This is a genomic window from Catellatospora sichuanensis, from assembly GCF_007483665.1.
GTDB classification, from domain to species: Bacteria; Actinomycetota; Actinomycetes; order Mycobacteriales; family Micromonosporaceae; genus Catellatospora; species Catellatospora sichuanensis.
On the sequence record NZ_ML660185.1, the window covers coordinates 1 to 57,671 of the forward strand.

Below are 57,671 nucleotides of genomic sequence, written 5' to 3' on the forward strand. Positions count from 1 at the left end.
TGCAGACCGCGCTGTCGACCCTGGCCAGCGGATACATCCAGGACTACTCGCTGTCGCTGACCGGCACCGCGATCGCCACCGTGCCGCTGCTGGTCGTGTTCGCCCTGCTCGGCAAGTACATCATCGGAGGAATCATGCAGGGAGCGGTGAAGTCGTGACCGCCGTAGCACCCGACCAGCGGCTGGACGAGCTGTCCGGGCTCAGGTTCCCCGCGGGCTTCCGCTGGGGCGCGGCCACCGCGTCCTACCAGATCGAGGGGGCCGCCACCGAGGACGGCCGTACCCCCTCGATCTGGGACACCTACGCCCGCACCCCGGGCCGGGTCTTCCACGGGCACTCCGGTGACGTCGCCTGCGACCACTACCACCGCTACCGCGACGATGTCGCGCTGATGAAGCAGCTGGGGCTGGGGACCTACCGGTTCTCGGTGGCCTGGCCGCGCATCAAGCCCGACGGCTCCGGCCCGGTCAACACGCGCGGCCTGGACTTCTACGACCGCCTCGTGGACGAGCTGCTCGACAAGGGCATCGACCCGATGGTGACGCTGTACCACTGGGACCTGCCGCAGGTGCTCGAGGACCGGGGCGGCTGGACCGACCGCGACACCGCGTACTACCTCGCCGACCTGGCCAGCGCGACGATCGGCCGGCTGGGGGACCGGGTGCGCACCTGGACCACGCTCAACGAGCCGTGGTGCTCGGCGTTCCTCGGCTACGGCAGCGGGGATCACGCCCCGGGCCGCCAGGACCCGGCGGCCGCGTTGTCGGCGGTGCACCACCTGCTGCTCGGGCATGGCCTGTCCGTGCAGGCGCTGCGGGCGGGCGGCGCCCGCGAGGTGTCGCTGACACTGAACCTGGCCTGCGTACGCCCGGTCGACCCGGACGACCTGCACGACCTCGCGGCGGTGCGGCACATCGACGGCCTGCACAACCGGATCTTCCTGGATCCGACCCTGCGCGGCGGCTACCCACAGGACATGCGGGCACTGTTCGCCCGGTTCGGGGTCGACCGGCAGATCATGGCCGGGGACGAGGACGTGATCGCGTCGCCGATCGACCTGCTCGGGGTGAACTTCTACCAGCCGTCTCGGGTGCGGGCGGGGGTCGGCGTCGACTGCGGGCCGGCCAACCCCGGCAGTGAGGGTTGTGAGTACGTGCAGCAGGATCTTCCGGTCACCGCGATGGGCTGGCCGGTGGACGCGTCCGCGCTCTACGAGCTGCTGATGCGGCTGGCCACGGACTATCCGGGCACCCCGCTGATGATCACCGAGAACGGCGCGGCGTACGACGACGTGCTCGACGGGGGCCGGGTGGCCGACCACGACCGCATCGCGTACCTCGACGGCCATCTGCGGGCCGTGCACGCCGCGCTGTCCGAGGGGGCGGACATGCGTGGATATCTTGCATGGTCGCTGTTGGACAATTACGAGTGGGCATACGGTTACGGCAAACGGTTCGGCATCGTTCATGTCGACTACGACACCCAGCGGCGCACTCCGAAGGACAGTGCCCGCTGGTTTGCCGGCGTCATCGGGCGCAACGGGCTCGGTTGATGTCGGTGGGGGCCGGGCGCGTCGCACGTGGAAAGGCGGCGCGCCCGGGTTACCCCACTCCGTGACTCACGCCGGGGAGCCGAGCGGGGCTCCTCGGCGTGTCACGTCTCCGGGCGATCGAGGCCGTGCCCGGTCGCCGGTTCGGCTGGTACGCCGGGCGGGGTCAGTGGCAGAAGATGGACGTCGGCCTATCTCATCGAAGATGATCTCGTTTTTTTCGCCGTGATAGGCCGACGTCGATCGAAAGCGCTGCGCGCCGGGCGACGGCGGGACCACAGCACGCCGGCCGCGATCACGGCTGCCGCCACCAGGCCGCCGATCAGCCAGCCGGGCGGCTCCGGGGCGGGCGGGAGCGCCGGGTCGGCGGCGGCCGGGGCGCAGGGGATCGTCTGGGGTACGCCGTCGGCGGCGACGTGCACGCGGGCGGTGCAGTAACCGACACCGGGCGCGGCGACGTCCACGGTGACCGTCCAGTCGCCCGCGGCGAGCGCGCCGGGCAGCGGCAGGGTCGCCGGGTCGTGGGGGAGTGGGCGCAGCGCGGTGACCGGCACGCTCGCGCCCGAGTCGCCGGTGGCCGACAGCATCGCCAGGCCGGGCTGGTCGACGCGGTGGCCGTCGTCCCAGGCCAGGGTGAGCCACACCGAGCCGCGGCCGTCGTGGTGCAGGGTCGGCAGCACGCCCCGGTGGGCGCGGGCCGGTGACGCCGGACCGAGTGCGAGCCCGGCCGCGGCCGCCGCCGCGATCACGTGCCGCCAGTTGACTTTCACGCGAATCCTCCCTGCTCAGGACGGCCGAGTGGTTAGGAAGGGCACCTTCCACGCCAATAGCGTTAAGAAGGTGCCCTTCCTTTGCTCAGCTGGTGACCTTGACTTCGAGCAGGCCTACGGAGCCTGCGCCGCTGTTGAGGACGACGCGCAGCCGGGTGGTGCTCACGGTGGTGAAGGTGACGCGGTTGTACTGGTTGGCCGCCACCGGGTAGCCGCTCGCGCCGGGCACGGCGACGTAGGCGGTGCCGTTCCAGTACTGCAGGCTCCACGAGGCGGGCAGGCGTACGCCGCCGTTGTCGTCGAAGAAGTACACGTCGGCGACCCGGACCGACTGCGCCGCCGACCAGGTCAGCTGCGCCCACTGCTGGCCGGTGTTGGGCCAGGTGCCCCAGCGGCGGTTGATCGTGTCGTTCGAGGACGGCGGGTCGATGCCGTCGTTGATCGCCAGCACGCTCTCCCACGCCGAGGTGTAGGAGGCGCTCGCCGTCGCCGAGAGGGCGAGGTTGCTCGTCGGCGGTGGCGGGTTGGTGGGGCCGCCCTTGATCAGGAACAGGTTGTCGGCGACGTTGTAGTAGGTCGCCAGGTAACTGCCCGCGGGCGGGTTGGTGTGGTAGTAGTCGTCGTGGTTGCAGTCCAGCCGCTGGTCCAGAGCCTGGCTGGGGCAGGAGTAGCGCAGCACGACGTTGGGGCCGTCCTTGTAGCACATGACGTCGTACTCGTCGACGCAGTGCGCGGCGCCGGAGGCGTTGGGGGCGTTGTTGTTCACCGCACCGAGCGTGTGCCCGAGCTCGTGCGCGGCGACCCCGGCGGTCCAGCAGCCGTTGTCGGCACGGGCGTACTCCGGCCCGGTGTTGGACCGGTTGGCGTCGCTCTTGCGGGTGTCCCCGGCGAAGCCGCCGATGCCGCAGTACACGTTCGCGTCGACGAACTGCAGGTACTTGCGGTCGGTGCGGGTGTAACCGGCTGCCTTGACCGCGTTGAGCAGCGGCGCCCAGTCGTTGGCGTTGAGTGCCGCGTCCGGGATCTGCACGTCGCGCACGACGGGGCGGCAGGCTCCGCCGACGGTCTCGGTGACGTAGCGGACGTGCCGCTCGCCGCCGGTGGCCTTGGCGCTCTCGTTGAAGATGACGTCGACCTGCTCGGCGAGCTGCCGGAACGTCTCCAGGTACTGGCTGTAGCGGCTGGTGCTGCCGCGTACGTACAGCACCTCGACGCGACGGCCGGAGGTGCCGTCGCCCTCGCACACCGGCAGCGCCAGGGGGGCCGCCGCGGTGGCGGCCCGCGCGGGCAGGGGGGCGACGGAGCGGGTGACCGACAGCCCGGCGGGGGCCGGGTCGGGGCCGTGCGTGCACATCGTCGAGCTGATGCCGACGACGCGGAACATGCCGGCGCACGCGCCGGTGCGCTCGGCGGACAGTCCGGAGTAGACCAGCCCGGTGGCGGCCTGGGCGGGCGGGGCGGCGCCGTCCTGGGCACCGGCCGGCACGGCCGAGGCGGGGGCGCCGGTGCTGAGGGCCAGCAGGGTCACCACGATGACCGGCCATCGGCGGCGGGGGAGGGAGAGGGGCATGTGCCGTCCTTTCGGCGAGCGCGCCGGGATACGCGCATCGGCGGGAAACGGGGAGCGGGCACGGTGAAACCGTCACCGTGCGTGTTGTACGCGGCAGGCGGTGAGCTGCCACCGAGTGATCGACCGAAGACGATCTAAAACGCTTTCGGTCCATTCAGGCAGAGGGCCAGATCGATGTCAATGGCATGCATACAGGCAAATTCTGCTATGCCGTATCACCTGCGCCCGCAACGCTTTCGGAATGTGCCGAAATCATTTCGAGTATGGTCGATGGCTTTCGACATCTCCTGTGCACACGGAGAGTGAGGTCAGTCTGTCGGCTCGCCGGTGAAGCGGCGGCCGCGCTCGCGCATCGCGTCCATCACCCGGTCCACGCCGGGGCTCGGCGGCGCGGGCGTGCGGCCGGACGTGCGCAGGCCGTCGAGGGTGTACGCGAGCTGCCGTCGCCACGCCGCCGGCGCGGCCTCGGCGGTGCGTTCGATCAGCCCGGCGTTCGCCATCAGGATCAGCACCACGTCCTCGTGCCGGAAGTCGTCCCGCAGCTCACCCGCCGCCTGCGCGCGCTCGATCAGCCGCTGCAGCCCGTGGTACGCCCGCTCGTGCAGCGCGTCGAGTCCCGGCACCCCGGACACCGCCGCGGTGAGCAGGTCGGACGTCGCCCGGCACCGCGACTGCACCCCGCACAGGTAGACCAGGTGGTCGTGGAAGCCGGTCCAGGCGTCCGGGTGTTCGCCCGCGCGCTCGGCGGCCGTGACGATCTCGGCGAGGGTGTCCGCGTACACCGCCGCGATCAGGTCGCGCCGGGCGGGGAAGTGCCGGTAGAGCGTGGCGTTGCCGAGTTCGGCGCGGCGGGCGATCTCGTCCAGCGGTGCGTCCAGGCCGCGCTCGCTGAAGACGGCCAGGGCCGCGTCGATCAGCCGGCGGCGGTTGCGCTCGGCGTCGGCGCGGAGGGCGGTGGGGGCCATGCCGTCCAGCATAGCCAAGTGGGGAGGCGTCCCCGGTTGTGCTACGGTCGCAAACCGGGGAGTGTTCCCCGTTTCTGAGGAGCTTTCGCGGCCGGGCACCCGTGCCCGGACCGCCGAGACGTGTGGGAGAAGCCATGTCGATAGTGATCAGTGGGGCCACCGGGCAGCTCGGCCGGCTTGTCGTCGCCGCGCTGCTGGACCGGGGTGTCGCCGCCGAGCAGGTGGTGGCCGGGGCCCGCGACGAGACCCGGCTCGCCGACCTCGCCGCCCGGGGCGTACGGGTGGTCCGGTTCGACTACGACGACCCGGCGAGCCTGTCGGCAGCCCTCGCCGAGGGGGACACGCTGCTGCTGGTCTCCGGTAGCGAGATCGGCCGCCGGGTCGCCCAGCACGAGTCCGTGATCGCCGCGGCACGGGCCGCCGGGGTGGCCCGCCTGGCCTACACCAGCGCGCTGGGCGCAGGCGAGACCGGGCTCGTGGTGGCGCCCGACCACGTCGCGACCGAGCAGGCGGTGCGCGCCGGCGGCATTCCGTTCACCGTGCTGCGCAACGGCTGGTACACCGAGAACTACGCGACCGCGCTGGTCCAGGCCCGCGCCACCGGCGTGGTGCTGTCCAGCGCCGGCGACGGCCGGGTCGCCAGCGCGGCCCGTGCCGACTACGCCGCCGCCATCGCCGCCGCGCTGACCGGTACGGGCCACGAGGACGCGGTCTACGAGCTGTCCGGCGATCACGCCTGGAACTTCGACGAGCTGGCCGACGCGTTCGCGACCGTACTGGGCCGCGACGTGGTCTACCGCCGCGTCTCGCCCGAGGAGCACCTGGGCCTGCTCACCGAAGCGGGCCTCGACGCGGGCACCGCGGGCTTCCTGGTCGCGCTGGACGGCAACATCCGCGACGGCGCGCTCGCGCTGACCACCGGCGACCTGTCCCGCCTGGCCGGCCGCCCGACCACGCCGCTCGTGGACGCCCTGCGCCCCCTGGCCTGACCGCCCGGCCCTCGCCTGACCCGCCCCGCGCCGCGGGATGCGAGCGCCTGTCCGGGGCGTTGTTCTCCGCGGAGGCGTCCGCATCGCGGGACGGCACTCAAGGTCATCGGACTTGCCTGGCAGGTGTGCGAAAGGCGGATCAAGATACGCCCAGGTGCCAGGCAAGTCCGATGATCGAGGTGCGGGTGGGCGCGTCGTCCCGGTCTGCGGGACGCGGCGGTGCCCGTGATCGCGGCGGCGGCGGGCGGACGGTAAACTTCGTGTTCAGGTCGAGAGGCGCTGCAACGGGCACAGCCCGCCACGCTCGGCTGGACACACCGTTGCAAGGGCGCCTCCGAGAGTTCTTTCGGAGGTGTTCGCGTTGAGCCGGTCTTCTTCCCTCGCCACCCGCGTGCAGGAGCTGCGTTCGCTGCTCGACCAGCGGATCGTGGTGCTCGACGGCGCGTGGGGCACCATGCTGCAGGACGCCCGCCTGAGCCCCGAGGACTATTACGGCGACCGCTTCGGCGACCACTCGCACGACGTCGCCGGCAACCCTGACCTGCTCAACCTGACCCGGCCCGACCTGGTGCTCGAAGTGCACCGCCGCTACCTGGCCGCGGGCGCGGACATCACCTCCACGAACACGTTCACCGCGACCGGCATCGCCCAGGCCGACTACGGCCTGGAGCCGTACGTGCGCGAGATGAACCTGCGCGGCGCGCAGCTGGCCCGGCAGGCCGCCGACGAGTTCGGCGGGCGTTTCGTCGCCGGCTCGGTCGGCCCGCTCAACGTGACCCTGTCGCTGTCCCCGCGCGTCGACGACCCGTCCTACCGGACCGTCTCCTACGACCGGGTCTTCGACTCGTACGCCGAGCAGATCGCGGCGCTCGCCGAAGGCGGCGTCGACATCCTGCTCGTCGAGACGATCTTCGACACCCTCAACGCCAAGGCCGCCATCGCCGCGGCCCGCGAGGTCGCGCCCGAGCTGCCGCTGTGGATCTCGGTGACCATCGTCGACCTTTCCGGCCGCACCCTGTCCGGGCAGACCGTCGAGGCATTCTGGCGCTCGATCGAGCGGGCGAACCCGCTGGTCGTCGGCGTCAACTGCTCGCTGGGCGCGACCGAGATGCGCCCGCACGTCGAGGAACTGTCCCGGCTCGCCGGGATCTACACCGCCAGCCACCCCAACGCCGGGCTGCCCAACGCGTTCGGCGGCTACGACCAGACGCCGGAGGAGACCGGCGCGCTGCTGGGCGAGTTCGCCACGTCGGGCCTTGTCAACATCGCGGGCGGCTGCTGCGGCACCACGCCCGAGCACATCGCGCAGGTCGCCGCGGCCGTGCGGGGGCTGCCGCCGCGCGAGGTGCCGCAGGTGCCGAAGGCGACCCGGTTCAGCGGCCTGGAGCCGTTCGCGATCGGCCCCGACACCGGCTTCGTCATGATCGGCGAGCGCACCAACGTGACCGGTTCGGCGAAGTTCCGCCGCCTCATCGAGGCCGACGACCACCAGGGCGCCGTCGCCGTGGCGCTGGACCAGGTGCGCGGCGGGGCCAACCTGCTCGACGTGAACATGGACGCCGACCTGCTCGACAGCGAGCTGGCGATGACCACGTTCCTCAACCTGATCGCGACCGAGCCCGAGGTGGCCCGCATCCCGATCATGGTGGACAGCTCCAAGTGGAGCGTGCTCGAAGCAGGCCTCAAGTGCGTGCAGGGCAAGGGCGTGGTCAACTCGATCAGCCTCAAGGAGGGCGAGGAGGTCTTCCTCGACCAGGCCCGGCGCATCCAGGGCTACGGCGCGGGCGTGGTGGTGATGGCCTTCGACGAGCAGGGCCAGGCCGACACCGTCGAGCGCAAGGTCGGCATCTGCGGCCGGGCGTACGACCTGCTCACCCAGCAGGCCGGGTTCGCCGCCGAGGACATCGTGTTCGACCCGAACGTGCTGGCCGTGGCCACCGGCATCGCCGAGCACAACGGCTACGCCAAGGCGTTCATCGACGCGCTGCCGCTGATCAAGGCGCGCTGCCCCGGGGCCCGCACCAGCGGGGGCATCTCCAACCTGTCGTTCTCCTTCCGCGGCAACGACGTGGTGCGCGAGGCGATGCACTCGGCGTTCCTGCTGCATGCCGTCCGCGCCGGGCTCGACATGGGCATCGTCAACGCCGGCCAGCTCGCCGTGTACGAGGACATCCCCACCGAGCTGCGCGACCTCGTCGAGGACGTGCTGTTCGACCGCCGTCCCGACGCCACCGACCGGCTCGTCGCGTACGCGGGCACGGTAAGCGGTGAGGGGACCAAGCGGGTCGCCGACCTGAGCTGGCGCGAGGCCCCCGTGGCGCAGCGGCTGTCGCACGCGCTGGTGCACGGCATCGTGGACTTCATCGAGGAGGACACCGAGGAGGCCCGGCAGCAGGCGGCCCGGCCGCTCGAAGTCATCGAGGGCCCGCTCATGGACGGCATGAAGGTCGTCGGCGACCTGTTCGGCGCGGGCAAGATGTTCCTGCCGCAGGTGGTCAAGAGCGCCCGGGTGATGAAGCGCGCGGTGGCCTACCTGGAGCCGTACATGGAGGCCGAGAAGGAGCAGGCCCGCCGCGAGGGCAGGGCCGCGACCACCCGCGGGCAGGGCAAGGTCGTGCTCGCCACGGTCAAGGGCGACGTGCACGACATCGGCAAGAACATCGTCGGGGTCGTGCTGGGCTGCAACAACTACGAGGTGATCGACCTCGGCGTGATGGTGCCCGCGGCGAAGATCCTGGACACCGCGCTCGCCGAGGGCGCCGACGTGATCGGCCTGTCCGGGCTTATCACCCCGTCGCTGGACGAGATGGTCTCGGTCGCGCAGGAGATGCAGCGCCGCGGCCTGAAGCTGCCGCTGCTGATCGGCGGGGCCACCACGTCGCGCCAGCACACGGCGGTGCGCATCGCTCCGGCGTACGAGTCGGCGACCGTGCACGTGCTCGACGCCTCCCGTGTCGTCGGCGTGGTGTCGCAGCTGCTCGACCCCGCGCGGGCCGAGGAGCTGGCCGAGAACAACCGCACCGAGCAGGCGCGGCTGCGTGACGAGCACGCCAACAAGACCCGCCAGCCGCTGCTGACCCTGGACCAGGCGCGGGCCAATGCCGAGCGGCCCGATTTCGCCGAGTTGCCCGTGCCCGCCTTCACCGGCCTGCGCGAGGTCACCCCGGACCTGGCCGAGCTGCGCAAGATGATCGACTGGCAGTTCCTGTTCCTGGCCTGGGAGCTCAAGGGCAAGTACCCGGCGATCCTGGAGCGGCCGCAGGCGCGGGAACTGTTCGACGACGCGAACGCCATGCTCGACCAGATCATCGCGGACGGTTCGCTGCGCGCCCAGGGGGTGTACGGCTTCTGGCCCGCGCACGCCGAAGGCGACGACATCGTCATCGAGGGCGAGGCCCGGATGCCGATGCTGCGCCAGCAGACGGTCAAGCCGGCCGGGCGGCCCAACCGCTGCCTGTCCGACTACCTGGCCCCGGCCGGGGATCACATCGGCGGGTTCGCGGTCGCCATCCACGGCGCGGACGAGCTGGCCGCGCGCTACGAGGCCGAGCACGACGACTACAAGGCGATCATGGTCAAGGCCCTCGCGGACCGGCTCGCCGAGGCGTTCGCCGAGCACGTGCACCTGCAGGCGCGGCGTGACTGGTTCGAGCCTGACGCCGACCCGGCAGTCGAGGACCTGCATGCCGAACGCTTCCGCGGGATCCGTCCCGCGTTCGGTTACCCGGCCACGCCCGACCACACCCTCAAGCAGGAGCTGTTCGACCTGCTCGGCGCGGAGAAGATCGGCATGGGCCTGACCGAGTCGTACGCGATGACCCCCGCCGCCGCCGTCAGCGGGCTGCTGCTGGCCCACCCGGACTCGCGTTACTTCACGGTCGGCCGCATCGGCCGCGACCAGCTCGAGGACTACGCCGTCCGCCGCGGCGCCGACCTCACCGACGTCGAACGCTGGCTCCGCCCCAACCTCGGCTGACCGGCGTCGCGGCCGCTTTCAAGATCGGTCGACTTGCCTGGCACCTGTGCGTATCGCGGCTCAAGATACGCACGAGTGCCGGGCAAGTCGGATGATCAAAGGCGTGGGGACTGCGCCGTGCCGGACCGCGCCGCGTTGGTGGCGGTAAGGACTCGCCACGCCACGAGCATAATCAGGTAAATATGTCGATCGCACCATCGGTTGTGCGGTCGACATTGCCGACTGTGCAGCCATTCTGATCCCGGATGGGCCACCGCCATACTCCTTACAGGAGCACCGACAGCCAACCGTGCCGGTCGGTGACACCACCGTAGGTGTCGTCGCCCGCACGCGAGCAATGACCGATCAGGACAGCCCGACAGCGGTGGGGGCGCGTCATGAAGGACAGGCGGCAGGCAGCGGGAATACGGGCGGCGCTGGTCGCCCTCCTCACGACGGCGGCGCTCGTGCTGGGCGGGTGCGGGGCGCCGGAGTTCGAGTACGTCAAGAACGCCGACGACGGCGTCTACTTCAAGGTCCCGAACGGCTGGCAGCGCATCGAGCATGAGGCGATGGACTGGATGCTGTCGGGGGAGGATCCCGAGTCGGTGGCCGCGGCCGCCCGGCGGGAGCGGATCTGGTCGGTCGGCTACGACGCGTCGATCGCCGCGCAGCCGCTGCACCTGTTCCTCGGCACCGGCGACGAGCCGTTCGTCTACGCGATGGTGCGCAGGCTGTCCGAGGGCGAGCTCAACGCGGTATCGCTGAACGGGGCCCGAGACCTGCTGCTGCCGGTCACCGACTCCGCCCGCGCGGAGAACGCCGAGAACTTGGTGTTCCAGGGCTTCGAGCTGGTCTCCGACGAGATCCTGCCGACCGAGGACGGGGTCCGCGGCGTGCGCTCGGTCTTCAACTACAGCCCCGGCGGCGGCTCACTGCAGACGTTCGACCAGACCGTCTACGTCGACGACGCCGGACGGCGGCTGTACCAGTTCATCCTGCGCTGCTCCGCCTCGTGCTACCGCGCGCGGGCGGCGGAACTCGACGTGGTCGTGCAGTCCTTCACGGTGAGGAGTGTGGCATGAGCGAGCCGGTGGAAGGGCTGCGGCCGCCGGGGGAGCCGGCGCGGGTGGAGGAGCGGACCAAGCGCAAGAAGCTGCCGTTCTGGGACCGGATCAAGTTCCTGTTCCTGTTCGCCATCGCCTGGCTGGTGCTGGTGTGGGCGGAGATGGCCGACTTCCCGGGCGGCATGCCGTTCGTGGAGGCGGCGCGCATCCACCTGGTCGAGTCGCGCTGGCTGCTGATCCTGGCCGGGCTGGAACTGCTGCGGCAGCTGCACTTCCTGGTCAGTGAGCACTGGGCCGGATACCACCGGTTCTGGAGTCACCGGGTGTTCGGCGGTTTCGAGCGCTTCTCCCGGCGGCGGCTGTCCGACTGGACCAGGTTCCGGCTGGCCCGGATCCTGAAGTGGGTGTTCTGGATCGTGGTGTTCGCCCTCGTGGCGGGCGCCGTGCTGGACACCTCGCCGGTGCTGGCGCTGTTCCAGGCTCCGGCGATCCTGTGGGCGCTCATGCCGTTCGTGCTGCAGATGGTGTTCCTGCTGTTCGTCGTCGTGATGCAGTTCGTGGCGATCTTCTGGTTCCTGTCGCGGGGCGGCGTCGAGGTGTACTACCCCGACGACATCAAGACCCGGTTCACCGACGTGTGGGGCCAGGACCACGTGCTGGCCCGGGTGCGGGAGAACATCGTCTTCCTGGAGCAGCCCGACGCGATCGAGGCCAAGGGCGGCTATGTGCCCTCCGGCCTGCTGCTGTGGGGCCCGCCGGGCACCGGCAAGACGCTGATGGCCGAGGCGGTGGCCGGGGAGACCGGCAAGCCGTACGTGTTCGTCGACCCCGGCGCGTTCACCAACATGTTCATGGGCGTCGGCATCCTCAAGGTGAAGTCGCTGTTCCGCAAGCTGCGCAAGCTGGCGCTGCGCTACGGCGGGGTGATCGTGTTCTTCGACGAGGCCGACTCGCTCGGCAGCCGCGGCCAGCTCGCCCAGGGCGGCCCCGGCTTCCCGCGCGGCATGACCCCGGTGTTGTCCACCGGGCCGGGCTGCCACGGCTTCGGCTACCTGTCGCCGGACACCCAGTGGCGGCTGGCCAGGCACACGGCGGCCGAGCACGCGAGCGAGGAGGCCCCCGCGCCGGTGCGGCGCAACCGGTTCGTGATGGGCGGGGGCATGAACAACGGCGGGGGTATGGGCACCCTGCAGGCCCTGCTCACCGAGCTGTCCGGGCTGAAGAAGCCGCGCGGTTTCGTCAACCGGTTCGTGCGCCGCGCGCTGGGCATGCGCCCCAAGCCGCCGCCGCGCTACCGGATCCTGGTGATGATGGCGACCAACCTGCCGGAGGCCCTCGACGAGGCGCTGCTGCGACCGGGGCGCATCGACCGCATCTACAAGGTCGGCTACCCGAGCAAGGCGGGCCGGGTCCGCACCTACGAGGGTTACCTGGGCAAGGTGCGCCACGAGCTGACTCCCGCCGAGATCGACAAGCTGGCGACGATCACGCCGTACGCCACCGGCGCGACCATCAAGGACCTGATCAACGAGGCGCTGATCACCGCGATCCGGGACGGCCGCGACGTCATCGCCTGGCGTGATGTGATGCGGGCCAAGCAGCTCAAGGAACTCGGGCCGCCCGAGGACGTCGAGTACATCGAGCGGGAGCGCCACGCCGTCGCGGTGCACGAGGCCTGCCACGCCGTCATCGCGTACCGCACCCGGCACCACATGGAGATCGACATCGCCACCATCGAGAAGGGCAGCGACTACCTCGGCATGGTGGCCAGCATCCCGCCGGAGGACCAGTTCACCCGGTGGCGCACCGAGTACGAGGCCGACATCTGCGTATCGCTGGCCTCGCTCGCGGGGGAGCGGATGTTCTTCGGCGGGGACAGCTCGTCCGGCGTCTCCGGGGACCTGGAGTCGGCCACCACGGTCGCGTCCTTCATGGAGGGCTTCTGGGGCATGGGCGGGACCGTGTCGTCGTACTCGACCGCCAAGCGCCTGGAGGTCGGCGCGCCCGGCGGCGGGCAGGGCGGCCGCCGCAAGAAGGGCCAGGACACCGAGGCCGAGGTACGTCACGCGCTGGCCGACCGGATCGAGGACATGCTCGGCGACCTGCTCGCCCGTACTGCGGAACTGCTCGCCCAGCACCGCCGCGACGTGCTGGCCCTGGCCCACGCGCTGGAGACGCACAAGACGCTGACCGGCGACGACGTGGTCGCGGTGCTCGAAGGCCGGTCGGGTCCGGTCGTCGACGGCACCCGCTACCGCTCCGAGGAGTTCCTCGCCGAACTGGACAGATACCACGAAGCCGCGGCCGCGGCCCACCTCGGCCACAGCCGCCTCAGTATGGCCCTGCCCGCCGCCCCGGTGCCCGCAGTGGCCGTGGCGACCGCGCCCGTCGCCTTGGCGGCCGCAGAGCCGCCGTCCCTCGACCTTCCCGACCAACCGCAGCCCTGAGCGCCCGACCAGCCACGCCCTCACAGCGATAGGAAGGGCACCTTCTACACGGACGTCCGTTAAGAAGGTGCCCTTCCTTGCTTTTCAGCCGAGGTGGGTGCGGAGGTGAGCGGCGGTCAGCGAGCGCTCGTCGGCCAGCAGGTCGTGCGGCGTCCCCGCGAAGACGACCCGGCCGCCGTCGTGGCCCGCGCCGGGGCCCATGTCGATGATCCAGTCGGCGCGGGAGATGACGTCGAGGTTGTGCTCGATGACGATCACCGTGCTGCCGCCGTCGACGAGCCGGTCCAGCAGGCCGATGAGGTTGTCGACGTCGTTCATGTGCAGGCCGGTGGTCGGCTCGTCGAGCACGTAGATGCGCGAGCTGTTGCCCAGTTCGGTGGCGAGTTTGAGGCGCTGGCGCTCGCCGCCGGACAGGGTGTCCAGCGACTGGCCCAGGGTCAGGTAGCCCAGACCGACGTCGACCAGCGCGGTCACCATCGGCTTGATCGCCTTCTCGGTGAAGAACGACGCCGCCTCGGTGATCTGCATACGCAGGATTTCGCTGATGTTCTGTCCGCGCAGCTTGTGTTCGAGGACCTCGGGCAGGAAGCGCCTGCCGTCGCAGGCCTCGCAGGTGCTCACGACCGGGTCCATGAAGGCCAGGTCGGTGTAGAGCAGCCCGATACCCTGGCACTGCGGGCAGGCGCCCTTCGAGTTCGCGCTGAACAGGGCCGCGTTGACCCCGTTGGCCTTGGCGAAAGCCTTGCGGATCGGATCGAGCACGCCGGTGTAGGTGGCCGGGGTGGAGCGTTTCGAGCCGCGGATCGGCCGCTGGTCGATGAAGATCGCGTCGGGGTGGTGGCGGGGCAGGCAGCCCTGGATGAGCGAGCTCTTGCCGGACCCGGCCACGCCGGTGACCACGGTCAGCACTCCCTGCGGGATGGACGCGGTGACGCCCTTGAGGTTGTGCAGCGCCGCGTCCTTGATGACCAGCTCGCCGGTGGCGGCACGCACCTTCGGCTTCAGCGCCTGGTGGCGGCTGAGATGCTCGCCGGTGAGCGTGCCGGAGGCGGCCAGCCCGGCCAGGTCGCCGGCGTACACGACCTGCCCGCCGTCGCGGCCGGCACGCGGGCCCATGTCGACCACGTGGTCGGCGATGGCGATGACCGACGGCCGGTGCTCCACCACGAGCACGGTGTTGCCCTTGTCGCGCAGGCGTACGAGCAGTTCGTTGAGGCGGTGCACGTCGTGCGGGTGCAGGCCGACGCTGGGCTCGTCGAAGACGTACGTCATGTCGGTGAGGCTGGAGCCGAGGTGCCGGACCATCTTCACCCGCTGGGACTCGCCGCCGGACAGGGTGGCGCTGGGCCGGTTGAGGCTGAGATAGCCCAGGCCGATGTGGGTGAGGTTGTCGAGCCGCGCGGCGAGCGAGTTCAGCATCGGGGCCAGGGTGGGCGCGTCGATCCCGCGGATGAACCCGGCCAGGTCGGCGACCTCCATCGCGGCGCAGTCGGCGATGTTGCGGCCGTCGATCCGGCAGGCCAGCGCGGCGGCGTTGAGCCGGGCGCCGCCGCACGTGGTGCAGGCCGAGCGGGTGGCGATCCGGTCGATCGCCGCGCGGATGTGCGCGGCGGTGGTCTCGGTCTGCTTGGTCAGGTAGAGCCGCTTGAACTTGGGCACCAGGCCTTCGTAGGTCGAGTTCATGCTGCCCGCGGGGGTGTTCAGCTTGACCTTCGCCTCAGGCAGGTACATGAGCTGGTGCCACTCGTCGGCGGTGTAGTCGCGCAGCTTCTTGTCGTTGTCGAAGAAGCCGGACTGGGTGATGATCGCCCAGAACCAGCTGTCCACGTTGAAGCCGGACAGCCGGATCGCGCCCTCGTTGAGCGACTTGTCGCGGTCGACGATCGCGTCCTCGTCGATGGCGGCGACGTCGCCGAGGCCCTCACAGTCCGGGCACATGCCGTTCGGGTCGTTGAACGACAGCACGCCCGGGTTGGCGACCGCGGGCGCGCCGAGCCGGGCGAAGATCAGCCGGAGCATGGAGTACGCGTCGGTGACCGTGCCGACCGTGGAGCGGGAGTTCCCGCCCAGGCGCTTCTGGTCGACGATGATCGCGGCGGACAGGTTCTCCAGCGAGTCGACGTCCGGCTGGCCGTAGCCGGGCAGCAGGGACTGCAGGAAGGCCGTGTACGTCTCGTTGATCAGGCGCTGCGACTCCGCGGCGATGGTGTCGAAGACGAGCGAGGACTTGCCCGAACCGGACACGCCCGTGAAGAGTGTGATCTTACGCTTCGGGATGTCGAGACTGATGTCCTTGAGGTTGTTCTCGCGGGCTCCGCGTACCTGGATGAAGCCATAGTCAGCAGTCGTCACGGGCAGACCTCCGGGGATCGGGTCGGTGGGGGCGGCTCGCCAGCGTAGCCTGTACCGTACGGTGTACGCCAACGGAAAAAACGAGGTGGAGTGTTCCCGTGAGTGCCAAGAGTGACCCAGGTCGCAGTCTCGCGCTGCTGTGGGGCTCGCACACCCGGCCCGGCCGGTCCGGCCTGACGGTCCGTGCGATCGTCGACGCGGCGATCGAGCTGGCGGACGCGGAGGGCCTGGACGCGGCCACCATGCGCCGGGTCGCCGACAAGATCGGCGTGGGCACCATGTCGCTCTACACCCACGTGCCCGGCAAGGCCGAACTCAACGACCTCATGGTCGACACCGCCCTCGGCGAGCTCTACACCGGCGTCGACGACCCGGCCGGCCACGGCGGCTGGCGCGAGGGCCTGCGCTACGTCGCCGAGCGCAACTGGGACGTCTGCCTGCGCCACCTCTGGCTGCTCGACGCCACCGGCGGCCGTCCCACGCTCGGCCCCAACGCCGTCCTCAAGTACGAGGCCGAGTTGCGGGTCCTCGACGGCATCGGCCTGACCGACCTGCAGATGGACTCGGTGCTGACCCTGGTGCTTACGCACGTCGAGGGCGTCGCCCGCAGCCACGCCGGGCTGGCCCGCGCGCAACGCGACTCCGGCCTGACCGAGCAGGATTGGTGGCGCGCCACCGCCCCCGTACTGGAGCGCGTCATGACCGGCCACGACTTCCCGGTCGCCGGTCGCGTCGGCGAAGCCTCCAGCCAGGTCTACCAGGCCTCCGCCGACCCCGCCCACGCCTTCGCCTTCGGCCTGGACGTCATCCTCGACGGCGTCCAGCGCCTGCTCGACTGAGCATCTGCTGTTACATCTTCGACCACGCGCCGCCTCGCGCGATCGCCACCGTCGAGGAACAGGAGGCCTACCGGGAGAAGTGCGACAGATACCGGAGTTCAGGGCTCGTGCTGCTGAACCCGGCGCACTGGCTCTGCCTCGGCTACCGGGTCGTGTACTACTGGGTGCACGACGTCCTGGTGTGGCGCCGGGCAGCCCGGGTGAAGCCGATCCCCTGGACCGGTGACGAGGACGGCACGGCGTGACGCCGTGCCGTCTTCACCGGCGGTCGCGGGCTCCGGCGACCGCGACCTGGCCGAGGCTGATGCCGCCGTCGTTGCAGGGGACCTGGCGGTGGGTGAGGACCCGGAACCCGGACAGGGTCAGCCCGTCCAGCGTGCGGCCCAGCAGCAGCGTGTTCTGGAAGACCCCACCGGACAGTGCGACAGTGTGCAGGCCGTGCCGCTCGCGTACCAGCAGGCAGGCGTTCACGATCAGGTCGGCGACGCCGGCGTGGAAACGGGCCGCGATCTGCGGCGTTCCCACCCCGGCCAGCCGGTCCGTCAGTACCGCGCGGACCAGGTCGGCGCCGCGCAGCGTCAGCACCGCATCCTCGACGATCTCCGCCGGGTATCCGGCGACTTCGCCCCGCTGCGCCACCTGCTCCAGCTCCACTGCGGCCTGGCCCTCGTAGGTGACCTCGTCGCGCAGGTCCAGCAGCGCCGCCACCGCGTCGAACAGCCGTCCCGCGCTGGAGGTCAGCGGCGCGTTCACGCCCGCCCGCACCGCGTCGCGCAGCGGCCGCCACGCGTGGGCGTGCCGCTGCGCGACCGCCACGCCGGGCAGCTCGCCGCCGAGCGCGTCCAGGTAGGACAGCGCCATCCGCCAGGGCTCGCGGACCGCCGCCGCGCCGCCGGGCATCGGCACCGTGGCCAGATGACCCGCCCGGGTGTACGCCGCCAGATCCGCCACCAGGATCTCGCCGCCCCACAGCGTGCCGTCGTCGCCGTAGCCCAGCCCGTCGAAGGCGACCCCGATCACCGCCTCCTGTTCGCCGTGCTCGGCCAGGCAGGACGCGATGTGGGCATGGTGGTGCTGCACGCCGACCGTCTCCACCCCGTCGCGCTCCTGCGCGTACGCCGTCGACGGGTAGTCCGGGTGCAGGTCGTGCGCGACCAGCTCGGGCGTGATGCCCAGCAGCCGTTCCAGGTGCCCGACGCCCTCGGTGTACGAGCGGAACGTCGCCGCGTTCGCGAGGTCGCCGACGTGGTGCGACAGCGTCGCGAACTCGCCCCGGGCCAGGCAGAACGTATTTTTCAGAGCGGCCCCGCAGCCCAGGGTGGGCCGGCGCAGCTTGACCGGCAGCCGCACCGGTCGCGGCACGTACCCGCGCGAGCGGCGCAGCAGCATCGGCGCCCCGCGCACCACCCGCGCCACCGAGTCGTCGGTGCGCAGGTGGATCGGCCGGTCGTGGGTCAGCGCGACGTCGGCGATGCCGGTCAGCCGGGCGAGTGCATCGTCGTCGCGGTAGGCGATCGGCTCGTCGGAGACGTTGCCGCTGGTCATCACGATCGGCCGGACGATCGTGCCGAGCAGCAGGTGGTGCAGCGGGGTGTAGGGCAGCATCACGCCCAGCTCGCGGCAGCCCGGCGCGACCGCCTCGGTGATCCGGTGCGCCGGGTGCCGGGTGCGGCGGGGGAGCAGCACGATCGGCCGTGCCGGGTGGCGCAGCAGCCGCGCCGCGGCGGGCTCCACCTCGGCGATGCCTGCCGCCTCGACGAGGTCGGCCACCATCAGCGCGAACGGCTTGTCCTCGCGGTGCTTGGCGGCCCGCAGCCGTGCGGCCGCCTCGGGGTGCGTCGCGTCGACGGCGAGGTGGTAGCCGCCGAGGCCCTTGATCGCGACGATCGCCCCGCCGCGCAGCAGCCGCGCCGTCGCGGCGACCGGGTCGGCGCCGGTGGTGAGCAGCGCACTGCCGTCCATGCTGAGCAGGCTCAGCCGCGGCCCGCAGGCCGGGCAGCACACCGGCTGGGCGTGGAAGCGGCGGTCGGCCGGGTCGCCGTACTCCTTGGCGCAGTCGTCGCACATGGTGAAGCCGGACATGGTCGTGTTCGGCCGGTCGTAGGGCACCTCGCGCACGATGGTGAACCGGGGGCCGCAGTGGGTGCAGTTCGTGAACGCGTACCCCTGTCGGCGCCCGCCCCCGCCGGTGGTCTCGTCCAGGCAGGCCTCGCAGGTCGCGGCGTCGGGGGTGACCTGCGCGGCAGGCGGGCCGGACGCGTCGCTGGGCACGATCGTGAAGCCGGGCGAGCCGGTCACCGGCAGCGGCGCGGCCGTCATCGAGTCGATCACCGCCAGTGGCGGGCGTTCCAGGTCCAGCGCGCACAGGAACGCGTCCAGCGCGGTTCGCGGACCCTCGGCCTCGATGAACACGCCCTCAGTGTCGTTGCCGACGTGTCCGCGCAGGTGCAGCCGCTGCGCGAGGGTGTAGACGAAGGGCCGGAACCCCACACCCTGGACGATCCCGGCGACCCGCACCGCCAGCCGCTCATGGGAGGCTTCGTCTGAAATCACCCCGTATGCCATGAGATGATTCTGCGGCCCCGCACCCGGAAAACCGGCGGACCCGCCCGGCCCCGATCGTTACAGTTCGCCGATGACCCCTCCGCTGCTCTTCCTGGACGTCGACGGACCGCTCAACCCGTACGCGGCGAAGCCCGAGCGGCGGCCCGAGGGCTACCTCACCTACCGCATGGCGCTCGCGTCCGAGTGGGGCTCCGACGTCTACGGCCGCCGCAAGCCGCTGCGGGTGTGGCTGCGCCCCGAGCACGGGTCGGAGCTTCTGGCGCTGCCGTACACCCTGGTCTGGGCGACCACCTGGACGGCCGAGGCGAACGAGTGGATCGCGCCGGTGCTCGGCCTGCCCGAACTGCCCGTGGTCGAGTGGCCGCAACCGCGCGAGGCGGGCCGCGGCGGCGTGCACTGGAAGACGCGACGCCTCGTCGAGTGGGCCGACGGGCGCGACTTCGCCTGGGTCGACGACGAGGTCAGCGACGCCGACGTCGCCTGGATCGGGGAGCACCACCCGGGGCGGGCGCTGGTGCACCGGGTGGACGCCCGCCACGGACTGCGCGACGGCGACTTCGCGGCTCTGACGGCCTGGGCGCAGCGCGCTCCCGCCGCTGTCGAGTAAGGAGGTGCACGCCACGGCGCCCGTGACGGGAAACCGCAGTAGTCGACCGGAATGCGAGAATGTGCCCATGTCTGCTCCGATCGTGGTGGCTGTCAGCCGGGACGACGAACACCGGTTCAGCAAGCTGAACACCGACGAGATCGAACTGATCGCGGGGCTCGGGGTGGCCGGGGACGCCCATGCGGGCGTGACCGTGCAGCACCTGTCCCGGGTCGCCGTCGACCCGACCCAGCCCAACCTGCGCCAGGTCCACCTGATCCACGCCGAGCTGCACGACGAGGTGCGCGAGCAGGGTTTCGAGGTCGCGCCGGGCCAGCTCGGCGAGAACATCACCACCCGCGGTCTGGACCTGCTCTCGCTGCCCCGGGGCACGGTGCTGCGCATCGGCCCGCTGGCCGCCGTCGAGGTGACGGGCCTGCGCAACCCCTGCGCGCAGATCGACGGGCTGCAGGGCGGGCTGCTCAAGCAGGTCGTCCACCGCGACGACGACGGCAACCTGATCCGCAAGGCCGGCATCATGAGCATCGTGCTGACCGGCGGCCCGGTGCGCCCCGGCGACACGGTCACGGTCGAGCTGCCCGCCGAACCGCACCTGCCGCTCGAACGCGTCTGACCACCGCCCGGCGGACCACGGCCAGGTTTCCCGCGACCGACGTGCCGGAGGCTCAGCCGAGGCGTTCGACGGTCACCGGGATCAGGCCGTGGGCGCGGGCCAGCTGCCGCAGATCACGCAGCAGCGCGGGCACCGCAGCGGCGGGGCCGTCGCGCAGGCAGGCGGTCAGGTCGACGGCCCAGCCCAGGCCCGGCCCGACCCGGCGCAGCTCCCAGCTCAGCTCGTGCCCGTCCACCTCGCGGTGCGCCCGCCCCACAAGGCGGCCCGACGGGTCTTCGGCCGGCTCGACCGGCTCCAGCCGCCACCACAGCCGCAGGCACTGCAGCCCGTGCCGATCCAGCTCGCCCGCGAACAGGATCCGGTAGACGTGCCGGTCCCGGAAGCCAGGCGGGGCCTGCGCCGGGCCGAGTCGCAGCAGCGGGGCGGAGGGCAATGGGAGGAAGTCGCCGAACCGCGCCCGCAGCCACGGCTCGTCCGGCAGCGCGTCACCGCCGAGCAGCCGCAACGCGGCCTGGGCGGCGTCGCCGTCGACGGCGCGCACCCGTGCGCGCACCAGCTCGTCGGCGCGCAGGTCGCGGCTGAGCGCGGGGGTGCAACGCCACGAGCGTTCGGTCGCCGTCCAGGTGACGTTGTCGATGCCGATCGCGGTGCCGTCGTCCCGCAGCACCATGTCCTCGACGACGACTGCCTCCGGGCGGGCGGAGTCGTCGGCGGCGAGCAGGTAGTAGTCCAGCTGCCTGGGGTGTGGGGACGGGAGGGGCATGTGCAGATGATGCACCCTGCCGGGCGGGTCTGCGCACCTTGACCCGCCGCGGGGCGGACCGCTCAGCCGTCCGTCGGGGCGATCCGCAGGCGGTCGCCGCGGATGACGGGCGTGATCTGTTCCGCCAGGGCCGTCATGGTTGTCAGTGCCGGGCGACGCGCTCCAGTCTCACCTCGGCCAGCGCGCGGGCGTCGTAGGTGTTCTCGCGGTTCTCGGCGAAGTCGGCCAGCCGGCTCAGCGCCTCCTTATTGCGGCCGTGCAGCACCAGGTCGTTGAGCTTGTTGCGGAACGCCAGCAGCGGGCCGCGGGCGAAGTCCTCGACGAGGGTCACCAGCGTCGACGTGGCGTCCAGCCGGACCAGGCGGAAGTCCACGACGGCCTCGCCGAGCGGCCACATGCGGGCCCGCATCACCAGCCGGTACGGTGCCTCGCACCGCACCACGTGGGTGACGTCGGCGGTCGACAGCGGCCACGGCCCGACCTTGTGGTGCAGCCGGCTGCCGAGGGCGGGCCAGGAGGAGTCGACATCCCTGATGTGCGCGGTGCCGACGACCCAGTCCGCGTACGTCCAGCCGTCGGCGAGGACGGCGAAGACGCGCTCGGGCGAGGCCGCGATGACGCGTTCGGTTCGTGCCATGGCGGAGTCGTACCCCGGTTGGGAACGAACTATGCATATCGCCCATATACCTCGAGTGCCCGCCTATGATCCACCGACTTGCCAGGCAGTTGTGGGTATCTTGACCGGCTGTTCGCCCAGGTGCCTGGCAAGTCGGGCGATCAAGGGGGGAAACGGCGGGTTAGCGGGGTTCCGGAGCGGGTAGGCGGTCGTCGTCAGCACCAGTCCAACGAGGAGGAGGAATACTCATGACTGCCATGAACCCGATCCCCTGGGACCCGTGGAGCTACAGCGCGGACCTCGACTACAAGACGACGGACGAAGGCGGGGACCGCTCGATCGTCGGCTTCCACGTCGAGGCCGTCGACGGCGGTATCGGCAAGATCGATGAAGCGACCGGGGCCGTCGGCGCCAGCTACATCGTGGTCGACACCGGTCCGTGGATCTTCGGCAGTAAGCGGATGCTTCCCGCGGGAGTCGTGAACAACATCGACTTTCTCGAGGAGAAGGTGTACGTGAACCGCACGAAGGACCAGATCAAGGACGCTCCGGAGTACGACCCGGACCGCCGCGACGAAACGCTGTACCGCGACGAGGTCGGCACGTACTACGCCGACCGCGAGCGTCGGTGACGAGGTGAAAAGGACGGGCCCCGGCGTTCACGCCGGGGCCCGTCCTTTTCCGTCTCTTCGTGTGTCCGTGCGGGACCGCGAGATCATTCGACCTGCCGGGCAACCGTGCGTATCTTGAGGGCCCTTTCGGCCATGTGCCAGGCAAACCGGGCGATCATGGGGCGCGATGCGTGAGGCGGGCCACTTCGGGTCGGGAATGGATCTGGGCGGGTTTGCGGGTGTTGCGAAGCGGGCATTTGCTTGGCAACTACAGGGAAAGGAAGGACACCGTGGAAATCACCGGTATCTTCACCGCGATCATCATCGGTCTGGTCATCGGTGTGCTCGGTCGGCTGGTCCTGCCGGGCCGCCAGTCCATCGCGCTGTGGCTGACCATCGTCATCGGCGTCGCCGCGGCGCTGCTGGGCACGTTCGTCGCCGGAGCCTTCGACGTGGCCGCCACGGGCGGCGTCGACTGGCTGGAACTCCTCTTCCAGATCGGATTCGCGGCGCTGGGCGTGGCGCTGGTCGCGCCGATCGCATCGCGGTCGAACGTCGACTGACACCGCAGCCACGATGCGGGCCGGGCACGATGCCCGGCCCGCATCAGGCTGTCCGGGCCCGATCCGGCTCGCTCGACCGGGGTGTCCGGGCCGCCACGAAGCCGCCGACGAGCCGGTGCCAGTGGCGGGCGCGGCGCACCATGCCGTGGCCGTCGCCGGTGACGCGCAGGAAGGTCACGTGCGCGCCGGCCTGTTCGGCCGCGGCGGCGTACCGGCGGGAGGCGGCCGGGTCGGTGATCCGGTCGGCGTCGCCGTGGGCGATGAGGACGGTGCGCCCGGCGAGCTGTTCGACCGGGTCGCCGGGCTCGATCCACGGGGCGAGCGCGCAGACGGCGGTGACCTGCGGATCGCCCGCGCCCCACAGGGCGGCACGCCCGCCCATCGAATGCCCGACCAGGATGACGGGTAGCCGCGGGTGGCGCTCGCGGGCCCGGTCCAGGGCCCATGCCAGGTCACGGACCGGGTCGGCGGCCGCGCCGTTCCAGCCGCGATAGCGGTAGCGCAGCCGCCAGACGGTGACGTAGCCGGGCATGGCCCGCTGGAACGGGAGCATGCGCAGGTACGCGGCCCGGCCGCGATGGGCCCGGCCGTGCCCGTGCTCCGCCCCGCCGTGCAGCAGGATCACCAGCGCGCGGGGGCTGCCTGCGGCTGCACGGACCTCCAGCGCGGGTTCGCGCATGTCTGCTCCCTGGATCGCCGTATGCCCGTGTTCCGGCCGCCGACCCGCCGTGGCACTTCCGGCGGGCCGGACCTTCATTGTCTCCCGGTCGCCGTGGCCGAGGTCCGCCGCGCTGCGGGCGGTCGGCGGGCCGCGGCGCCATGCCTTCGCAGCGGGCTTGTGGGCGGGAGCGGGAGTCCGCATTCGCCGGTGAGGGGACGACCGCCGGGGATACCATGATGATCATCGCCGTATTCCGGCGATTTGTCCTGTCTGCGGTTGGCCCGGATTGGAGTACCGGCATGGACATGAAGCTCGAGGTTCTGGTGGTTCCGGTCTCCGATGTGGACCGCGCGAAGGCCTTCTACGAGATGCTGGGCTTCCGGATGGACATCGACTACGTCGGCGACGAGGGCTTCCGGGTGGTGCAGCTGACCCCTCCCGGGTCCGAGTGTGCCGTGATCATCGGCACCGGGATCTCCACCGCCGTGCCCGGCTCGCTGGACAACCTGCACCTCGTGGTCACCGACATCGAGCAGGCCCGTGCGGAGCTGATCGGCAGGGGCGCCGAGGTGGGCGAGGTGTTCCATGACGCGGGCGGGATCTTCCACCACATCGGGAACAAGGCGCGGGTGGCGGGGCCGCAACCGGAGCGGGCCGACTACGGCTCGTTCGCCGAGTTCAAGGACCCGGATGGCAACGGCTGGGTGCTCCAGGAGATCCGGGTTCGGGCTCCGGGCCGCTGACGGAAGAAATCATCGGGTACGCCCGCCCGGCCTTGCGCCCGGCGCTGGGCCTCGCTTGCCTGAGGATTAGTGGCATGTCATCATTGTGTGCCTAGCACATAGTGAGCATGCATCACGATATCCGAGGAGCGGGCCTGTGGCCGAGGCACGGCACATCGCGGCACTCGACCGCGTGCTCGAACTGGTCGTGCTGCTCGACAAGGACATGACCGAGAGCCTGGCCAAGGAGGGGCTCACCCCGTCCCGGACCACGCTGCTGTGGCTGCTGCGCAGCAACGGGCCGAGCACCCAGCGGGTGCTGGCCGACGGGCTCGGCGTCAGCGCGCGCACCGTCACGGGCCTGGTCGACGGGCTGGAGGCCACGGGCTTCGTGACCAGGCAGCCGCACCCCACCGACCGCCGGGCGATTCTCGTCTCGTTCACCGAGCGTGGCGCGGCCGTCGTCGCGGCGATGGAGCAGCAGCAGGGCGGGTTCGCCGACCTGCTGTTCGGCGGCATGCCCGAGCAGCGGTTCGAGTGCCTGTACGCGGGCCTCGGCGAGATCGTGGACCGGCTGCGCGCGGCCGGTCTGACCACCACCCCCCACGAGGAGCCCTCATGACACCCCCGGCGACGCGGCACAGCTGGACGCAGATCTGGCGGCTGATCCGCCGGCTCTGGGCGTACGAGATCGCCATGTGGCGCAGCCTCTACCGCTGGACCCTGCGCCGCCCGCCGGTGACCGAAGCCGGAGCGGTGGCGTTCGGGCAGGCCAAGTCGACGACGCCGGTCATCTGGGTGTTCATCGTGCTGTCCGCGATCGAGATCCCGGCCGTCGACCTGCTGCTGCCGTGGGAGAGCGCCCGGCTGACCGTGGCGTTCCTGGGCGTGTACGGCCTGGTCTGGATGGTCGGCCTGCTGGCCATGGTGAAGACGCACCCGCACGTGGTCGCCCCCTCCGGGTTGCGGCTGCGGCAGTCGGCGACGGTGCTGCTGCCGGTCCCGTGGGAGAACGTGGTCTCGGTCAGCACCCGCAACCGGTCGCTGCCGACGGGCCGCACGTTCCAGTACGAGCAGACCCCCGACGGCACCGTGCTGAGCGTCGTCATCCTCAGCCAGACCAACGTGGACATCGTGTTGCGTGAGCCCACCGTGTTCGATCTGCCGAAGGGCCCGACGGAGCCCGTCACCGAGCTGAGGATCTGGGCTGACGAGCCGAAGGACATGGTCGCCGAGGCCCGCGAGCACCTGCTGCAGGCGAGCGCCCGCGCGGCCTGAGCGCCGAGGACCGTCCGCAGCCCATGATCACACTTGTCGTGATCATGGGCTGTCCTCGTCGAATGGTGCCTTATAGCAGTTCAGAGGCCGCCTTTGTCGTCGTCGCGCACCGCACGGACCGTGCAGCCCACCTGTTGCAACGAGTCCGTCAGCTGCGCCCGGGGACGAAATGGCAGCTCAGCGCGGGATCGAATACCTCTCCGCGGTCGCGGAACCGGTGCCGCATCTGGTGTGCGCAGCGTTTCGGCAGGTCAGGTCCAGCGGCGGACGTACACGCCGTCGGGGTCGAAGCGTGCGGCCTGCCGGTCGGGGCTGAAGCGGCGGTACGGCTTGGTGTCGGTCCCGGTCCCGGCCACCCACTGCCAGTTGCCGTGGTTGTTGGCCACGTCGGCGTCGATCAGCAGCCGGTTGTACCAGGCCGCGCCGTCGCGCCAGTCCAATCCGAGGGTCTTGGTCAGGTAGGACGCGGTGACCAGCCGGGCCCGGTTGTGCATCCAGCCCTCGGCCGCGAGCTGCTTCATGCCCGCGTCCACGATGGGCACCCCGGTCTCGCCCGCCTGCCACGCCTGCAGCGCCACCGGGTCGTCCTTCCACTGCTCCTGCGCGCCCGGCCGGTAGGCCTGCGTGCCCAGCTTCGGGAATGCGGCCAGCAGCTGGTGGTAGAAGTCGCGCCAGCAGAGCTGCCGCAGGTATGCCTCGGGCATGCCGTCGGTGGTGGCCAGGGCGAGCGGGGACAGGCAGCCGAAGTGCAGGTACGGGCTCAGCCGGGAGGTGGCGTCGCCGGGCATGTCGTCGTGCCGCTCGGCGTACGCCGCGGCTCTGGTCTTCCAGTTCTTGAGGCGGCGCAGCGCCTCGCTCTCGCCGCCGGTCATCGGGTTCGGCGATTCGCTGCTCACCTCGCCGAGGGCCGCGCGCGGGTCGTCGCCGGTGACGCCGTCCGGAAGGTGGACCTTCCGGGGCGTGGCGACCGTGCCGCGCCAGCGCCGCGACTGCCAGGCCCGCCAGTACGGGGTGAACACCTTGTAGTGGTCGCCGCCGGTCGACGGGGTGACCTCGCCCGCGGGCACGACGGTGACACCGGGGAACAGCTTGAGCGCGAGCCGCTCGCGCGCGCAGGCCCGGGTGAGACGGTCCTGGCGGCGTGCGGCGTACGCGGAGACGTCGGCGGACAGCGCGATGCCCTGCGCCCCGACGGCGCGGGCCGTGCGTACCGCCTCGGCGACCGGGTCGCCGGAGCGCACCAGCAGGTCGCCGCCGCGCCGGCGCAGGCCGTCGCGCAGGTCCTGCAGGCTCTCCAGCAGGAAGCGGCGGCGGTTGTCCGGCACGGTCAGCGCCGGGTCGGCGACGAACAGCGGGACCACCCGTTCGGCGTTGGCGCAGGAGGCGGCCAGCGCGGGATGATCGTGCACGCGCAGATCACGGGTCAACAGCAGGACGACGGTATTCATGATCATCCCCAGGCGTCGGCGGGAGATAACGATGCAGCAATCAACGCAACTGTACGCTGCGATAGGCTCCTGAGGTGGCAGGCGAGGACGAGGGTCTGAGCGCGGGCGCGGTCGCGCGCCGGCTCGGCATCGCCGTGACCACGCTGCGCACCTGGCACCAGCGCTACGGGCTCGGGCCCACCGGCCACGACCCCGGCCACCACCGCCGCTACGACGCCGACGCGCTCGCCCGGCTGGAGACCATGCGGCGGCTCACCGCCCAGGGCGTGCCGGCCGCCGAAGCCGCCCGCGTCGCCCGCTCCGCCGGCCCCGACGGCATGGCCCAGCTCGCCGAGGAGCGACCGCACACCCGTGACGGCGGCGGCCACACCGTCGCCGTCGGCCGGGCCGGAGCCCAGGCCCGCGGCCTGGCCAGGGCTGCCATGCGGCTCGACGCGCTGACCGTGCGCCACCTGGTGCAGGAGGCCGTCGCCGAGCACGGCGTCGTCGACGCCTGGCAGGACCTGCTCGTGCCCGTGCTCGTCGGCATCGGCACCCGCCACGCCGCCACGCAGCGCCTCGTCGACGTGGAACATCTCGTCTCGCGCTGCGTCAGCGAGGTCCTCGGGGGCGTACGCAGGCCCGCCCCCGGAACGCCGGTGCCGGTGCTGCTGGCCTGCGCCGACGAGGAGCAGCACAGCCTGCCCCTGGAGGCCGTGGCGGCCGCACTGGCCGAGCGCGGCGTCGCCGCCCGGCTGCTCGGCGCCCGCGTCCCGCCACGCGCCCTGCTCGACGCGGTGCGCCGCACCGGGCCGTCGGTCGTGATCGTGTGGTCGCACCAGCCCGAGACCGCCGACCTGGTCACCATGCAGGCCGTGCTGGACCTGCCGCGCCGGCCCACCGTGGTCGCCGCGGCCGGCCCCGGCTGGCCCGACGAGCTACCCGACGGCGTGCTGCGGCCGCGGACGCTCGCCGAGGCGCTCACGCTCGTCGCCACGGTCGGCCCGGTGCCCTGACGGCAGGTGCGGGCGTCTGCCCATGTGCGGGGGCACCACCGGCGGCGGTCCCTTTCGTCGGCCGCCACCATCGGCCGGACCTCGCCCGCCCATACGCTCGGGGCATGACGAGCCGGTACATCGCGGGCGGCATTCGTATCGACGCCTCCGCCGGGCAGGCCCATCGCGGCGCGGCATGACTGTGCCTACGGTGGAGACGGTGGCGCGCTCAGGGCACGCCCGCGCGCGGGAGAGTGGGGGCGACGTGACGGAGCAGATCACCGTGGACACGGTGGTGCAGGCCGAGGAGCTGGCGCGGGCCGCGGCCGACCGGGTCGGCGTACGCGTACGCGAACTGTCCGCCGTGGCGGAGCAGAACGCGGCCGCCGACCTGCTGTGCCGCGTGTGGCGGGCGGACTCGCCGGACCAGCTCGTCAACGCGGGCATGCTGCGTGCGCTGGAGCACTCCGGAAACTACGTCGTCGGGGCGTACCGCGGTCGGGACCTGATCGGCGCCGCGGTGGGCTTTTTCGGGAGCGGCCATCTGCACTCGCACATCGCCGGGGTGGACCCGGACCGGCAGAGCCGCGGGGTGGGCTTCGCGCTCAAGCAGCACCAGCGGGCCTGGTCCCTGGCCCGCGGCATCGGTGAGGTGTGCTGGACCTTCGACCCGCTGGTGCGCCGCAACGCGCACGTCAACCTGCACAAGCTCGGCGCGACGGCGGTGGAGTACCTGCCGGACTTCTACGGCGAGATGAACGACGGCATCAACACCGGCGAGGCCACCGACCGCATCTACGTCCGCTGGGAGCTGCTCTCCCCGGCCGCGTCGGCCGCGGCCCGCGGTGAGGTGCGCGAGGTCGACCTGGCCGCGCTGCGGGCCGATGGGGCGGCCGAACTGCTGGGCCGCACCGAGCGGGACGCACCCGCCCCGCCCGCGGCCCCGCCGCCCATGGACGGTCGGGTGCTGCTGGTCGCGGTGCCCGGTGACGTGGAGCAGCTGCGGTTCGAGAACCGCGAGGTGGCGAAGCTGTGGCGCCCGGCGGTACGGGATGCGATCTGCGGAGCGCTGGAGGCCGGCTACCGGATCACCGGGATGAGCCGTGACGGATGGTACGTGTTGGAGGACAAGTCATGAAGGTGACCGGATTCGAGCTGCGCCGGATCGCGATGCCGCTGGTCAGTCCGTTCCGGACCTCGTTCGGGGTGGAGCACGACCGCGACGTGCTGCTGGTGCGCGCGGTCACCGAGGACGGGGCCGAGGGCTGGGGCGAATGCGTCGCCATGTCCGAGCCGCTGTACTCCAGCGAGTACGTCGACGGGGCCGCCGAGGTGATCCGGCGCTTCCTGATCCCGGCGGTGCTGAGCCTGCCCGACGCCGACCCGTACCTGGTCGAGGTGCCGTTCGCGAAGATCAAAGGCCACCCGATGGCCAAGGCCGCCGTGCAGACGGCGCTGCTGGACGCGCGGCTGCGCACGGCCGGGATGCCGCTGGCGGCGCACCTGGGCGCGGTGCGCGACCGGGTGCCCGCGGGCGTCTCGGTCGGCATCATGGACTCGGTCCCGGAACTGCTGGAGGCGGTCGAGGGCTACCTGGCCGAGGGCTACCTGCGGATCAAGCTGAAGATCCAGCCCGGCTGGGACGTCGCGCCGGTGCGCGCGGTGCGCGAGCGCTTCGGTGACATCCTGCTCCAGGTCGACGCGAACACCGCGTACACCCTGGCCGACGCCCGCCACCTGGCCCAACTGGACCCGTTCGGGCTGCTGCTGATGGAGCAGCCGCTGCCCGAGGACGACATCCGCGGCCACGCCGAGCTGGCCCGGCAGGTGCGTACGCCGATCTGCCTCGACGAGTCGATCACCAGCGCCCGGGCCGCCGCCGACGCGATCGCGCTGGGCGCCACGTCGGTCGTCAACATCAAGCCCGGCCGGGTCGGCGGCTACCTGGAGGCCCGCCGCGTGCACGACGTGTGTGCCGCCAACGGCGTGCCGGTCTGGGTCGGCGGCATGCTGGAGACCGGCATCGGCCGTGCCGCCAACGTGGCCCTGGCCGCGCTGCCCGGCTGCGTCCTGCCCGGCGACACCTCCGCGTCGGACCGCTACTTCCGACGCGACGTGACCGCCCCGTTCGTGCTGGCCGAAGGCCACCTCGCCGTGCCCACCGCCCCCGGCATCGGCGTCGACCCCGACCCCGACGCCCTCGCCGAGGTCACCACCGCCACCGAGTGGATCACCCGATGACCCCTCATAACCCCAGGTCGGGCTGTTGGCCGTGCCGGTGGGGCCGTCGTCGGAGACAATGACGAGGTGGCAACGCGGACCCGACCAGGCATCGACTGGCTGGCACTCGTCGTCGCCCTGCTGTGCCTGGCGTCAGCCGGCGGATACGTCGTCCTCGTCGTCGGGCAGGGGGACATGCCGGTGCTCTGGTTCGTGGGCGGCCTGCTGGTCGCGGCGGCGCTGACGCTGCACGGGTCGGTCCGGTCCCGGCGGTTCCGGGCCCCGGCCCTGCTGGCGTCCGGCGTCCTGCTCTGTGCGCTGGGAGCGCTGGCCCTGTTCACCATCGGCCTGCCGATCGTCGCAGCCGGACTCATCGCCTTCACCGCCGCGGCCCGCGCCCGCGCCGCGGCCTGACCGGGCAGGCAAGAGCCCGATCGGTCGAACCCCCGAGATCGGCGTACGGTCTGCGGACCGGCGACGCCGGCCGACCCGTCCCCTGGAGGCTTGAGACCATGCACGACCTGTTGCTGCGCGGTGGCACGGTGTACGACGGACTGGGCGGCCCCGGCGCCGTCGCCGACGTTGCGGTCACCGGGGATCAGGTGGTCGCCCTCGGCGCGGACCTCGGTCCGGCCCGACGGGTGATCGACGTGACCGGACTGGCCGTCGCGCCGGGCTTCATCGACGCGCACAGCCACTCCGACCCGGTGCCGCTGATGCCCGACCCGCAGCCCTTCAAGCTGTACCAGGGCGTCACCACGGAGATCGTCGGCAACTGCGGCTTCTCCTTCGCGCCCCTGGACGACGCCACGATCGAGGCGACCGGGCCGCTGTTCGCCGAGATGGCCGGGGGAGTGCCGGTCGTGCCGCGCGACTTCGCGGGCTACCTGGCCGACATCGCGGCCGCCGGGCCCACCAACCACATCGCCGCCCTGGTCGGGCACAACACCCTGCGGGCGTACGCCAACGGCATGGACGAGCGGTTGCGCCCCGGCGCGCTGGCGCAGATGTGCCGGCTGGCCGACGAGGCGTTCGCGGCCGGTGCGGTCGGCCTGTCCAGCGGTCTGATCTACCCGCCGGGCAGCTACGGCGACACCGACGAGCTGGTCGCCCTGGCCCGGGTGGCGCACCGCTGGAACCGGCCCTACACCACGCACCTGCGCAACGAGGACGACCGCCTCGCCGAGGCCATGGACGAGGCGATCACCATTGCCACCCGGGCCCGGGTGCGGCTGCAGATCTCGCACTGCAAGGTCGCCGGGCGGGCCAACCACGGCGGCGGCAAGGCGCTGCTGGCCCGGCTGCACGCGGCCCGCCAGTCGGGGGTGGACGTGCGCGGCGACCAGTACCCGTACCGCGCGGGCGGCACCTTCCTCAACGCGCTGCTGCCCGGGGCGGCGCTGATCGGTGGCACCGCGGCGATGCGCGCCCGGCTCGCCGACCCGGCCGGCCGGGCGCGGCTGCGCGCTATGGCCGAGGACCTGACCCGGCCCAACGGTTTCTGGGCCCGGGTGACCCCGGCCGACGTCCTCGTCACCACGCACGGGACCCGGCCCGAGGCCACCGGCCGGACCCTGGCCGAGCTGGCCGGATCGGGCGATCCCTTCGACACCCTGTGCGCGGTGCTCGTCGACGACCCCGGGGCGGGCATGGTGATCACCTTGATGGCCGAGGAGGACGTCGAGACCATCATGGCCGATCCGCTGATCGGCATCGGTTCCGACAACGGCCCGCCGGTCGGCCTGCAGCACCCGCGCACCTGGGGCTGCTTCCCGCGGGTGCTGGGCGAGTACGTGCGCGAGCGCGGCCTGCTCACCCTGTCCGAGGCGGTCCGCAAGATGACCTCGGCGATCGCCGACCAGTTCGGACTCGCCGGCCGCGGATACGTGGGTGCGGGCGCGGTCGCCGACCTGGTCGTATTCGACCCGGCGACGATCGGCCACGACGGCACCTACGCGGTCCCGGACGTGCGTCCCACCGGGGTCGAGTACGTGCTGCTCGCCGGTCAGGCCGTCGTCGAGCGGGGACGGTTCACCGGCGAGCGCCGGGGACGGGTCCTGCGCGGTTGAGGCCGATCCTCGCCTCGTGCTGGTCTCCTGCGGCACGCCGCCGCGACAGCCCGTGACGGAGCGGGCGGCGCGCGGCTGGACGTGTGCTGAGAGCTGCTGAGAGGCGGCTGAAAAGTGCTGCATGATCGACCCTTGTGATCAGCAGGGGTCGATGCGACGATGCATCTACTCGTGTGGAGCCACACGCGGAACGGGCGGCCGAGGGCAACCGGTGGGACCGGACGGCGCCTGGCTGGCCGCTGCGCGGCCGCCGCGTATCCGTCCCGTCCACGGCCCGATCCGGGACAAGCGGCCGGCACCGCTCCATGAGGAGAGCTCATGAGTTTCCGCACGTTAAGGCGTCGCGTCGCGCTGGCCGCGGTCGGCGCCATGGTCGTGGTCACGGGGGCGACGATCGCGTCCCCGGCCCAGGCCGCCGTGTCCTGCCAGGTGACCTATACCAAGGCCTGGGACAACGGCAGCGGCTTCGGCGCGAACATCAACATCACCAACACCGGCGACCCGCTGACCAGCTGGTCGCTCACCTGGACCTGGCCCGGCAACCAGGGCGGCATCCAGGGCTGGTCGGCCAACTACGCCCAGTCCGGCCAGAACGTCACCGCGACGAGCCTGTCCTACAACGGCAGCCTGGCCACGGGCGCGTCGACCGGCATCGGGTTCAACGCCTCCTACAGCGGCACGAACACCAACCCGTCCAACTTCGCGATCAACGGTGTCTCCTGCGGCGGCACCACGCCGACGGTGAGCCTGGTCGTGTCGCCGACGTCGGTGAGCGTGCCCGAGGGCGGCACCGCGACCTACGCGGTGCGCCTGTCGGCACAGCCGAGCGGCAACGTCACGGTCGCCACGACCGCGGGTTCCGGTGACAGCAACCTCACCGTGTCGTCGGGCGCGAGCCTGACGTTCACGACGAGCAACTGGAACACCAACCAGATCGTCACCCTGGCCGCGGCCGAGGACTCCGACACGAGCAACGGCACCCGGCCGTTCACGGTCGCGTCCAGCGGGCTGACCTCGGTGACGGTGAACGCGACCGAGGCCGACAACGACACGGTCACGCCGCAGTCCCTCGTCGTCACGCCGACCAGCGTGAGCGTGCCCGAGGGCGCCACGGCGACCTACACCGTGCGCCTGGCCGCGCAGCCGTCGGGCAACGTGACGGTGACGAACACGGCCGGCTCCGGTGACGCCAACCTCACCGTGTCGTCGGGCGCGAGCCTGACGTTCACGACGAGCAACTGGAGCACCGCCCAGACCGTGACCCTGGCCGCGGCCGAGGACTCCGACACCGCCAACGGCACCCGGCCGTTCACGGTCGCGTCCAGCGGGCTGACCTCGGTGACGGTGAACGCGACCGAGGCCGACAACGACACGGTCACGCCGCAGTCCCTCGTCGTCACGCCGACCAGCGTGAACGTGCCCGAGGGCTCGACCGCCGTGTACGCGGTGCGCCTGGCCGCCCAGCCGAGCGGCAACGTCACGGTCACCTCGACCGCGGGCTCGGGCGACAGCAACCTCACCGTGTCGTCGGGCGCGAGCCTGACGTTCACGACCAGCAACTGGAACACCACGCAGAACGTCACCCTCGCCGCGGCGCAGGACACCGACGCCACCAATGGCACCCGGCCGATCACGGTCGCGTCCAGCGGGCTTTCCTCGGTGACCGTCACCGCGACGGAGGTCGACGACGAGAACACCGCCAACGCCTACATCACCGAGTTCACCACGCAGTACAACAAGCTCAAGAACCCGGCCAACGGCTACTTCTCGCCGGAGGGCATCCCGTACCACACCATCGAGACGCTGCTCGTCGAGGCGCCCGACCACGGCCACGAGACGACGTCGGAGGCGTTCAGCTTCTGGATCTGGATGGAGGCCCAGTACGGCCGGGTCACCGGCAACTGGACCCCGTTCAACAACGCCTGGAACATCACCGAGCAGTACATCATCCCGTCCGCGGCCGCCCAGCCGGGGCAGAGCACGTACAACCCGGCCGACCCGGCCGACTACGCGCCCGAGTCGCTGCAGCCCAACGGCTACCCGGTGCCGCTGAGCACCAGCGTGGTCGCCGGCCAGGACCCGCTGGCCAACGAGCTGCAGAGCACGTACGGCAACCGCAACATCTACGGCATGCACTGGCTGCTGGACGTCGACGACGTGTACAAGTACGGCACCGGCCGTACCGGCGCCGAGTGCGGCGACAGCACGCAGCGGGTCACCTACATCAACACGTTCCAGCGCGGGCCGCAGGAGTCCACCTGGGAGACGGTCGCGCACCCGTCCTGTGACACGGGCCGGTTCGCGAACTTCCCGGCGCTGTTCATCCAGGGCTCGGGCACCAACCAGTGGCGGTACACCAACGCGCCGGACGCCGACGCGCGTGCCGTCGAGGCGGCGTACTGGGCGCTGCAGTGGGCCACGGCCCAGGGCAACCAGTCGCAGATCTCGGCGACCATCGCGAAGGCCGCGAAGATGGGTGACTACCTGCGGTACGCGATGTACGACAAGTACTTCAAGACCCCGGGCTGCACCTCCACCTCCTGCACGCCGGGCAGTGGCAAGAGCAGTTCCAACTACCTGATGTCCTGGTACTACGCGTGGGGCGGCGACATCGGCGGGGCGTGGTCGTGGCGCATCGGCTCCAGCCACAACCACCAGGGTTACCAGAACCCGCTGGCGGCGTACGTGCTCGGCTCGTCGGGCCCGTCGGCGCTGCGCCCGCAGTCGCCCACGGCGGCGGCCGACTGGGACATCAGCCTCACCCGGCAGCTGGACTTCTACCTCTGGCTGCAGTCGGCCGAGGGCGCCATCGCCGGTGGCGCGACGAACAGCTGGAACGGCAACTACTCGGCGCCTCCCGCCGGCACGCCCACCTTCTACGGCATGGCGTACGACGTGAAGCCGGTCTACCACGACCCGCCGAGCAACCAGTGGTTCGGCTTCCAGGCGTGGTCGCTGCACCGGGTGGCGGAGTTGTACTACGTCACGGGCAACGCCAAGGCCAAGCAGATCCTCGACAAGTGGGTCGCCTGGGCGGTCGCGAACACCACCCTCGGCTCGGGCTCGGCGTTCACCATCCCCGGTGACATGACCTGGTCGGGCCAGCCGTCCGGCAACTTCAGCGGCGGCGGCACCCCGGCGGCCAACCCCGGCCTGCACGTCACGGTCTCCAAGACCAGCAACGACGTCGGCGTCGCGGCGGCCTACGCCCGTACCCTGACCTACTACGCGGCCAAGGAGAACGGCTCGACCCTGGGCAACTCCGCCAAGGCGACCGCGAAGGGCCTGCTGGACCGGATGATCCTGCTCAAGGCGAACGACACCAAGGGCATCGTGGTGCCGGAGGTCCGCGAGGACTACAACCGGTTCGACGACGTGTGGAACGCCACCACGCAGACCGGCATGTACGTCCCGTCGGGCTTCAGCGGCACCATGGGCACCGGCGTGCCGATCAACTCCAGCTCGACCTTCATGTCCGTCCGCCCGTTCTACGCCACCGACCCGGCCTGGCCCGCGGTCCAGGCCTACATGAACGGCACCGGCCCAGCCCCCACCTTCACCTACCACCGCTTCTGGGCCCAGTCGGACATCGCCATGGCGTTCGCCGACTACGGCAGCCTGTTCCCCGCAGGCTGACCCACCCACCCCGGGCGGGCGGCCCCCGCCCGCCCGGGTCCGCTCCCCTTCCGTCGATCATGAACTTGTGGACGTGTTCGACGGCCTGTACCACCCCGGCACCGTGATCGACATCGGTGCCGGGGTGGGACCGTCGGACGGATGTGGGAGAGTGCCTGCCGTGGATGTGGGGGAGTTCTGGGGGCTCATCGAGCGGGCGGTGCGGGAGGATCCCGGCCGGGCGCGCCGTGCCGGCTGGATCCAGGCGCAGCTCGCGGCACGTGAGGTCGAGGAGATCCTGGAGTTCGAGGCGCACCTGGACGACGCGTCCGACCGCGCCATGACCTGGCTGATGTGGGGCGCGGCGTACCGGATCTTCGGCGGCTGCTCCGACGACGGCTTCTGCTACTTCCGCACCTGGCTGATGAGTCTGGGCCGGGACGCCTTCGAGCGTCTGGCCGACGACCCGGACGCGCTGGCGCGCCTGCCGCAGGTCCGCAGCCTGGCCGGCCGCGAGCGCGGCGACTGGCGCGCCGACGAGTGGCCGGAGTGGGAGGAGCTCAACTACGCCGCCTCGGAGGCCTTCGAAGGGGTACGCGGCCACGGCGCCAACATCTACCGCGCGGTCGAGGAGCACCGGAGCAAGCCCCGGCTGCAGACCCTGCAGGACGAGCACTGGAACTTCGACGACCCGGTCGAGACGGCCCGCCGCCTGCCCGAACTCGCTCGGCTCTTCCCGCACCCGGCGGCCGAGCCGCTGCCGCCCGTGCCTCCGGTGCCCGGCGGTCCGCCCGGCCCGGACGAAGCCCGCGGCGGCGGACCCGTCCCGGAGATTCCCGGGCAGCTGGCGATCCCCGGCCTGCCGGAGTGACCGGTCGGCGCGCCTGATCCCGCCACCGGGTGGGTTGACGGCGTCTGGCATGGTTCAGACCGGATCGGGTATGGGCTGCCCGACAGTGGGGAGGCGACCGTGACGGACGGCAGGGGCACCGACAAGCCCGTCGAGGACCCGGGTGCGGGCGACACCGGGGCTGCGGGCAAGGACTCGGGCAGCGCCCTCGCGCTGGGCATCGCACTGGGCGTCGCGTTCGGCGCGGCCCTGGGCTCGGCGCTGGGCGACGTGTCCATGGGCATCGGCGTCGGCATCGCCGTGGGTGTCGCGCTCGGCGTCGGCATCCAGGCGCAGCGCCGCGGTTCGAAGCCCTGATCGGGCCCCGGCCTGCCGCTGCGCCAGGTGATCATGAAGTTCGGCACCCGACATGCCGTCGAGCCGTGCCATAAGTTCATGATCAACCCGGAGCGGTGGTCGGTGGCGGTCAGGACTTCCGGCGCAGCTCCAGTACGAACGCCTCCGCCGGGCGCAGCGGGGGAGCGAGCAGGCCGTGGCCGGCCAGGGCCGCGCCGGTGAGCGTCAGGTCCGGCTGCCACGGGCGGCCGTGCAGCTGCGGGCCGGGCAGCTCGGGCAGCAGCGACAACCGGTAGGAGGCGTCGGGGTCCAGGCCCGGCAGGCGCAGCCGGGTGGCGCCGTCCCGGGCGCTCGAACCGAGCTGGGCGTACGCGAACAGCGCGTGCCCGCCGTCCGCGGCGACCACGCCGTACAGGTGTGCCGACGGGTCCGGATGGTCGGCGCGCACCGTGCGTCCGGTGTGGATCAGGCCCCGCAGCCGCCGGTACGCCGCGATCCAGGAACGCAGGGCGGCCAGCTCGTCGTCGGTGCAGCCGGTGATGTCCCATTCGATGCCCGCATGGCCGAACAGTGCGGTGGCGCAGCGGAAAGCCAGCGAGGTGGCGCGGCCGTTGGTGTGCGAGACCGGCGGGCCGACGTGGCAGCCGACCAGCTCCGGCGGCAGCAGCAGGCCGGTCCAGCGCTGGATGTGCTGGCGCTCCATCGGGTCGTTGTTGTCCGAACCCCACACCCGGTCGGTGCGGGCCAGCACGCCGAGGTCGACGCGGCTGCCGCCGGACGAGCACGACTCGATCTCCAGGCCGGGGTGCCGCTCGCGCAGCGCGTCGAGCAGCCGGTAGACAGCCTCGGTCTGCGCGTGCACCCCGGCGGCGCCGTCGTGCACCGCCTCGACCAGGTCGCGGTTGTGGTCCCACTTCAGGTACGCCGGGCGGTACTCGGTGACCAGCGCGTCGAGCCGCTCCAGCAGATGGTCGAAGACCTCGGGGCGGGCCACGTCGAGCACGTGCTGCCAGCGCTGCTCCTCGGGCAGCCGGCCAGGCGCGGCCAGCACCCAGTCCGGGTGCAGCTCGGCCAGCCGGGAGCGCGGGTTGACCATCTCCGGCTCGACCCACAGCCCGAACTGCATGCCGAGCCGGTTCACCTCGTCGACCAGCGGGTGCAGCCCGTCGGGCCACACATCGGCGTCGACGTGCCAGTCGCCGAGGCCTGCCTTGTCGTCGCGGCGGCCCAGGAACCAGCCGTCGTCCAGCACGAAGCGTTCCACGCCCAGCTCGGCGGCGGTACGCGCGAGCGCGGTCAGCTTGCCCAGGTCGTGGTCGAAGTAGACCGCCTCCCAGGTGTTCAGCGTCAGCAGCCGGGGCGAGACCGGATGCGATGGGCGGGCGCGCAGCCAGCCGTGCACCGCCGCGGACAGCCCGTCCAACCCGGATGCGGAGTAGGCGAAGTGCGCCCACGGGCCGGTGTAGGTCTCGCCCTCGGCCAGCCGCACCTCCCCGGGGGCCAGCAGCTCGCCGCCGCCGAGCACGCCGTCGCGGTCCGGCAGGCGCTGGGCCAGGTGCTGGTGGTCGCCGGACCAGCCGACGTGCACGCCCCACACCTCGCCGCTGCGGAAGCCGAAACCGGCGGTGCCCGCGCTGAACAGCGACGGCGCCCCGAAGCCCGTGCGGCCGCGGCGGCTCTCGTGGGCGATGGTCTGGTCGCCGAACGCGCTGCGCTGCGGCGCCCGCTCGCGGGACCACCGGCCGGTGAAGTCCAGCACCTCGGCCGCCTGGGCGGGCACCGGGAGCAGGCAGAGCAGGCTGTCGACGTGCCACACGCCCGGCGCGGTGTTGGTGACGGCGTGGCGCTGGCGGATCAGGCCCTGCGGGGTGAGTTCCAGTTCGGTGCGCACCGCGATGCCCGCGACCTCGTCGTGGGACGTCGCGGTCACCGTACCCCCGCCGGTCGGGTCGACGGCGACCGTGACCGGCTCCGTCAGGCTGAGCCGCAGGTGGCCGGGGCCGCCGTCGCGGTGGCCGGTCAGGCCGGGGCGGCCGGCCCAGCGGTCGTGCTGGGCGGGCAGCAGCGGCGTGGCAGGCGGCAGCGCGTTGCCGCCCGCGTCCTGCGCGACGGCCAGCTGCTGGAGCAGGTCGGGCCCGGTATCGCCGAGGTCGGCGCCCCAGTGCAGCACCCGCGGCACGCGGGGACCGGCCACGTCGAGCACCAGCGACACCCCTGCGGCGCGCAGCGCCACCAGCTCCGAACCGCCCACTGAATTCCACCTGTTCCAACGAAATCCAACATCACCGGACGGCGTAGAGCGTAGGAGGCGGGCCGTCGTCCGTCAACGCGCGGTGAAGGTGAACTCGCCGTACTCAGCCGCGGCGGTGAACCCGAGACCGGCGTACAGCGCCCGCGCGGCCGCGTTGTCGGCCCGCACGTTCAAGGTCACGTGGTCGACCGTGTCCAGCAGCCGTCGGCACAGCGCCGACACCGCGCCCCGGGCCAGTCCCTCGCCGCGGGCCCGCGGATGCGTGGTGACGTTGCCCAGCGCCGCCACCCGGTACTTCGGCGACCACACGTGCACGCCCGCCACCGCCAGCAGCTCCCCGTCGCGGCGCACCCCGACGTACTGCCCGGTCTCCAGCATCCGGGCGTCGAACCAGTTGTCGGGGTAGGCCTCGGCGTACAAGGCGAGCAGTTCCGGCAGGTCGGCGGGTGTCAGCACGTCGCCGAGCGGGGCGGCGAGCGCGGTCGGGCCGGTCAGCGCCATCTTCAGGTGCGGGCCGCCGGGCGCGGCGTCGAAGTGCGCACCCAGCACCTGTTCGGCACCGGGGGACAGGTGCGCGTAGAAGCAGCGCGGCAGCAGCGGCACGAGCCCCGCCAGCAGCGCGTGCGACGCCTGCGGGCGGTGCTCGAAGGCGAGCAGGACGGGCAGGCCGCCGCCGTGGTACACCAGCGCGACCGCGTCGCCGGCGCGATACCAGCTGGTGTAGGGCCAGAAGAAGTCGTCGAGATCGCCGAGCTGGTACGCGTGCAGCGCGGGATCGCCGCCCAGCAGCCGCGCCAGCTCGTCCCGGTCGTGCACACTCGTCACCGCCACCGCTCGATGATCACACGAAGGTTTGGCCGGGCCGGTCCCGGGTGACACTGGAACGGTGATCGTCGTCGGGACGTCCGGCTGGCAGTACGCCGACTGGCGCGGCCCGTTCTACCCACCCGGCCTGCCGCAGCGCCTCTGGCTGCGGCACTACGCCGAGCACTTCCCGACCGTCGAGGTCAACAGCGTCTTCTACCGCCTGCCGCGGCGCGAGACCTTCGCGCAGTGGCGCGAGCAGCTGCCCGACGGCTTCGTGATGGCGGTCAAGATGAGCCGCTACCTCACCCACATCAAACGGCTACGCGATCCGCGGGAGCCGGTCGACCGCTTCCTCGGGGTGGTCGCCGCACTCGGCGACCACCTCGGCCCCGTGCTCCTCCAACTCCCGCCGACCCTGCGCGCCGACCCCGAAGCCCTGTCCGCCGCACTGGCCTGCTTCCCGCCGCACATCCGCGTCGCGGTGGAACCCCGCCACCGCTCCTGGTGGACCGACGACACCCGCGCCGTCCTGGAACACCACGACGCGGCCCTGTGCTGGGCCGACCGACTGGGCCGCCCGATCACCCCGCTCTGGCGCACCGCCGACTTCGGCTATCTCCGCTTCCACGAGGGCCGCGCCGACCCCCGCCCCCGTTACGGCCGCGCCGCCCTCGCCTCCTGGCTGTCCCGCATCACCGACACGTTCCCCACCAACGCCCCCGTCTACGTCTACTTCAACAACGACCCGAACGCCGCCGCCATCGCCGACGCCCAAGCCCTCACGACCCGTACGAAAGGAAGGGCACCTTCACATCGCTCTGCGTAGAGGAAGGGCACCTTCTTAACGCCAACCTGGCGGTGAGCTGGTCTTTCGGGCCGGGACGCAACGCCGCCGCCCCGGGCCGCGGGCGCGGTCCGGGGCGGCGGTCGGTGGATCAGGACTTGGCGCTGCGCAGCTTCAGCGGGTCGGACGGGGCCTTGCTCTTGGCCGCCTCCATCTTCGCGCCCAGCTCCTTGAGGTCACCGCGGCTCATCGCCTTGCGGACCTCGGGGAACCACTCCTGCTCCTCCTCCTTGACGTGGTGGCGGACGTTCTCCATCAGCACCGTCATCTTGGCGTCGAAGCGCTCGTCGTGCGGGTCGGTGTTCGCCAGCTCGGACAGCATCCAGGCCACCACGTGGTGCTCCTCGACGCTCTCCAGCACGTGCTCGCCGGTCTCCGGAGCGGCCTTGCGCGCCGTCGGGTAGAACAGGGTCTCCTCGATGTACGCGTGCGTGGTCAGCTCGCTGATCACCTGGTCGACGATCTTGCGCTTCTTGGCATACGCGGAATCGCCGGCCTTCTCGAACTCCTTGAACAGCTTCTCGACCACCTTGTGGTCGTCCTTCAGCAGCGCGATCGCGTCCTGGCCCACGGCGGCCGCCGGCATGGACTTCTTGCCCTGCGAGGTTTTGACCGCGGACTTGGGGGCGGCCTTGGCGGTCGTCTTTGCCATCGTCTTGGTGGCCTTGGCCGCCTTCTTCGCCGGGGTCGTGGCCTTGCGCTGGCGGGTGGTGCTCGCCGTCTGGCTCATGGTTCCTCCCGAAGGTCCGATTAGTCGTTCTTTCGTTGTCTACCCGATCCGGGCTGCCGTTAGTCCTGAATCCACAGAATCGCGGCAGCGCTAGGGCGGCCGCATCCGCGCGCGGGCCGCGGCACACACGAACGGGAGGCTCCGCGTGCCGGCTGAGCGTGGTGTCGCCGGTCGCTCGCGGAGTTCCTGGCGCAACGGCGTCGCCGCCGACGCGGCACCGGCTCCCATCACGACTCGGGGCGGGGAGGGTGGTGCGTCCGGCTAGACCGGCACTGCGGCGAGTGCGCCGGCGGGGACCGGGACGAGCTTGCGCAGCGGCTCCCACAGGTGCGGCAGCAGCCGGGTCGCGGCTGCCACGGTGCCGTCGGTGTCGGCCAGCATCGCGAGGTGGCGGCAGGCGTGCGCGGCGACGGCGTCCAGGTCGACGGTCGCGGGACTGGGCGCGAGCGGGTGCGGGCCGGAGGTCATCGCGTCGAGGCGCACCGGCCGGGTGTGCTGCGGGTCCAGGTCGGGCAGGGCGGCGTACGTCAGCACCACGACGCCGTCCTCGACCCGCCACGAGGTCGAGTGCAGCAGCCCGCCCTCGGTGCACGGGGACAGGCGCGCGAGCTGCCGGGCGACGTCGTCCGGGTGTGCGCCGCCGGTGACCGCGGCGCGGCACTGGCGGAAGCGCAGGCCACCGTCCCGCGCGGAGAGCAGGATGGCCTCGACGAAGACACCGGGTGACGACACGTTTCGCAAGGTATCCGCTGTTGCCATGGATGTGCAACAAGCCGCTCCGGTGGGAAGCGGCGGCTGAAAGCCCCTGGCCCAAAGCGCCTTGGGCCGGTAGGCCGGCCGTCGACTGCGCCGATGCCGATCCAGCGCAGCAGCCCAGCTCAGCTGGGGCAAAGAGTTAAGAAGGTGCCCTTCCTCTACGGAAACCGTTAAGAAGGTGCCCTTCCTTCGCGGAGGGTGGATAGGTCGATGGTGCGGTTGAGGTCGGCGGGGGTGAGGATGCCTACGAGGGTGCCCTGGTCTATGACGAGGGAGGGGAGGCGGCTGGAGAGGATGCGGCGGGCGGCTTCTTCGAGGGGGTCGTCGGGGGACAGGACGGTCAGGCGGTCCATGGGGAAGCGGACGTCACGCAGGGTCTTGTCGGCGCGCTGGGCGGGGCTGAGGCGGGCCAGGGAGAACAGGGTGACCAGGCCGGCGGGGCGGCCGTCGGGGTCGAGCACGGGGTAGGCGTCGGCGGGGCGGTGCGCGGCGGCGACCGTGATGAAGTCCGCCAGGCGCTGGCTGACGTAGCCGACCACCGGCGGCGGGACCATCGCGTCGCGCACCAGGATGCCGGTCAGGGCGGTGCGCAGCCGGGTGTCGGCCTGCTCGGCCTGGCCCGCGAACAGCAGGAACCAGCCGAGCAGCACCAGCCACAGGCCGCCGATGTCGGCCAGCCACAGCACCTGCAGCGTGCCGCCCGCGATCATCAGGATGCTGACGACCATCCCCGCCCGAGCGGCCGTGCGGGCGGCGAAGGCCCGGTCGCCGCGCCACCACCACAGCGCCGCGCGCAGCACCCGGCCGCCGTCCAGGGGTGCGCCGGGCAGCAGGTTGAACACCGCGAGCACCGCGTTGACCAGGGCGAGCCAGGCCAGCGCGACCCAGGCCAGCGGGGCGATCCCGGTCAGGTAGAGGCCGCCGGCGGCCGCGCCGAACAGGGCGGCCGCGGCGAGGCTGGCCAGTGGCCCGGCGAGCGCGACGAACAGGTCGGCGCGGGCGTGCGGCGGCTCGGACTCCAGCTCAGCCATGCCGCCGAGCAGCCACAGCGTGATCCGGCGGACGCTCACCCCGTAGTGGCGGGCCACGATCGCGTGGCTGAGCTCGTGTGCCAGCAGCGAGCCGAGGAACAGCACGGTGACCGCGAGGGCGACGATCCAGTACGTCCCGGCGGAGCCGCCCGGCGCGCCCGCGGGCAGCACGGCGGTCGCCAGCCCCTGGCCCAGCAGCAGCATGATCACCAGAACCGACCAGTGCACACCGACCGGGATGCCGGCGATGCTGCCCAACCGCAGAGTCGGTCGCATAGCCGCCCTCCTGTGCCCCTATCATCCCTCGCCGTGTCCACTGTCAGGGATCTTGTCCGAACGGTCGGATAGGTCCTGGTATGCGGGCCGGCCTCCCGCAAGATCGCCGAGGGAGCACAATGGGGGCGTGAAGCTCGTGCTGGCGGGGGACACGATGCTCGGCCGGTCCGTGGGGGACCGGCTCACCCTCGGCCACGCGGCGTACGAGGAGATCTTCGCCGAACAGGTGCAGCAGCTCACCGCCGCCGCGGACCTCTGCGTGGTGAACCTGGAGTGCTGCATCTCCGAGCGCGGTGAGCCGTGGCCCGCGCCGGGCAAACCGTTCTTCTTCCGCGCCCCGCCCCGCGCCGCGGGCCTGCTGGCGTGGCTGGGCGTGGACTGCGTGACCCTGGCCAACAACCACGCCCTGGACTTCGGCCCGGTCGCGCTCGCCGACACCCTGGACCACCTGGACCGGGTCGGGGTCGCGGTGGTGGGCGCGGGCCCCGACCAGCAGCGGGCGCGGGCCTGGCGGCTGCTGGAGGCGGGCGGGACACGCGTCGGTGTGCTCGGGGTGACCGATCACCCGCAGGACTTCGCGGCGACCGAGGACTCGCCCGGGGTGGCCTTCGCCGACCTGCGGCACGGCGTGCCGGACTGGCTGACCGAGCTGGTCGGCGAGATGGCCGCGCAGGTCGACGTGGCGCTGGTGACACCGCACTGGGGGCCGAACATGACCAGCGGCCCGGTCGGGCACGTGCGGGAGGCCGCGACGCAGCTGCTGGCGGCCGGGGCGACGCTGGTGGCCGGGCATTCGGCACACGTGTTCCACGGCGTGCACGGGCCGGTGCTGTACGACCTGGGCGACTTCGTCGACGACTACGCCGTCGACCCCGGGCTGCGCAACGACCTCGGGCTGCTGTTCGAGGTCACCATCGACGAGCAGGGGCCGGTGTCGGTCGAGGCGGTGCCGCTGGCGCTGGACTTCACCCGTACCCGGCCGGCCGTGCCGCACGAGGCGGAGTGGATCGGGTGGCGGTTCGGCAAGGCCTGCGCGGAGTTGGGCTCCCAGGTGACCGTCACGGAGCAGGGCCGCTTACTGGTGGCGATGCGCTGAGGTTTGCGCTCATGCGCATGTGGACATCCCAGTGTCAGGCAACCCCCTCTGACATAACTGGAGTTTCGATGTTCGCCATCATCGCCGCGATCTGCTTCGGGCTCGCCCTGCTGCTCGACCTGCTCGGCGAGGGCGTCGAGCCGCTGTTCACCGTCGGCACGCTGACCCTGCTGGGCCTCCTCTTCGTCGCGCTGCACCTGGCCGGCTTCGCCGCCGCCGTGCGCGGCGGCAACTGGCGCCGCCGGTAACACCCGGCCCGCCTCGCGCGGGCCCTTGCACGCCCGCCTGCGCCGGTCAGGGGCGCAGGCGGGCCCTTTGCTGCCAGGGGCGGTCAGTGCCCGGCCAGGCGGGCCCGCACGATCAGGTCGTGCAGCGCGTCGTGGGCGGTCGGCGACGCGGGCAGCCCCGTCGCGGCCTTCGCCTCACGGAGCCGCTCACGCAGCCGGTACGTGTCCGCGAGGATCTGCTCCGGGTCGGGCAGTCCGGCGTCGACGCCGAGCCGCCGGTGCTCGCCCTGGCGCTTGGCCGCGATCAGATCCGGCACGTACGGCAGCTTCGCGTCCTCGTGCAGCAGGTTCAGGTCGGCCACCACCTCGCCGGTGCGCATCAGGTGCAGGCCGGTCGCCAGCACCCGCAGCAGGTACAGCGCGGGCTTGAGCTTGCCGGTGCTCGCGAACAGTTTCTCCGACGAGATCGAGAAGCCCAGGTAGTGGTCGGCGTAACCCGCGTTGAGGCAGCCCGGCACCAGCGCCAGCAGCTCGGCGTGCAGCGGCGAGGTGCGCACCACCAGCGGCGAGGTGACCTGCTCCAGCACGTCGCCGCTGCGGCCGAGCAGCAGCCTGGCGCACTTGGCCAGGTCGTGGGTGACCAGGTCGAGTTCGACGCCGTGCCGGTCACCGATGTGGTTGATCGTCTCCGGGCCGTGCCGCAGCCCGACCAGCTCCTCGGCCGGCAGCAGGTGTGCCCCGCGCAGATCCACATCGGAGTCGACCGAGGCGAAGCCGTACAGGTGCGCGCCGCTGACGGTCGCGAAGACGAGCGGGTACGGCTGCTCGTCGGCGACCTGGCCGGTCCAGTCCGGGATGGTGACCGTCATCGCAGCGCGAGGGCGTGCAGCTGCCCGGCCCGGGTGCCCACGTAGACCACTCCGTTCCAGACCGCGGGCGTCGACTCGATGCAGGCGCCCGGTTTGACCTTCCAGAGCGGCTTCGGTGCGACCGACGTGTCGGCGACGTCGAACGCGTACAGCCAACCGGCGTTGCAGTCGCCGATGATCAGCACGTCGTCGACGATGACCGGCGAGCCGTGGCCCATGCCCGGCACGTGGTGCCGCCAGCGCACCTTGCCCGTCTCGCGGTCCACGCCGACCAGGTCCATGGCGTGCGTGCCGAAGATGACGATGTCCTTGTGCAGCGCCGCGGTGCTGTACGTGCCGCCGTTGCGCTCGTCGATCTTCCAGACCAGCGGGTCGTTCGGCTTCTTCGGGTCCAGCTTCATCAGCTGCCCGACGGTCTTGGACCGGGCGTTCTTCTTCTCGTACTCCGAGCCGACGTACAGGTTGCCCTGCTCGTCGGAGACGATCGAGCCGTCGGTGTCGTCGCCGGTCCAGAAGCGCAGCACCCGCTTGGGCTTCTGCCCGCTCTTCAGCCCGCTGATGTCCCAGCCCTGCACGAGACCGGCCGAGTTCGCGAAGTAGATGGTGTTGCCGGAGACGTTGACCGAGTTCTCCACCGAGAACGTCTTGTGCCCGGCCTCCTTGATCAGCTTTTCGTCCCAGCTCGGGGTGTTCCAGATCAGCTTCGGCTTGACGGTGACCTTGCCGTTGGCGTCGTAGCCCCGGTTGAGCTTCACGATGTGGAACTGGCTGTTCTCGCCGCCTTCGAACAGGTAGTCGTCGATGATGATCGCCGAGCTGTCCCAGTCGTTGTTCCACAGCGTCGGCTTCACCGCGTACGCCGACAGCTTCCACAGCTCCTTGGGCTTGTCGCCGTCGATCGCGATGATGCGGAAGTAGTCGTCGCGCGAACCCGTGTAGACCAGCGGGAAGCCGTCCGGGTCGATGGTCACCGAGCCCTTGATGATGTCGTTGGTGGTGAAGTCGGGCAGGATCCGCTCGCCGTTGCTCGCGTCGAGGAAGTGCACCTTGCCGTCGTACGCCCCGAACACGACCCAGGTCTTGCCCTCGCGCTCGAACACCGCGGGCTGGCCGGTCCAGCCCATGCCGCACCAGATGCGCTCGCCGTGCTCGTCGACCGACGGGCGGCACATGTTGCCCGTCTTCGGGAAGCGCCACAGCTCCTCGGGCTTGGTCTTCGGGAGCGGCCCGGAGCCGTGGAAGGTGCGCGTCGGGTTGCCCCGGAACGTCAGCAGGCCCTTGACCTTGTCGCCCCACGGCTTGCCGGTCTGCCCGGGGTCGTGCCAGCCGGTGAACGCGGCCGGGGCCGGCTCGGGAGCCGTCGAACCCGACGGGACCGCCGCACTCGGCGACACGAACGCCGGGTCGTCGGGCGCGGAGTCGCAGGCAGCGGCGGCGAGGGCGAGGAGCGCGGCGCAGAGCAGCGCGAGGCGGCGGCCGAGGGGTCGGGTCACCGGGCAAGTATCCACAACGACCGTGCCGTGCCGTAAGGCCACCCGATCGGTCGTCCCCGTCACCGAACGGCTGACTCCAGCCCGTCGGCGCGTACGCCCACCAGGAACTTCTCCACCGCGGCCCGGTCCGGCTCGGCCGGCAGCACGGTGTCGGCAGCCGCCTTCGCCAGGTCCGCGGAGCGGGCCTCGGCCAGCGCCGACACCTCGGCGAACGGCACCTCGCCGCGCTTGACCGACAGCAGCAGGTCACGCTCGTCGGACACGTCGACCAGCACGTCGCCGGAGCGCAGCACGTGCGCCCCGGCCCGCAGCAGCCGCAGCATGTGCATGGCCTGCTTCCAGCGCACGTCGCCGGTGCGCTCGCGGTGCGCGCGCAGCTTCGCGAACTGGTCCGCGGCATAACGGCCATAGGTCTCGGCCGCGCGGCTGGACAGGAACGCGCCGCGTACCGCCAGCAGCCGCTCGCCGGTCGGCGTCAGCAGCTCGACCAGCGGCGACCACAGGCACTCCAGCACCGTCGGGTTCGCCGTCAGCGCGAGGGTGCACAGCCGCTCGACCTCCCACGAGAACTGCTCCTCGGCCGGGCCGTCCACGTGCGTGGGGGGCTTGTCCAGGCCCCAGAACAGCCGGGTGGGCGCGACGAACACGCCGCGGCGGTCGGTGTCGGAGGCGGGGCCCGCGAGGCCGTACGCCCGCGAGCCCACCACCACCGACAGGATGCTGTGCTCGGTGACGAGCCGGTGCTCCTCGATCACTAGATGACGATCTCCGCCTCGGTGGCGAACTGGTCGATCTCGGTCAGCTCCTCGGCGGTGAAGTCGAGGTTGCCCAGCGCGGCGATGTTGTTCTCCAGCTGGGCGACGCTCGACGCGCCGATGACCAGGCTGGTCATCCGCTCGTCGCGCAGCGCCCAGGCCAGCGCCAGCTGGGCCAGCGACTGCCCGCGCCGCTTGGCGATCGCGTTGAGGCCCTCGACCTTCACCCGGTTGCTCGGGGTCAGCGCGTCCTCGTTGAGGAAGCGGCTGGTGCGGATGCGCGAATCCGCCGGCACGCCCTGCAGGTAGCGGTCGGTCAGCAGGCCCTGGGCCAGCGGCGAGAACGAGATGCAGCCCGCGCCGACCTCTTCGAGGGTGTCCAGCAGCTGGTCGCGCTCGGTCCAGCGGTTGATCATCGAGTAGGACGGCTGGTGGATCAGCAGCGGCGTGCCCAGCGACTTCAGGATCGCCGCGGCCTCGCGCGTCTGCGCGGAGGTGTACGACGAGATGCCGACGTACAGCGCCTTGCCCGCGCGCACGGCCGCGTCCAGCGCGCCCATGGTCTCCTCGAGCGGGGTCTCCGGGTCGAAGCGGTGCGAGTAGAAGACGTCGACGTAGTCCAGGCCCATCCGCTGCAGCGACTGGTCCAGGGACGCGGTCAGGTACTTGCGCGACCCCCACTCGCCGTACGGGCCCGGCCACATGTCGTAGCCGGCCTTCGTCGCGATGACCAGCTCGTCGCGGTAGGGCTTCAGGTCGGTCGCCAGCATCCGGCCGAAGTTCTCCTCGGCCGCGCCCGGCGGCGGGCCGTAGTTGTTGGCCAGGTCGAAGTGGGTCACGCCGAGGTCGAACGCGCGCCGCACGATGTCGCGCTGGCGGTCCCACGGACGCTCGTGGCCGAAGTTGTGCCACAGGCCCAGCGAGATCGCGGGCAGTTTCAGCCCGCTGCGGCCGCTGCGCCGGTAGATCATGGAGTCGTATCGCTTCGGGTCTGCCACGTACGTCATATGGATCAGCCTAGTGGGCCGCCACGGGCCCGTTCCGGGGTGTGCCGCGCGACGACCAGGCGGCTCGGTGGCCGGGATGTCTCGCCCTACTCGACGTCGTAGCCGAGCATCAGCACACCGGTGCCGGTCGGGGTGCAGTCGACGAGGCGGAGCCGCTGCGGGCGGGGCATCTCGCGGAACAGGCGCTTGCCGGTGCCGAGCAGGAGCGGGTGCAGGAACAGCCGGTACCCGTCGACGAGGCCCTGCGCGATCAGCTCCTGCACGAGCGCCCCGCTGCCCAGCACGGCGATCACGCCGTCGCCCTGCTCCTTGAGTGCCTGCACCGCGGTGGCCGTCGCACCGTCGAGCACCCGCGCGTTCGCCCAGTCGAGACTGGTCAGGGTGCGCGTCGCGACGTGCTTCGGGGTCGCGTTGAGGTGTGCCGCCATGGGGTTCTCGTCAGGCTGGGTCGGCCAGAACGCGGCCATCTTCTCGTACGTCCGCCGGCCGAACAGGTACGCCGTGGTGTCCTTGAGCCCTTCACCGGCCGACGACGCCTGGACCTCGTCGAAGTACGGCGCGGACCATCCGCCGTGCGCGAAGCCGCCGTCGCGGTCCTCGTCGGGCGACCCGAGGCCCTGCATGACCCCGTCCAGCGTCACGAACTCGATGACCATCAGCTTGCGCATGTGTCTCTCCTGCCCGGCCGCGGCCGGCTCCACACCGGCCCGTCACCTTCCATACGAACGAGTGACCGCCGGATCGACAGCGTGGCCGGATTTCAGGCGAGATGCTCCGCCGTCCACTGGGAACGCGGCCGATCCCGGCTACTGCGCCACGGACCTCAACGGGCACGCCGGACCCCGAACCCCGGCGCAGGGCGCGGGCTGTGGCGGTGCGGCTGGCGACGCTGCCCGAGGACGGCCCGACGGCGGGCTTCTTCAGCGAGGACGGCGCCGAACCCTGGTGACGGCCGGTCAGGTGGCCGGTCAGCCCGCGATCGAGTACTGGACCGGGCCGACGCGCAGGATGCCGTCGTCGAGTGGCGTGCAGCGGATGCCGCCGTGGCCGCGCAGGGCCCGCCACGCGCCGGGGGCGATCGTCACGTCCATCCATGCGCAGGGGTTCGCGGGCCGGTTGACGCGCAGCCGCACCGGCCCGTCCCCGGAATCCAGCACCAGCACCGAGCCGACCAGCTCGTCGACGGCGATCCCGCTGGTCAGGATGTTGCGTCGGACATGGGTCAGGTCCGCACCGGGTGGCAGCGACTCCTGCGCGATCACGGTGACACTGGCGTCGCGGTGCGCCTGCCTGCCGAAGTACCGGTCGCCGACGATGCCGAGCTGCGCCCGGACCCGCACCTGCTCGACCAGCTCAGCGGGCGGCGCGGGCGAGGGCCCGTCGGCCGGCCGCCCCTGAAACCGCCGCACCGGCGAGGCCAGCAACTGCACGATCTCCGCCACGCCCCCATCCTACGAACCACCGGGCAAACCCTTCCCGCCGTGGGCGTGCCGGAGCTGCTGTTGCGGGGAAAGTGCAGCAATCGGGTCGCCGGTTCCTGCACTTTCCCCGAAAGTGCAGCACACCGACCGGCCGTTTGGATCATGACGAGGGCGGGCGGGGTGGTTAGGGTGGCGGGCATGGCGTTCGACATCGCGCGGGCTCGCGCTGCATACCCGGCGTTGAGTGAAGGTTTCCGGCACTTCGACGCGGCCGCGGGTTCGCTGGTCGCGGAGCCGGTCGCGCGGGCGGTCGACGCCGTCTACCGCGGTGCGGTCGCCAACCGCAGTGACGCGTTCGCGCCCGGCCGCCGCGCGATCGGGCTGGTGACCGACGCCCGTCGCGCGGTCGCCGACCTGCTCGGCGCGGACCCGGCCGGGGTGGTCTTCGGCAACAGCGCGACGTCGCTGGTGTACCTGGTCGCACGGACCCTCGGCCAGTCGTGGGGCCCGGACGACGAGGTGGTCGTCTCACGGCTGGACCACGACTCCAACGTGCGCCCCTGGGTACAGGTCGCCGCCGAGCGCGGCGCGACGGTGCGCTGGGCCGAGTTCGACGCGGCGACCGGCGAGCTGCCGACGGGCCAGTACCAGGATCTGATCACCGAGCGCACCCGGCTGGTCGCGGTGACCGCAGGCAGCAACGCGATCGGCACGCGGCCCGACGTGGCCGCCATCGCCGCGCTCGCGCACGCCGCGGGCGCGCTGGTGTTCGTCGACGGGGTGCACGCCACACCGCACCAGCCGACCGACGTCGTCGCGCTGGGCGCGGACTTCTACGTGACCAGCGCGTACAAGTGGTCCGGGCCGCACCTGGCCGCCTGCGTCGCCGACCCGGCGACGTGGGAGGGCATGGTTCCGCAGAAGCTGCGCCCGTCCAGTGACGCGGTGCCGGAGCGCTTCGAGTTCGGCACGCCGAGCTTCGCCTCGCTGGCCGGGGTCACCGCCGCCGTCGACCACCTCGCGAGCCTGGACCCAGCCGCGACCGGCACCCGGCGCGAGCGCCTGCTGACGTCCCTGACCGGGGTACGCGACTACGAGGCGGACCTGTTCGCCAGGCTCGTCGAGGGGCTCGCCGCGATCGACGGGGTGGCACTCTGCCCGGCCCCGGCCGACCGGTGCCCGACGGTGTCGTTCCGGATCGGCGGCCAGCACCCGGCCGAGACGTCGCGGCTGCTCGGCGACGCCGGGATCTGCGCGTTCGCCGGGGACTACTACGCGTGGGAGTACTTCCACACGATGGGCCTGCGCGAGTCCGGCGGCGCGGTGCGGGCGGGCATCTACCACTACACGACCACCGAGGACGTGGACGTGCTCCTGGACGCCGTCCGCGGGCTGGCGAAGCAGGCCTAGACCTGCTGCCGACCGGCGTTCGATCCGCCCGTCGCCCGTCGTCTGACCGGTGTGGCCCGTGAAGACTTGACTTCGAGTGCGCTTGAGCTTCTAGCGTCGTCGGCATCCGACGCACCCCAGGAGCGACCATGCACGCCATCCGGCAGTACGAGTTCGGCCCGGCCGAGAACCTGCGCTACGAGGAGGTCCCCGACCCGACACCCGGCGAGGGGCAGGTGCTGATCGAGGTCGAGGCGGCCGGGGTGCACCTCATCGACACGACGATCCGCTCCGGCAGCCCCGGGCCGTTCCCGCCGCCGCAGCTCCCGATGACGCCGGGCCGCGAGGTCGCCGGCCGGGTGGGCGGGACCGGGCCGGGCGTCGACCCGGCCTGGCAGGGTCGGCGCGTGGTCGCGCACCTGGGCATGACCAGCGGCGGGTACGCCGCGCGCGCGGTCGCCACGGTCGCCTCCCTGCACGAGATTCCCGAGCAGCTGTCCGCCCCGGCCGCCGTGGCCATGATCGGAACGGGCCGGACCGCGGTCGGCGTGCTGCGCCAGGCGCAGTTGCGTGAGGGCGACGCGGTGCTGGTCACCGGCGCGGCCGGGGGCCTGGGCACGCTGCTCGTGCAGGCGGCGCAGCGGGCCGGGGCGCTGGTCGTCGGCGCGGCGGGCGGCCCGGCCAAGGTGGCCCTGGTGCAGCGCAACGGGGCCGACATCGCCGCCGACTACCGCGAGCCCGGCTGGGCCGACAAGGTGCGCGCCGAGCTGGGGGAGCGGGATCTGACCGTGGTGCTCGACGGCGTCGGCGGCGCGGAGGGCAGGGCGGCCCTGGAGCTGCTCGCCCCGACCGGCCGCTTCCTGATCTTCGGTGGGTCGGCCGGCGCGCCGACCCAGATCACGACCCAGGACCTGTACGCCAGGGGCGTCGTCGCCTCCTCGGCGATCGGCCCGGCCATGATGAAGCTCGCCGGCGGCCTGCGCCCGCTGGAGGAGCAGGCCCTGCGCGACGCTGCCGAGGGCTGGTTCACCCCCGCCCTCACCACGTTCCCGCTCGCCGACGCCGCCCGCGCCCACACCGCCCTGGAGACCCGCGCCACCACCGGCAAGGTCGTCCTGATCCCCTGACCCACCCGTCCCATTCGTCCCGCTCGCGCGCCCCGCCCCGCCCCTTGACCATCCGACTTGCCAGGCACATGGGTGAATGGCGTCGCAAGATACGCACAGGTGCCCGGTAAGTCGGGTGATCAAGGCGGGCGCGGGCGGCGACCGGGCGGCGTGGTGAGTGGCCTGGGTTACGGTGCCGGAACACACGTGCTGGTAGCGTGGGCGGTGCCGGCACACCCGTGTGGGAGAGTCCGCGTAAAGCGGCGCCGAAGGGGCAATTCCTCCCCGGAACCTCTCAGGCACCCGGACCATACGGGCATGGCGACTCTGGAGCGGCGCGACCGCCGTGGCGAGGCTCACGAGCGTCGTCCGTGACAGAGGGGGAGGACTTCCACAGTCCTCGACCCCGGAGTCTCACATGAGCGCCTTCGTAGAACGCCACATCGGTCCTGGTGCCGCCCAGACCGAGAGCATGCTCAACGCCATCGGGTACTCCTCGATCGAGGAGCTGATGGACGCGGCCATCCCCGAGGTGATCCGCTGGCACGGGGCGCTGGACCTGCCCGCCGCGGCCACCGAGGCGGAGACCATCGCCGAGCTGCGCGCCTTCGCCGCCCGTAACACCGTGGCCACCTCCATGATCGGCCTGGGTTACTACGGCACCCACGTGCCCGGCGTGATCAAACGCAACGTGCTGGAGAGCCCGGCCTGGTACACGGCCTACACGCCGTACCAGCCGGAGATCAGCCAGGGCCGGCTGGAGGCCCTGCTCAACTTCCAGACCGTGGTCACCGACCTGACGGGCCTGGCCACCGCGAACGCCTCCATGCTCGACGAGGGCACCGCGGCCGCCGAGGCGATGACGCTGGCCCGCCGCTCGGCCAAGAGCAAGAGCAACGTGTTCGTCGTCGACGCGGACACGCTGCCGCAGACCATCGACGTGATCACCACCCGGGCCGAGCCGCTCGGCATCGAGGTCCGCATCGTCGACCTGGACACGGAGGAGCTGCCCGCCGAGTTCTTCGGCCTCCAGCTGCAGTACCCCGGCGCGTCCGGCGCGCTGCGCGACCACGCGGCCCTGATCGAGGCCGCGCACGCCCGCCAGGCCCTGGTCTCGGTGGCCGCCGACCTGCTGGCACTCACCCTGGTCCGCGCCCCGGCCGCCATCGGCGCGGACATCGCCTGCGGCAGCGCCCAGCGCTTCGGCGTGCCGATGGGCTTCGGTGGTCCGCACGCGGGTTACCTCGCCGTCCGTACGGGTCTGGAGCGCTCGCTGCCCGGCCGCCTGGTGGGCGTCTCCAAGGACGCCGACGGCACCCGTGCCTACCGGCTCGCCCTGCAGACCCGTGAGCAGCACATCCGCCGCGAGAAGGCGACCAGCAACATCTGCACCGCGCAGGTGCTGCTCGCCGTCATGGCCAGCATGTACGCCGTCTACCACGGCCCGGACGGCCTGAAGAAGATCGCCCGCCACGCCCACGACAGCGCGAGCCGCCTGGCGGTCAGCCTGCTCACCGGTGGCGTCGAGATCGCGCACACCGCGTTCTTCGACACCGTCACCGCGGTCGTGCCGGGCCGCGCGCAGACCGTGGTCGCCGCCGCCGAGCGCGACGGCGTCAACCTGCGCCTGGTCGACGCCGACCGGGTGAGTGTCTCCTGCGACGAGACCACCACGGTGGCGCACCTCAAGGCGGTCTGCGCCGCGTTCGGTGTGGAGCTGGCCGAGCCGCGCCAGGCCACCGCGATTCCGGCGGGGCTGGCCCGCGACACCGAGTTCCTGACCCACGAGGTGTTCCGCAGCCACCACAGCGAGACGGCCATGCTGCGCTACCTGCGCCGCCTGTCGGACCTGGACTACGCGCTGGACCGGGGCATGATCCCGCTGGGCTCCTGCACCATGAAGCTCAACGCCACCACCGAGATGGAGGCGGTCACCTGGCCCGAGTTCGGGCAGTTGCACCCCTTCGCGCCGGAGCACCAGACGGCCGGCTACCGCGACATGATCGCGCAGCTGGAGGCCTGGCTGGCCGAGCTCACCGGCTACGACGCGGTCAGCGTGCAGCCCAACGCCGGCTCCCAGGGCGAGCTCGCCGGCCTGCTGGCGATCCGGGCCTACCACCGCGCCAACGGCGAGGCCCACCGCGACGTCTGCCTGATCCCGTCCAGCGCGCACGGCACCAACGCGGCCAGCGCCGTGATGGCCGGCATGCGCGTGGTCGTGGTCGCCTGCGACGACTCCGGCAACGTGGACCTGGTCGACCTGGACCGGGCGATCGAGAAGCACCGCGACGTGCTCGCCGCGATCATGGTCACCTATCCGTCGACGCACGGCGTGTACGAGACCGGCATCGCCTCGCTGTGCGCCAAGGTGCACGAGGCCGGCGGCCAGGTGTACGTCGACGGCGCGAACCTCAACGCGCTGGTCGGCTTCGCCAAGCCGGGCAAGTTCGGCGCCGACGTGTCGCACCTGAACCTGCACAAGACGTTCTGCATCCCGCACGGCGGCGGCGGCCCCGGCGTCGGGCCGGTGGCGGTGCGCTCGCACCTGGCCCCGTTCCTACCGGGCACCGACGACGTGTCCGCGATCAGCGCGGCCCCGCACGGCAGCGCCGGCATCCTGCCCATCCCGTGGGCGTACCTGCGGATGATGGGCCCGGACGGCCTGGCGGCCGCGACCGGCACCGCGGTGCTGGCGGCCAACTACGTCGCGGCCCGGCTGCGCGAGCACTACCCGGTGCTCTACAGCGGCAACAAGGGCCTGGTGGCCCACGAGTGCATCCTCGACCTGCGGCCGATCACCAAGGCCACCGGCGTGACCGTGGACGACGTGGCCAAGCGCCTGATCGACTACGGCTTCCACGCGCCGACGATGTCGTTCCCGGTCGCCGGCACCCTGATGGTGGAGCCGACCGAGAGCGAGGACCTGGGCGAGCTGGACCGCTTCGTGAACGCGATGATCTCGATCCGCCGCGAGATCGACAAGGTGGGCTCGGGTGAGTGGCCGGCCGGGGACAACCCGCTGGTCAACGCGCCGCACACGGCGTCGATGGTGACCGGGGACTCCTGGGAGCACGCCTACCCGCGATCGGTTGCGGCGTACCCGGGTCTGCAGAGCGCGACCGAGCGCGCCGGAAAGTACTGGCCGCCGGTCCGGCGCATCGACGGCGCCTTCGGTGACCGCAACCTGGTGTGCTCGTGCCCGCCGCCGGAGGCGTTCGCCTGAGGTCTGCTGCCGCCGGCCCGGGGAGGCGTCCTCACGACGCGGGCTTCGGGCCGGCTCGGCGGGTGTGACAATGAGATGATCTTCGGGGCGCTCCGTCGCGCCCCGGGTCGTCGCCGCTAGGGTCAGGCCATGGCGTGCACCGCGGGACCGCGGTGCGGGGCGATGCTCGACCCGTCGGGGAGCAGCTCGCCGGTGTCCTCGAAGACGATGACGCCGTTGCAGAGCAGGCTCCAGCCCTGCTCAGGGAAGGACGCGACGACCTTGGCGGCGTCGTGGTCGATCGCGTCGGCTGAGGGGCAGACCGGTTGGTGCTGGCACAACATCGGGGTTCTCCGCGATTCGGTTAGGGGTGGTGGCGTTGGAAGCTCGGTCCGAGATCCGCTGCCGGTGTGCTGTCGATCACAACAGTGACGCACGCTACCAAGCCGAACGAGTCTTTTACGAGCAGGTAACGCAGGGCCTTTCTAGATATCAACCTTTCGGACGAGCGGAATGAAGCCGGTCGGTCTAGCCCCCACCCACGGGACGGCCAGGGATATTCCCGGCATACCGGCGACCTGCCGTGACCAGGCGTGGGAACGCTCCCGGTTCGAGTGGCGTGTGGGCGATCCGGGCGATCCGGCCACGCTGGTGGAGAACTTCCTGTCCGGGCACGGCCTGCCGGCGGGTGACCTGTCCGGGCCGTCCCTGGCGGGGCTGGCCCACGAGGTCTGCGGCGCCGCACTGTTCGTCTCCGCGGCCGGCGGAGCCGCCATGATCGGCGGTTGCCTCGGGGCGCCCAGCCCCGCGCCGGCCGTGCCGGACGTGGTCGTCGTGGTGTACGAACACACGGCAACCGTACGCCTCCAGGAGCCGCCGGGTGGCGGGCTCGCCCGAACGGTGGGCGCCTGGCGGCTCGGCCCGTGGCGGCCCTCCTGGAGCCCTTCGCGCCATGCCGAGGCCGTGCAGTCGGTCCGCGAGGCGATCGCCCGGGGCGATGTTTACCAGGTCAACATGGTCGGCCACGCTGCCGCGGCGTACCACGGCGACCCGCTGCCCGCGCTGCGCCGGGTGACCGGCCTGCCCGGCGCCCGGTACGCCGGGATACTGCAGGGCGACGGCTGGGCGATCGGCTGCGCCTCCCCGGAGACCCTGCTCGAGGTGCGCGGCGGGCAGGCCGTCACCCGGCCCATCAAGGGCACCGCACCGGCGACCGAAGCAGGTCGTGCCGACCTGCTCGCCTCGCCCAAGGAGCGCGCCGAGCACATCATGATCGTCGACCTGCAGCGCAACGACCTCTCCCACGTCGCGGTCACCGGCACGGTGCGGGTGCCCGAGCTGTTCGCGGTACGCCGCTGGGCCGACCTGTGGCAGGCCGAGTCCGAGGTGACCGCGCG

50 protein-coding genes, 1 pseudogene and 1 riboswitch (1 of these 52 running past the window's edge) are annotated in these 57,671 nt (G+C 71.8%); of the genes and pseudogenes, 30 read left to right on the forward strand and 21 right to left on the reverse strand.

The window, feature by feature from the left end; genetic code table 11:
- Positions 1-158: pseudogene (locus FLL47_RS43885) on the forward strand (carbohydrate ABC transporter permease); the annotation flags it as partial.
- Between the two features lie 32 nt (positions 159-190).
- Positions 191-1,552 carry a GH1 family beta-glucosidase gene (locus FLL47_RS03930; RefSeq protein ID WP_144119336.1) on the forward strand — a complete coding sequence of 454 codons (1,362 nt, stop codon included), beginning with the start codon at positions 191-193 and terminating at the stop codon, positions 1,550-1,552.
- A 188-nt stretch (positions 1,553-1,740) separates the two neighbouring features.
- On the opposite strand, the gene FLL47_RS03935 is transcribed toward FLL47_RS03930, so the two are convergent.
- The 3 genes from FLL47_RS03935 to FLL47_RS03945 all read right to left on the reverse strand — a co-directional run bounded on the left by FLL47_RS03935 (position 1,741) and on the right by FLL47_RS03945 (position 4,854).
- Positions 1,741-2,319, reverse strand: a complete 579-nt coding sequence (locus FLL47_RS03935; RefSeq protein ID WP_144119046.1) for a hypothetical protein — start codon at positions 2,317-2,319, stop codon at positions 1,741-1,743.
- 85 nt (positions 2,320-2,404) lie between these two features.
- A complete protein-coding gene (locus FLL47_RS43890; protein WP_246157517.1) occupies positions 2,405-3,889 on the reverse strand; it encodes a hypothetical protein in 1,485 nt (494 codons plus the stop codon).
- Between the two features lie 308 nt (positions 3,890-4,197).
- Positions 4,198-4,854 carry a TetR/AcrR family transcriptional regulator gene (locus FLL47_RS03945; protein ID WP_186315546.1) on the reverse strand — a complete coding sequence of 219 codons (657 nt, stop codon included), beginning with the start codon at positions 4,852-4,854 and terminating at the stop codon, positions 4,198-4,200.
- Between the two features lie 134 nt (positions 4,855-4,988).
- Here FLL47_RS03945 and FLL47_RS03950 point away from each other — a divergent pair, with 134 nt between their 5' ends.
- The 4 genes from FLL47_RS03950 (at position 4,989) to FLL47_RS03965 (ending at position 13,312) form a co-directional block, all read left to right on the forward strand.
- On the forward strand, positions 4,989-5,843 hold the full coding sequence (locus tag FLL47_RS03950) for an NAD(P)H-binding protein (RefSeq protein WP_144119048.1): 855 nt from the start codon (positions 4,989-4,991) through the stop codon (positions 5,841-5,843).
- 361 nt (positions 5,844-6,204) lie between these two features.
- Positions 6,205-9,819, forward strand: coding sequence for a methionine synthase (gene metH, locus FLL47_RS03955; protein WP_246157518.1), 3,615 nt, complete (start codon positions 6,205-6,207; stop codon positions 9,817-9,819).
- A gap of 377 nt (positions 9,820-10,196) precedes the next feature.
- A complete protein-coding gene (locus tag FLL47_RS03960; protein WP_144119049.1) occupies positions 10,197-10,883 on the forward strand; it encodes a hypothetical protein in 687 nt (228 codons plus the stop codon).
- The gene (locus FLL47_RS03965) at positions 10,880-13,312 is read left to right on the forward strand and encodes an AAA family ATPase (RefSeq protein ID WP_144119050.1); all 2,433 of its coding nucleotides are present in this window, start codon (positions 10,880-10,882) and stop codon (positions 13,310-13,312) included. Before FLL47_RS03960 ends, FLL47_RS03965 begins: the two co-directional genes overlap by 4 nt.
- A gap of 84 nt (positions 13,313-13,396) precedes the next feature.
- Here the strand turns inward: FLL47_RS03965 and FLL47_RS03970 are convergent, their stop codons facing one another.
- Positions 13,397-15,664 (reverse strand): ATP-binding cassette domain-containing protein, encoded by a 2,268-nt coding sequence (locus tag FLL47_RS03970; protein ID WP_144119051.1) that lies wholly within the window; start codon positions 15,662-15,664, stop codon positions 13,397-13,399.
- A 98-nt stretch (positions 15,665-15,762) separates the two neighbouring features.
- Between FLL47_RS03970 and FLL47_RS03975 the strand changes: the two genes are divergently transcribed.
- Positions 15,763-16,503 (forward strand): TetR/AcrR family transcriptional regulator, encoded by a 741-nt coding sequence (locus tag FLL47_RS03975; RefSeq protein ID WP_144119052.1) that lies wholly within the window; start codon positions 15,763-15,765, stop codon positions 16,501-16,503.
- Between the two features lie 107 nt (positions 16,504-16,610).
- Positions 16,611-16,748 carry a hypothetical protein gene (locus FLL47_RS42680; protein WP_186315547.1) on the forward strand — a complete coding sequence of 46 codons (138 nt, stop codon included), beginning with the start codon at positions 16,611-16,613 and terminating at the stop codon, positions 16,746-16,748.
- Positions 16,749-16,761: 13 nt separating this feature from the next.
- On the opposite strand, the gene hypF is transcribed toward FLL47_RS42680, so the two are convergent.
- A complete protein-coding gene (gene hypF, locus FLL47_RS03980; RefSeq protein WP_186315548.1) occupies positions 16,762-19,068 on the reverse strand; it encodes a carbamoyltransferase HypF in 2,307 nt (768 codons plus the stop codon).
- A gap of 70 nt (positions 19,069-19,138) precedes the next feature.
- On the opposite strand from hypF, the gene FLL47_RS03985 reads away from it, so the two are divergent.
- Both FLL47_RS03985 and FLL47_RS03990 read left to right on the forward strand, forming a co-directional pair.
- On the forward strand, positions 19,139-19,675 hold the full coding sequence (locus FLL47_RS03985; RefSeq protein WP_144119053.1) for an HAD domain-containing protein: 537 nt from the start codon (positions 19,139-19,141) through the stop codon (positions 19,673-19,675).
- Between the two features lie 67 nt (positions 19,676-19,742).
- Positions 19,743-20,288, forward strand: a complete 546-nt coding sequence (locus tag FLL47_RS03990) for an MOSC domain-containing protein (RefSeq protein ID WP_186315549.1) — start codon at positions 19,743-19,745, stop codon at positions 20,286-20,288.
- A 52-nt stretch (positions 20,289-20,340) separates the two neighbouring features.
- Here FLL47_RS03990 and FLL47_RS03995 read toward each other — a convergent pair whose 3' ends face one another.
- Positions 20,341-21,051, reverse strand: coding sequence for a hypothetical protein (locus FLL47_RS03995; protein WP_144119054.1), 711 nt, complete (start codon positions 21,049-21,051; stop codon positions 20,341-20,343).
- Positions 21,052-21,193: 142 nt separating this feature from the next.
- Complete coding sequence (locus FLL47_RS04000; RefSeq protein WP_144119055.1) at positions 21,194-21,688, reverse strand: SRPBCC family protein; 495 nt, start codon at positions 21,686-21,688, stop codon at positions 21,194-21,196.
- A gap of 227 nt (positions 21,689-21,915) precedes the next feature.
- Between FLL47_RS04000 and FLL47_RS04005 the strand changes: the two genes are divergently transcribed.
- Both FLL47_RS04005 and FLL47_RS04010 read left to right on the forward strand, forming a co-directional pair.
- A complete protein-coding gene (locus FLL47_RS04005) occupies positions 21,916-22,299 on the forward strand; it encodes a PRC-barrel domain containing protein (protein ID WP_425457651.1) in 384 nt (127 codons plus the stop codon).
- 269 nt (positions 22,300-22,568) lie between these two features.
- Positions 22,569-22,841 (forward strand): GlsB/YeaQ/YmgE family stress response membrane protein, encoded by a 273-nt coding sequence (locus FLL47_RS04010; protein WP_144119056.1) that lies wholly within the window; start codon positions 22,569-22,571, stop codon positions 22,839-22,841.
- Positions 22,842-22,884: 43 nt separating this feature from the next.
- Here the strand turns inward: FLL47_RS04010 and FLL47_RS04015 are convergent, their stop codons facing one another.
- Positions 22,885-23,520, reverse strand: a complete 636-nt coding sequence (locus FLL47_RS04015; protein WP_144119057.1) for a serine aminopeptidase domain-containing protein — start codon at positions 23,518-23,520, stop codon at positions 22,885-22,887.
- Positions 23,521-23,807: 287 nt separating this feature from the next.
- Here FLL47_RS04015 and FLL47_RS04020 point away from each other — a divergent pair, with 287 nt between their 5' ends.
- From FLL47_RS04020 to FLL47_RS04030, 3 genes are all read left to right on the forward strand, one after another.
- A complete protein-coding gene (locus tag FLL47_RS04020; protein ID WP_342780298.1) occupies positions 23,808-24,245 on the forward strand; it encodes a VOC family protein in 438 nt (145 codons plus the stop codon).
- Positions 24,246-24,381: 136 nt separating this feature from the next.
- A complete protein-coding gene (locus FLL47_RS04025) occupies positions 24,382-24,846 on the forward strand; it encodes a MarR family winged helix-turn-helix transcriptional regulator (protein WP_246157520.1) in 465 nt (154 codons plus the stop codon).
- Positions 24,843-25,502, forward strand: a complete 660-nt coding sequence (locus tag FLL47_RS04030) for a hypothetical protein (protein WP_144119059.1) — start codon at positions 24,843-24,845, stop codon at positions 25,500-25,502. Before FLL47_RS04025 ends, FLL47_RS04030 begins: the two co-directional genes overlap by 4 nt.
- Before the next feature lie 251 nt (positions 25,503-25,753).
- Here the strand turns inward: FLL47_RS04030 and FLL47_RS04035 are convergent, their stop codons facing one another.
- Complete coding sequence (locus FLL47_RS04035; protein ID WP_144119060.1) at positions 25,754-26,956, reverse strand: cryptochrome/photolyase family protein; 1,203 nt, start codon at positions 26,954-26,956, stop codon at positions 25,754-25,756.
- 68 nt (positions 26,957-27,024) lie between these two features.
- Between FLL47_RS04035 and FLL47_RS04040 the strand changes: the two genes are divergently transcribed.
- From FLL47_RS04040 to FLL47_RS04075, 8 genes are all read left to right on the forward strand, one after another.
- Complete coding sequence (locus tag FLL47_RS04040) at positions 27,025-27,945, forward strand: MerR family transcriptional regulator (RefSeq protein WP_144119061.1); 921 nt, start codon at positions 27,025-27,027, stop codon at positions 27,943-27,945.
- A gap of 244 nt (positions 27,946-28,189) precedes the next feature.
- Positions 28,190-29,062 carry a GNAT family N-acetyltransferase gene (locus FLL47_RS04045; RefSeq protein ID WP_144119062.1) on the forward strand — a complete coding sequence of 291 codons (873 nt, stop codon included), beginning with the start codon at positions 28,190-28,192 and terminating at the stop codon, positions 29,060-29,062.
- Positions 29,059-30,165, forward strand: coding sequence for an o-succinylbenzoate synthase (gene menC, locus FLL47_RS04050; RefSeq protein WP_144119063.1), 1,107 nt, complete (start codon positions 29,059-29,061; stop codon positions 30,163-30,165). Before FLL47_RS04045 ends, menC begins: the two co-directional genes overlap by 4 nt.
- Before the next feature lie 66 nt (positions 30,166-30,231).
- Complete coding sequence (locus FLL47_RS04055) at positions 30,232-30,558, forward strand: hypothetical protein (RefSeq protein WP_144119064.1); 327 nt, start codon at positions 30,232-30,234, stop codon at positions 30,556-30,558.
- A gap of 98 nt (positions 30,559-30,656) precedes the next feature.
- On the forward strand, positions 30,657-32,213 hold the full coding sequence (locus FLL47_RS04060; protein WP_144119065.1) for an N-acyl-D-amino-acid deacylase family protein: 1,557 nt from the start codon (positions 30,657-30,659) through the stop codon (positions 32,211-32,213).
- Between the two features lie 318 nt (positions 32,214-32,531).
- Positions 32,532-35,849: a glycoside hydrolase family 48 protein gene (locus FLL47_RS04065; RefSeq protein WP_144119066.1), complete on the forward strand. Its 3,318-nt coding sequence runs from the start codon at positions 32,532-32,534 to the stop codon at positions 35,847-35,849.
- Positions 35,850-35,916: 67 nt separating this feature from the next.
- Complete coding sequence (locus FLL47_RS04070) at positions 35,917-36,699, forward strand: DUF4240 domain-containing protein (protein WP_144119067.1); 783 nt, start codon at positions 35,917-35,919, stop codon at positions 36,697-36,699.
- Between the two features lie 99 nt (positions 36,700-36,798).
- The gene (locus tag FLL47_RS04075; RefSeq protein WP_144119068.1) at positions 36,799-37,035 is read left to right on the forward strand and encodes a glycine zipper domain-containing protein; all 237 of its coding nucleotides are present in this window, start codon (positions 36,799-36,801) and stop codon (positions 37,033-37,035) included.
- 109 nt (positions 37,036-37,144) lie between these two features.
- Here the strand turns inward: FLL47_RS04075 and FLL47_RS04080 are convergent, their stop codons facing one another.
- Both FLL47_RS04080 and FLL47_RS04085 read right to left on the reverse strand, forming a co-directional pair.
- Positions 37,145-39,265, reverse strand: a complete 2,121-nt coding sequence (locus FLL47_RS04080; protein ID WP_186315550.1) for an alpha-galactosidase — start codon at positions 39,263-39,265, stop codon at positions 37,145-37,147.
- Between the two features lie 72 nt (positions 39,266-39,337).
- Positions 39,338-40,096: a GNAT family N-acetyltransferase gene (locus tag FLL47_RS04085; protein ID WP_186315551.1), complete on the reverse strand. Its 759-nt coding sequence runs from the start codon at positions 40,094-40,096 to the stop codon at positions 39,338-39,340.
- 55 nt (positions 40,097-40,151) lie between these two features.
- Between FLL47_RS04085 and FLL47_RS04090 the strand changes: the two genes are divergently transcribed.
- On the forward strand, positions 40,152-40,898 hold the full coding sequence (locus tag FLL47_RS04090; protein ID WP_144119069.1) for a DUF72 domain-containing protein: 747 nt from the start codon (positions 40,152-40,154) through the stop codon (positions 40,896-40,898).
- A gap of 109 nt (positions 40,899-41,007) precedes the next feature.
- Here FLL47_RS04090 and FLL47_RS04095 read toward each other — a convergent pair whose 3' ends face one another.
- The 3 genes from FLL47_RS04095 to FLL47_RS04105 form a co-directional block, all read right to left on the reverse strand.
- A complete protein-coding gene (locus tag FLL47_RS04095; RefSeq protein ID WP_246157522.1) occupies positions 41,008-41,646 on the reverse strand; it encodes a hemerythrin domain-containing protein in 639 nt (212 codons plus the stop codon).
- A gap of 261 nt (positions 41,647-41,907) precedes the next feature.
- A complete protein-coding gene (locus FLL47_RS04100) occupies positions 41,908-42,378 on the reverse strand; it encodes a hypothetical protein (protein ID WP_144119070.1) in 471 nt (156 codons plus the stop codon).
- Positions 42,379-42,572: 194 nt separating this feature from the next.
- Positions 42,573-43,709: a site-2 protease family protein gene (locus FLL47_RS04105; protein ID WP_144119071.1), complete on the reverse strand. Its 1,137-nt coding sequence runs from the start codon at positions 43,707-43,709 to the stop codon at positions 42,573-42,575.
- Between the two features lie 127 nt (positions 43,710-43,836).
- Between FLL47_RS04105 and FLL47_RS04110 the strand changes: the two genes are divergently transcribed.
- Both FLL47_RS04110 and FLL47_RS04115 read left to right on the forward strand, forming a co-directional pair.
- Entirely contained in the window at positions 43,837-44,805 is a 969-nt protein-coding gene (locus FLL47_RS04110) for a CapA family protein (protein ID WP_222105954.1), read from the forward strand.
- 68 nt (positions 44,806-44,873) lie between these two features.
- Positions 44,874-45,053 carry a hypothetical protein gene (locus FLL47_RS04115; protein ID WP_144119073.1) on the forward strand — a complete coding sequence of 60 codons (180 nt, stop codon included), beginning with the start codon at positions 44,874-44,876 and terminating at the stop codon, positions 45,051-45,053.
- Between the two features lie 83 nt (positions 45,054-45,136).
- Here the strand turns inward: FLL47_RS04115 and FLL47_RS04120 are convergent, their stop codons facing one another.
- The 6 genes from FLL47_RS04120 to FLL47_RS04150 all read right to left on the reverse strand — a co-directional run bounded on the left by FLL47_RS04120 (position 45,137) and on the right by FLL47_RS04150 (position 50,598).
- Positions 45,137-45,901: a nucleotidyltransferase domain-containing protein gene (locus tag FLL47_RS04120; RefSeq protein ID WP_144119074.1), complete on the reverse strand. Its 765-nt coding sequence runs from the start codon at positions 45,899-45,901 to the stop codon at positions 45,137-45,139.
- Positions 45,898-47,394: an outer membrane protein assembly factor BamB family protein gene (locus FLL47_RS04125; protein ID WP_144119075.1), complete on the reverse strand. Its 1,497-nt coding sequence runs from the start codon at positions 47,392-47,394 to the stop codon at positions 45,898-45,900. The genes FLL47_RS04120 and FLL47_RS04125 overlap by 4 nt, the downstream gene beginning before the upstream one ends.
- Before the next feature lie 59 nt (positions 47,395-47,453).
- Positions 47,454-48,149 (reverse strand): nucleotidyltransferase domain-containing protein, encoded by a 696-nt coding sequence (locus FLL47_RS04130; protein WP_246157524.1) that lies wholly within the window; start codon positions 48,147-48,149, stop codon positions 47,454-47,456.
- Positions 48,149-49,156: an L-glyceraldehyde 3-phosphate reductase gene (gene mgrA, locus FLL47_RS04135; protein WP_144119076.1), complete on the reverse strand. Its 1,008-nt coding sequence runs from the start codon at positions 49,154-49,156 to the stop codon at positions 48,149-48,151. The genes FLL47_RS04130 and mgrA overlap by 1 nt, the downstream gene beginning before the upstream one ends.
- 86 nt (positions 49,157-49,242) lie before the next feature.
- The gene (locus FLL47_RS04140; RefSeq protein WP_144119077.1) at positions 49,243-49,824 is read right to left on the reverse strand and encodes a dihydrofolate reductase family protein; all 582 of its coding nucleotides are present in this window, start codon (positions 49,822-49,824) and stop codon (positions 49,243-49,245) included.
- Positions 49,825-50,124: 300 nt separating this feature from the next.
- On the reverse strand, positions 50,125-50,598 hold the full coding sequence (locus FLL47_RS04150) for a molybdenum cofactor biosysynthesis protein (RefSeq protein WP_144119078.1): 474 nt from the start codon (positions 50,596-50,598) through the stop codon (positions 50,125-50,127).
- A gap of 177 nt (positions 50,599-50,775) precedes the next feature.
- On the opposite strand from FLL47_RS04150, the gene FLL47_RS04155 reads away from it, so the two are divergent.
- The 3 genes from FLL47_RS04155 to gcvP all read left to right on the forward strand — a co-directional run bounded on the left by FLL47_RS04155 (position 50,776) and on the right by gcvP (position 56,295).
- Positions 50,776-51,987, forward strand: coding sequence for a cysteine desulfurase-like protein (locus tag FLL47_RS04155; protein ID WP_144119079.1), 1,212 nt, complete (start codon positions 50,776-50,778; stop codon positions 51,985-51,987).
- Between the two features lie 128 nt (positions 51,988-52,115).
- Complete coding sequence (locus FLL47_RS04160) at positions 52,116-53,093, forward strand: zinc-binding dehydrogenase (protein WP_144119080.1); 978 nt, start codon at positions 52,116-52,118, stop codon at positions 53,091-53,093.
- 211 nt (positions 53,094-53,304) lie between these two features.
- Positions 53,305-53,393, forward strand: a riboswitch (glycine riboswitch).
- Between the two features lie 97 nt (positions 53,394-53,490).
- On the forward strand, positions 53,491-56,295 hold the full coding sequence (gcvP, locus tag FLL47_RS04165) for an aminomethyl-transferring glycine dehydrogenase (protein WP_144119081.1): 2,805 nt from the start codon (positions 53,491-53,493) through the stop codon (positions 56,293-56,295).
- Positions 56,296-56,417: 122 nt separating this feature from the next.
- On the opposite strand, the gene FLL47_RS04170 is transcribed toward gcvP, so the two are convergent.
- Complete coding sequence (locus tag FLL47_RS04170) at positions 56,418-56,615, reverse strand: DUF5999 family protein (protein ID WP_120321268.1); 198 nt, start codon at positions 56,613-56,615, stop codon at positions 56,418-56,420.
- A 172-nt stretch (positions 56,616-56,787) separates the two neighbouring features.
- Here FLL47_RS04170 and FLL47_RS04175 point away from each other — a divergent pair, with 172 nt between their 5' ends.
- Positions 56,788-57,671: the 5' portion of a chorismate-binding protein gene (locus FLL47_RS04175; RefSeq protein ID WP_144119082.1), read on the forward strand. It continues 325 nt past the right edge of the window; only the first 884 of its 1,209 coding nucleotides appear in the window; it begins with the start codon at positions 56,788-56,790; the stop codon falls past the right edge of the window.

Coding starts and splice junctions, on each gene's coding strand:
- FLL47_RS04095 (WP_246157522.1), bottom strand. CDS start 41,646: ATGAGCCAGACGGCGAGCACCACCCGCCAGCGCAAGGCCACGACCCCG.
- FLL47_RS04060 (WP_144119065.1), top strand. CDS start 30,657: ATGCACGACCTGTTGCTGCGCGGTGGCACGGTGTACGACGGACTGGGC.
- FLL47_RS03950 (WP_144119048.1), top strand. CDS start 4,989: ATGTCGATAGTGATCAGTGGGGCCACCGGGCAGCTCGGCCGGCTTGTC.
- FLL47_RS04065 (WP_144119066.1), top strand. CDS start 32,532: ATGAGTTTCCGCACGTTAAGGCGTCGCGTCGCGCTGGCCGCGGTCGGC.
- FLL47_RS03960 (WP_144119049.1), top strand. CDS start 10,197: ATGAAGGACAGGCGGCAGGCAGCGGGAATACGGGCGGCGCTGGTCGCC.
- FLL47_RS04015 (WP_144119057.1), bottom strand. CDS start 23,520: ATGCGCGAACCCGCGCTGGAGGTCCGTGCAGCCGCAGGCAGCCCCCGC.
- FLL47_RS04000 (WP_144119055.1), bottom strand. CDS start 21,688: ATGGCACGAACCGAACGCGTCATCGCGGCCTCGCCCGAGCGCGTCTTC.
- FLL47_RS43890 (WP_246157517.1), bottom strand. CDS start 3,889: ATGCCCCTCTCCCTCCCCCGCCGCCGATGGCCGGTCATCGTGGTGACC.
- gcvP (WP_144119081.1), top strand. CDS start 53,491: ATGAGCGCCTTCGTAGAACGCCACATCGGTCCTGGTGCCGCCCAGACC.
- FLL47_RS04030 (WP_144119059.1), top strand. CDS start 24,843: ATGACACCCCCGGCGACGCGGCACAGCTGGACGCAGATCTGGCGGCTG.
- FLL47_RS04035 (WP_144119060.1), bottom strand. CDS start 26,956: ATGATCATGAATACCGTCGTCCTGCTGTTGACCCGTGATCTGCGCGTG.
- FLL47_RS04120 (WP_144119074.1), bottom strand. CDS start 45,901: ATGACGGTCACCATCCCGGACTGGACCGGCCAGGTCGCCGACGAGCAG.
- mgrA (WP_144119076.1), bottom strand. CDS start 49,156: ATGACGTACGTGGCAGACCCGAAGCGATACGACTCCATGATCTACCGG.
- FLL47_RS04155 (WP_144119079.1), top strand. CDS start 50,776: ATGGCGTTCGACATCGCGCGGGCTCGCGCTGCATACCCGGCGTTGAGT.
- FLL47_RS04140 (WP_144119077.1), bottom strand. CDS start 49,824: ATGCGCAAGCTGATGGTCATCGAGTTCGTGACGCTGGACGGGGTCATG.
- FLL47_RS03995 (WP_144119054.1), bottom strand. CDS start 21,051: ATGCCCCTCCCGTCCCCACACCCCAGGCAGCTGGACTACTACCTGCTC.
- FLL47_RS03945 (WP_186315546.1), bottom strand. CDS start 4,854: ATGGCCCCCACCGCCCTCCGCGCCGACGCCGAGCGCAACCGCCGCCGG.
- FLL47_RS04160 (WP_144119080.1), top strand. CDS start 52,116: ATGCACGCCATCCGGCAGTACGAGTTCGGCCCGGCCGAGAACCTGCGC.
- FLL47_RS04005 (WP_425457651.1), top strand. CDS start 21,916: ATGACTGCCATGAACCCGATCCCCTGGGACCCGTGGAGCTACAGCGCG.
- menC (WP_144119063.1), top strand. CDS start 29,059: ATGAAGGTGACCGGATTCGAGCTGCGCCGGATCGCGATGCCGCTGGTC.
- FLL47_RS03965 (WP_144119050.1), top strand. CDS start 10,880: ATGAGCGAGCCGGTGGAAGGGCTGCGGCCGCCGGGGGAGCCGGCGCGG.
- FLL47_RS03985 (WP_144119053.1), top strand. CDS start 19,139: ATGACCCCTCCGCTGCTCTTCCTGGACGTCGACGGACCGCTCAACCCG.
- FLL47_RS03990 (WP_186315549.1), top strand. CDS start 19,743: ATGTCTGCTCCGATCGTGGTGGCTGTCAGCCGGGACGACGAACACCGG.
- hypF (WP_186315548.1), bottom strand. CDS start 19,068: ATGGCATACGGGGTGATTTCAGACGAAGCCTCCCATGAGCGGCTGGCG.
- FLL47_RS04105 (WP_144119071.1), bottom strand. CDS start 43,709: ATGCGACCGACTCTGCGGTTGGGCAGCATCGCCGGCATCCCGGTCGGT.
- FLL47_RS04115 (WP_144119073.1), top strand. CDS start 44,874: ATGTTCGCCATCATCGCCGCGATCTGCTTCGGGCTCGCCCTGCTGCTC.
- FLL47_RS04020 (WP_342780298.1), top strand. CDS start 23,808: ATGAAGCTCGAGGTTCTGGTGGTTCCGGTCTCCGATGTGGACCGCGCG.